This is a genomic window from Micromonospora sp. C31, from assembly GCF_018070575.1.
Taxonomy (GTDB): Bacteria; Actinomycetota; Actinomycetes; order Mycobacteriales; family Micromonosporaceae; genus Micromonospora.
Genome location: NZ_JAGPXN010000030.1, coordinates 1 through 44,734, shown reverse-complemented (window position 1 = coordinate 44,734; position 44,734 = coordinate 1). Strand labels below are relative to the sequence as shown.

The 44,734-nt window shown below is 66.6% G+C and carries 30 protein-coding genes and 3 pseudogenes; 17 read left to right on the top strand and 16 right to left on the bottom strand.

Annotated elements, in window-relative coordinates; all coding sequences use genetic code 11:
- The first annotated feature begins 319 nt into the window (after positions 1–319).
- Complete coding sequence (locus KBX06_RS26410; RefSeq protein WP_210839683.1) at positions 320–1,099, top strand: transposase family protein; 780 nt, start codon at positions 320–322, stop codon at positions 1,097–1,099.
- 93 nt (positions 1,100–1,192) lie between these two features.
- On the opposite strand, the gene KBX06_RS26405 is transcribed toward KBX06_RS26410, so the two are convergent.
- Both KBX06_RS26405 and KBX06_RS26400 read right to left on the bottom strand, forming a co-directional pair.
- On the bottom strand, positions 1,193–2,233 hold the full coding sequence (locus KBX06_RS26405; protein ID WP_210839682.1) for a hypothetical protein: 1,041 nt from the start codon (positions 2,231–2,233) through the stop codon (positions 1,193–1,195).
- Between the two features lie 223 nt (positions 2,234–2,456).
- Positions 2,457–3,458, bottom strand: a complete 1,002-nt coding sequence (locus KBX06_RS26400) for a hypothetical protein (protein ID WP_210839681.1) — start codon at positions 3,456–3,458, stop codon at positions 2,457–2,459.
- 243 nt (positions 3,459–3,701) lie between these two features.
- Here KBX06_RS26400 and KBX06_RS28155 point away from each other — a divergent pair, with 243 nt between their 5' ends.
- The 3 genes and pseudogenes from KBX06_RS28155 to KBX06_RS28795 all read left to right on the top strand — a co-directional run.
- Complete coding sequence (locus KBX06_RS28155) at positions 3,702–4,109, top strand: transposase family protein (protein WP_247686717.1); 408 nt, start codon at positions 3,702–3,704, stop codon at positions 4,107–4,109.
- Positions 4,106–4,588, top strand: a pseudogene (locus tag KBX06_RS28150) (transposase); the annotation flags it as partial. The gene KBX06_RS28155 and the pseudogene KBX06_RS28150, both read left to right, overlap by 4 nt.
- 503 nt (positions 4,589–5,091) lie before the next feature.
- Positions 5,092–5,261: pseudogene (locus tag KBX06_RS28795) on the top strand (ISL3 family transposase); the annotation flags it as partial.
- Between the two features lie 1,119 nt (positions 5,262–6,380).
- Here the strand turns inward: KBX06_RS28795 and KBX06_RS26390 are convergent.
- The 3 genes from KBX06_RS26390 to KBX06_RS26380 form a co-directional block, all read right to left on the bottom strand.
- Positions 6,381–7,529 carry a hypothetical protein gene (locus tag KBX06_RS26390; protein ID WP_210839680.1) on the bottom strand — a complete coding sequence of 383 codons (1,149 nt, stop codon included), beginning with the start codon at positions 7,527–7,529 and terminating at the stop codon, positions 6,381–6,383.
- Positions 7,530–7,617: 88 nt separating this feature from the next.
- The gene (locus KBX06_RS26385; RefSeq protein ID WP_210839679.1) at positions 7,618–8,577 is read right to left on the bottom strand and encodes a tyrosine-type recombinase/integrase; all 960 of its coding nucleotides are present in this window, start codon (positions 8,575–8,577) and stop codon (positions 7,618–7,620) included.
- 685 nt (positions 8,578–9,262) lie between these two features.
- The gene (locus KBX06_RS26380) at positions 9,263–10,186 is read right to left on the bottom strand and encodes a hypothetical protein (protein WP_210839678.1); all 924 of its coding nucleotides are present in this window, start codon (positions 10,184–10,186) and stop codon (positions 9,263–9,265) included.
- 75 nt (positions 10,187–10,261) lie between these two features.
- Here KBX06_RS26380 and KBX06_RS26375 point away from each other — a divergent pair, with 75 nt between their 5' ends.
- The gene (locus tag KBX06_RS26375) at positions 10,262–10,576 is read left to right on the top strand and encodes a hypothetical protein (protein ID WP_210839676.1); all 315 of its coding nucleotides are present in this window, start codon (positions 10,262–10,264) and stop codon (positions 10,574–10,576) included.
- Positions 10,577–10,709: 133 nt separating this feature from the next.
- On the top strand, positions 10,710–11,600 hold the full coding sequence (locus tag KBX06_RS26370) for a hypothetical protein (RefSeq protein ID WP_210839675.1): 891 nt from the start codon (positions 10,710–10,712) through the stop codon (positions 11,598–11,600).
- Between the two features lie 137 nt (positions 11,601–11,737).
- Here the strand turns inward: KBX06_RS26370 and KBX06_RS26365 are convergent, their stop codons facing one another.
- Entirely contained in the window at positions 11,738–12,367 is a 630-nt protein-coding gene (locus KBX06_RS26365; RefSeq protein WP_210839684.1) for a hypothetical protein, read from the bottom strand.
- Positions 12,368–12,733: 366 nt separating this feature from the next.
- Positions 12,734–15,076 (bottom strand): DUF4365 domain-containing protein, encoded by a 2,343-nt coding sequence (locus KBX06_RS26360; RefSeq protein ID WP_210839673.1) that lies wholly within the window; start codon positions 15,074–15,076, stop codon positions 12,734–12,736.
- 147 nt (positions 15,077–15,223) lie between these two features.
- Between KBX06_RS26360 and KBX06_RS28605 the strand changes: the two are divergent.
- Positions 15,224–15,596: pseudogene (locus KBX06_RS28605) on the top strand (helix-turn-helix domain-containing protein); the annotation flags it as partial.
- 475 nt (positions 15,597–16,071) lie between these two features.
- On the opposite strand, the gene KBX06_RS26350 reads toward KBX06_RS28605, so the two are convergent.
- Positions 16,072–17,238, bottom strand: a complete 1,167-nt coding sequence (locus KBX06_RS26350) for a winged helix-turn-helix domain-containing protein (protein ID WP_210839671.1) — start codon at positions 17,236–17,238, stop codon at positions 16,072–16,074.
- Positions 17,239–17,357: 119 nt separating this feature from the next.
- Positions 17,358–17,786 (bottom strand): hypothetical protein, encoded by a 429-nt coding sequence (locus KBX06_RS26345; RefSeq protein WP_210839669.1) that lies wholly within the window; start codon positions 17,784–17,786, stop codon positions 17,358–17,360.
- Between the two features lie 947 nt (positions 17,787–18,733).
- On the opposite strand from KBX06_RS26345, the gene KBX06_RS26340 reads away from it, so the two are divergent.
- Entirely contained in the window at positions 18,734–19,657 is a 924-nt protein-coding gene (locus tag KBX06_RS26340) for an HNH endonuclease signature motif containing protein (RefSeq protein WP_210839666.1), read from the top strand.
- A 101-nt stretch (positions 19,658–19,758) separates the two neighbouring features.
- On the opposite strand, the gene KBX06_RS26335 is transcribed toward KBX06_RS26340, so the two are convergent.
- The 4 genes from KBX06_RS26335 to KBX06_RS26320 are packed head-to-tail and all read right to left on the bottom strand — an operon-like array spanning position 19,759 to position 27,393.
- On the bottom strand, positions 19,759–20,865 hold the full coding sequence (locus KBX06_RS26335) for an AAA family ATPase (RefSeq protein ID WP_210839663.1): 1,107 nt from the start codon (positions 20,863–20,865) through the stop codon (positions 19,759–19,761).
- Complete coding sequence (drmB, locus tag KBX06_RS26330; protein WP_210839661.1) at positions 20,862–22,646, bottom strand: DUF1998 domain-containing protein; 1,785 nt, start codon at positions 22,644–22,646, stop codon at positions 20,862–20,864. Before drmB ends, KBX06_RS26335 begins: the two co-directional genes overlap by 4 nt.
- 20 nt (positions 22,647–22,666) lie before the next feature.
- Positions 22,667–25,810: a helicase-related protein gene (locus KBX06_RS26325; protein WP_210839659.1), complete on the bottom strand. Its 3,144-nt coding sequence runs from the start codon at positions 25,808–25,810 to the stop codon at positions 22,667–22,669.
- Positions 25,807–27,393 carry a nuclease-related domain-containing DEAD/DEAH box helicase gene (locus KBX06_RS26320; protein ID WP_247686721.1) on the bottom strand — a complete coding sequence of 529 codons (1,587 nt, stop codon included), beginning with the start codon at positions 27,391–27,393 and terminating at the stop codon, positions 25,807–25,809. Before KBX06_RS26320 ends, KBX06_RS26325 begins: the two co-directional genes overlap by 4 nt.
- A gap of 79 nt (positions 27,394–27,472) precedes the next feature.
- Here KBX06_RS26320 and KBX06_RS28600 point away from each other — a divergent pair, with 79 nt between their 5' ends.
- The 3 genes from KBX06_RS28600 to KBX06_RS26305 all read left to right on the top strand — a co-directional run bounded on the left by KBX06_RS28600 (position 27,473) and on the right by KBX06_RS26305 (position 30,718).
- A complete protein-coding gene (locus tag KBX06_RS28600; protein WP_210839656.1) occupies positions 27,473–28,642 on the top strand; it encodes an RNA polymerase sigma factor RpoD/SigA in 1,170 nt (389 codons plus the stop codon).
- Between the two features lie 111 nt (positions 28,643–28,753).
- Positions 28,754–29,356, top strand: a complete 603-nt coding sequence (locus tag KBX06_RS26310; RefSeq protein ID WP_307854767.1) for a very short patch repair endonuclease — start codon at positions 28,754–28,756, stop codon at positions 29,354–29,356.
- 54 nt (positions 29,357–29,410) lie between these two features.
- Complete coding sequence (locus KBX06_RS26305; RefSeq protein ID WP_210839651.1) at positions 29,411–30,718, top strand: ATP-binding protein; 1,308 nt, start codon at positions 29,411–29,413, stop codon at positions 30,716–30,718.
- Positions 30,719–30,733: 15 nt separating this feature from the next.
- On the opposite strand, the gene KBX06_RS26300 is transcribed toward KBX06_RS26305, so the two are convergent.
- Complete coding sequence (locus KBX06_RS26300; RefSeq protein ID WP_307854766.1) at positions 30,734–32,695, bottom strand: DNA (cytosine-5-)-methyltransferase; 1,962 nt, start codon at positions 32,693–32,695, stop codon at positions 30,734–30,736.
- A 290-nt stretch (positions 32,696–32,985) separates the two neighbouring features.
- Here KBX06_RS26300 and KBX06_RS26295 point away from each other — a divergent pair, with 290 nt between their 5' ends.
- The 5 genes from KBX06_RS26295 to KBX06_RS26275 are packed head-to-tail and all read left to right on the top strand — an operon-like array spanning position 32,986 to position 40,217.
- Complete coding sequence (locus KBX06_RS26295) at positions 32,986–35,643, top strand: Z1 domain-containing protein (protein WP_210839648.1); 2,658 nt, start codon at positions 32,986–32,988, stop codon at positions 35,641–35,643.
- Complete coding sequence (locus KBX06_RS26290; RefSeq protein ID WP_210839646.1) at positions 35,640–36,632, top strand: PD-(D/E)XK motif protein; 993 nt, start codon at positions 35,640–35,642, stop codon at positions 36,630–36,632. Before KBX06_RS26295 ends, KBX06_RS26290 begins: the two co-directional genes overlap by 4 nt.
- A gap of 11 nt (positions 36,633–36,643) precedes the next feature.
- Positions 36,644–38,521 carry a hypothetical protein gene (locus tag KBX06_RS26285; protein WP_210839644.1) on the top strand — a complete coding sequence of 626 codons (1,878 nt, stop codon included), beginning with the start codon at positions 36,644–36,646 and terminating at the stop codon, positions 38,519–38,521.
- Positions 38,518–39,408 (top strand): hypothetical protein, encoded by an 891-nt coding sequence (locus KBX06_RS26280; protein ID WP_210839642.1) that lies wholly within the window; start codon positions 38,518–38,520, stop codon positions 39,406–39,408. Before KBX06_RS26285 ends, KBX06_RS26280 begins: the two co-directional genes overlap by 4 nt.
- The gene (locus tag KBX06_RS26275) at positions 39,405–40,217 is read left to right on the top strand and encodes a hypothetical protein (RefSeq protein WP_210839640.1); all 813 of its coding nucleotides are present in this window, start codon (positions 39,405–39,407) and stop codon (positions 40,215–40,217) included. Before KBX06_RS26280 ends, KBX06_RS26275 begins: the two co-directional genes overlap by 4 nt.
- A gap of 706 nt (positions 40,218–40,923) precedes the next feature.
- On the opposite strand, the gene KBX06_RS26270 is transcribed toward KBX06_RS26275, so the two are convergent.
- Both KBX06_RS26270 and KBX06_RS26265 read right to left on the bottom strand, forming a co-directional pair.
- Positions 40,924–41,901 carry a phosphotransferase gene (locus tag KBX06_RS26270; RefSeq protein ID WP_210839638.1) on the bottom strand — a complete coding sequence of 326 codons (978 nt, stop codon included), beginning with the start codon at positions 41,899–41,901 and terminating at the stop codon, positions 40,924–40,926.
- Positions 41,901–43,274 (bottom strand): hypothetical protein, encoded by a 1,374-nt coding sequence (locus KBX06_RS26265; protein ID WP_210839637.1) that lies wholly within the window; start codon positions 43,272–43,274, stop codon positions 41,901–41,903. Before KBX06_RS26265 ends, KBX06_RS26270 begins: the two co-directional genes overlap by 1 nt.
- Positions 43,275–43,841: 567 nt before the next feature.
- On the opposite strand from KBX06_RS26265, the gene KBX06_RS26260 reads away from it, so the two are divergent.
- Positions 43,842–44,087 carry a hypothetical protein gene (locus tag KBX06_RS26260; protein ID WP_210839636.1) on the top strand — a complete coding sequence of 82 codons (246 nt, stop codon included), beginning with the start codon at positions 43,842–43,844 and terminating at the stop codon, positions 44,085–44,087.
- Positions 44,088–44,734: the final 647 nt, after the last annotated feature.

Here is a 44,734-nt window from a genome sequence, read left to right as displayed (position 1 = left end):
CTGGGCGGGCTGCAACCCGGTGAACGGAAAGATCCACTCAGATCGGGCAACGGTGATCACCTGCACCCCGGCATCCTGCCCGACCATCCTCAACAGACAGACGCCAGGGTTACGAGACGTCCCTTAGACTCCTACCCTAGACATGGATCGCCTGCTGCTAGGTGATCAGGGCCCGGCGTCAAGGTGCTACGAAAACCTGCCGGCCCGTTCCGTATTTGTGCCCGTGTTACCGGCCATCCGCATCATGCTGACTAGCGCTGATAACAGACTAAGGGACGTCTCGTAACTGGGTGTCGCGTCCATCCTGGATCATGGTGGGGTGCAGGTGATCTCGGCAGCGCGTCCGGAGTGGATCTTTCCGTTCACCGGACTGCAGCCCGTCCAGTTCCGCAGGCTGGTCCGGCTGGTCGCGGAGCGCGGCGGTGACGGCATCGCCGACGGCCGGCCGGGCCGGCAGTGGGCCCTCGACCTCCCGGATCGGGTGTTGCTGGTCGCCGCCTACTGGCGTACGAACCTGACGATGCGCCAGATCGGCCCGCTGTTCGGGGTGTCGCACTCCGCGGCGCACCGGGTCATCGACACCCTCGCGCCGCTACTGGCCCTGGCGCCAGTGCGTAAGCGGCCGGTCGCGCAGATCGCCATCGTCGACGGGACTCTGATCCCCACCCGCGATCACCGCCTGGCCGCCCGCAGCAAGAACTACCGGTACTCCACGAACCTGCAGGTCGCCATCGACGCCAGCACCCGCCTGGTCATCGCCGTCGGCGACCCGCAGCCCGGCAACCGCAACGACACGATCGTCTACCGCACCTCGGGCATCCAGGAGAAGCTGCACGGGCGACCGGCGATGGCCGACGGCGGCTACCGAGGCAACCCCGAGGTGATCATGCCGTACCGCAAGCCCGCCGACGGCAGTGACCTTGCGGACTGGAAGGAAGCCCTCAACGTCGAACACCGCACCGTCCGAGCAGGCGTCGAACACGCCCTGGCCAGGATGAAGTGCTTCAAGATCCTGCGCGACTACCGTCGCGCCGCCCACACATTGGCCGATGCCGCTTCCGGCATCGCCAACCTCCACAACATCATCCTCGCCGGCTGACCGCCGACCCCGTCCCAGGCAACGCCTTCACTGGGTTACGAGACGTCCCTTAGGCACGGGAAATCTGGGCCCGGAAAAGATTAGGCGGCCTCCTTACCCGGCCTGCTCCATGCCGGACTGTGCCACTATTGGCGGGACCTTTCGGCCCCGACTCATCGCCTCCCAGTACGCTTTCCTCGACAACTCGCCGGCACGGTCATGGGCCCGCATCGCCCCGCCCTGCCGTAGGCGTTCATCCAGCAACGCCCCGGTGTCACTCAAATCCACGTGTGCAGGCAGGCCCCCCGGAAGGGCCATGCCGGTAATCAACGTGGGCAACACGACGTCGACGACGTGCAGCCAGAGGCAATCAAGTTCGTAACTAGGGCTGACCCAGACACCACCGCCTGGGCGCTGAACATGAAGCGCAGGCGAGGTGTCCACAGGAGTGGGCACGCCCTTCTGGACGACCTCAAGGACGGCGCCGACCTCAATATGCCTCATGCCGAGTTGCCTACTCCGCGGCATGTCGTCTGGCCGTTGAACCAACGTCCGGCCAGCCGCAAGGCGAATGGTGCGGTGCTTGTCCTCGTTCGAGTAGTCACGAAGCAGCACCAGCGGATGCTCGATGGCCGGATCTGTACCACCCATCAACATAAACAAGGCCAGCGGGATTGCCGGAACGAACGCCTCGTCGGCAAAGGGCTGGAGCGCTGAGATGCGCCCGCCCAAGGTAGCGTCAGGCGCGAACTCGGTGAGGCCCTGCCTCACAAGGCGCTTTACCTTGCCCTCAAACGCCTCTGGGTCCTCGTAAACCAGCATGCTCACGGCCCGAGCCTGCGAGTCAGTCAGCGGCTCAGTGCGGCTTTCCTGCACCAAGTGGAACACCACGTTGTCGATCGCCGACCGGAGGTGGTGAATGGCCTCGCTGAACAGCATGGCGGCGACGGGCGGCACTGGCCTGATCGTAGCTACCTCAACGTCCAGATAACCTGGCGTCCGCTCCACCTGCCTCAGCGTCAGCGGACCCTCGCTGTCCGGTCCCCGCGACCAGGCCAGCGCGACCTCAGCCAGCTCGAAAGCGAGCTGATCTGCGCGCGCTAAGCGCATCGCTACCGGGTGCAGTGCATTAGGAAACCAGTCCAGCGCCTTCACAGCACCACCCTAGAGTATTCTCGGTCAGTGGCCGAGTAGGCGATCTAACCATCGCCACGCTAGTTCCAAGCAGCCAGCGCCGGCCGGAGCGACATGCCCAGATTCGAGTGGAATTCGCACTCCGTCGGCAGTGAACGGAAATCGCTCGGCCTTGGCTTGGCCTATGTGTCTGCCAGTGGCGCCTGACGTCGACAAGTTGCACGCCGCCAGCGACCGCTGTCGCTCAGGAAGCGGCTGCCGGCGGGCTACTGAGGGTGGCGGAGGGCTGCACTCGTGCCAGGCGGGAGGTGATCGCGCCGTGGTTACGTCCGAATTCCTCCATCAACTCGGAGACGCTGGCGCCCTCGGCAGCGCGGCGGGCGAGGCGTTCGTCGTCGGCGGGTTCCCACGGCTTGTGTGAGTTGGGATGGACTTGCCGCAGGTCTTCCATCGTGTACGCGGGTGTCCGAGGCGGTGCCGGCGGCCGGCTGGTATTCGTCCCGGGAAATGGGCCCAGGCCCAGGGCATGCAGCTTGTACCGGATGCTGTTGGCGGTCCGCCCGAGTTCGACGGCGATCGTCTCGGCATCGGCTCCGTCGCGGTGCCGGCTGGCCACGTATGTGCTCTCCTGCTCGGACCAGGACCGAGAACGTCGAGGCGACGGGACCGGCACGGCGCCGGGGTTCGCCACCGCGGCGAGGAACACTCGCGCCACCAGCGACAGGTCGCCGCCCGGCAGATACCCGGCGAACTCGGCGACGAGTTGGCCATTGTTGTCGGCGCCGAGCACCTCGACGATCGGGCCGTCCACGCCCGTGGTGAGAGTCAGGGTGTAGTGCCGACCGGCGTCGCTGACCTGCCACGACAGCACCACGGGATGCGCCGGAGTCTTGGCCACTGGCATGGCGGGAACAGTCGGTGTCGGATCGTGAGCAGCCGGCGGCCAGGAGCTGATCGGCAGCCGGTGCAGGTCGAGACCGAACAGCAGCTCGTCGACCGTGTCGGTACCGTAGTGAACCGTGCCGTCATCGAGCCGGTAGGCAACCTCGCCGGCCACCCGTTCGTCGATGCTCGCCACCGCGACGCGCAGCGTTTGACCGGCGAAGGGACTGTCGGCCCCTGGATCGTCAGGCCCCGGACGAAATGTCAATGTCGCGTACGTCGCCGGTCCCATACCCCGATAAGTCCTGCCGGAGTCGCCGTGCCAGCTGCCGTCCTCAACCTGAAACGCGTAGATCAGCGCCACGAACGCACCCTACGAGAGGCTACCGACAGTTTCAACAAGGTCGCCTTACGTGACGCAATCACCTGCCGCTCAGGCGCTCAGCGTCACCCGCGCCGGAACCGGCCGGTACACCCGCAGGCGGGGCGTGCCAGCGTCGACCGGACAAGCACGAAGCAGCGAGGTGCTGTCGTCGCCGCGTGAAAATCGGGCTCTGGCACACATTTTGTGAGTCGCGTTCGTCGGTAGTTCGGGTTGGATGCCCGGATGGAGATCATTTCGGCGTTGCTTCCGCATCTGGTGGGCCTGCGGTTGGACGCGGTGGTGGTCCGGGGTGTCGGGGTCAGGATCGATGCGGCGACGCGGACGGTGCGGGCTTCGTGCGGTGATTGCGGCACCTGGTCGACCATGCTGCATGGCCGCTATGTGCGGCGGTTGGCTGGTGTCAGGTTGGGTGGCCATGAAGTGCTGGTCGCGTTGACGGTCCGCCGATTCGCCTGCTCGAACGTCGGGTGCCGGCGGCGGACGTTCGTCGAGCAGGTTCCCGGGCTGAACCGTCGGCATGCCCGTCACACGGTCCTGGCGGCGGGTGATCTGGAAGCGGTCGGGTGGCGTTGGGCGGTCGATCGGGTAGTCGGTTGGCGCAGCGGTTGGCGGTGTCGGTGTCGCGGATGACGTTGATTCCGATGATCGGGGGGATGCCCGACCCGTCGCCGGTGACGCCGACGGTGCTGGGCGTGGACGACTTCGCCCGCCGTCGCGGGACCGATACGCCACCGTGCTACTCGACATGCACACCCGCCGGCCGATCGATGTCCCGCCTGACCCCCGACACCCTCGCTGCATGGCTGCGCGAGCACCCCGAGGTCCAGATCATCTGCCGGGATCGCGGTGGTAGTTACGCCGACGGCGTCCGCAAGGGCGCACCTGACGCGATTCAGGTCGCCGACCAGTGGCACCTGCTGAAGAACCTCAGCGACGCCGTCGAAAAGGTCGTCCGTGGGCACGGTCGGTGCCTAAGGACGCACACCGATGCGATACCCGCCCTGGCCGCGCCGACCACGGCCGAGGCGGTCAGGACGGGACGCCGCGCGGAGAACACCCGCCAACGCCACGCCGCCGTCCACACCCTGCGGGCCGAACGACTGTCGATCAGCGCGACCGCCCGCCAGCTCGACATGAACGTCAAAACCGGCCGCAAATACGCCCACGCCGCCACCGCCGAAGCGTTGATCGGCCCGAACGCCAGCAGCCGACCCAGCGTCCTCGCACCCTTCCACCCCTACCGCGGCAACGCCTCACCGACGGTGTCCACGAGACAGCCGACCTGCACGCCGAAATCCTGGCCTGCGGTTACCAGGGGAGTTTGCGCGTGCTGCGGGATGGCTCGCCACGAACCGCACCCGACCCACCCTTGTGACCGCAGTCCAGGTGCCGTCGGCACGGCGGATCACCGCCTGGATCATGCGACCCGGCCACAAACTCACCGACGACGACCGCACCGACCTCGCCGACGCCCGCAGTCGGTGCCCGGACATCGACACCTCGCCGATCTCGCCCGAGGGTTCGCCGCACTGGTCCGCCACCAGGGCACCGGCCAGCACCTCGACGTCTGGATCAACCGTGCCCGGCACGCCGAATACCCGAAATTCGCGGCTTCGCCGCCGGCCTGGCTAGCGACCGCGACGCCACGTCGCCGGCCTTACCCAGCCCTGGAGCTCAGGCCCGGTCGAAAGCCAGGTCAACCGCATCAAGACGATCAAGCGACAGATGTATGGCCGGACGAACCTCGACCTCCTCCGCAAACGAGTCCTCGTCACACCGTGAGCTGACGCCAAGATCGATCACAGAACGTGTGCCAGAGCCAAAGTTCAGCCGGCGTTGACAACACGGGGAGAATCCGGAGGGATCGACTTCGCGAAGCCCACCCCGGGCTGCTCCCCGCGCCTGCGGGGCTGATCCACGAGGGGCTGTCTCGCTAACGGCTCTGTCTCACATTCGGCTCTGGCTCACTTTCGGTGGTGACAGTCCGTAGCGACATCGCAGGCGTGCTCTGACGCCGGCACTTCAGGGCTGGCTGGTCTCCGCAGGGAAACCGTAACGAGGATCCCCTGATGCTTTTGCCCCGACTGCACCAATTTGGACCCACTGCCGCACGAGCGGCTAAGCCGCTACTTTCTGTCACCACCGAAAGTGAGCCAGAGCCGTTAGATCCACACTCCCACACCACGAGCAGGTCTGCGACAGGATCGGCGGTCAACAAGGCCCGATCCCCAGCCTTGAGCCCACACCAGTGCCGCACCGGAGCCGGCAACAACAGGTGTCCCTGACCGGTGAGAGCGAAAACTCCACCAGGCTCCCGACGCACGACAATGACGCCAGCGCTCTCGCGGATCTCCAGTCGGGCACCCGGCTCCCACGCCAGGGCACGCACGATGCCTCGATCACGGATCCGGCCACTGGCATCGACCGACGCGAGACGGTACACCTTGGCCTCGGACCGCTGCTGCGCAAGCGCTGGCATCGGCAACGGAGCCCGTCGGAGGGGTGCGTGGGCGTCACGACGGTTGCTTCGCCCACGGTCCGGCAGAAGAACCGGGGGAACGACAGAAGCCAGAGAAGACTCAGCCACGGCGACCTCCACCGTCAACCGACACAGGGTCGGTGAGGTTGGTCGCGAAGATCAGGTTCACGTGGTCAAGGAGACTTGACCACCAGTACGAAAGAGACGGCATGGATGCCGCAAATTTGTGTCCGAGGGGGGATGAACCCGCGTTGTCCGTGCTGCTCGTCTGCCGAGGACGAGCAGCACGGCGCCATCACTCAATTCGTCCCGCCCGCCTTCATGTGGCGGACGAGCGGCTACGGTGCCACGCGACGGGACCTGGCGTGATCGCTGGCGAAGGGCCGCTCGCGCCGCTGCCTGCGCCGCTGCCTGCCTGATGCCTATTTGCGGTCTTCAAGATCGAGGCGGTATCGGTCAGCGGCGGCTCGGGCTCGCACTTCGTTAAGGAATTCTTCTTTGATCTCATCGTCCAATTCGTCGTAAGCCACGTTGTCCTCAGGGTCGGTTGAGGACACGGCGTACTCGCGATAGAGAAGCCAGCAGCCGCGAATGCCGGACAGTAGGTCCTCGAGCATGTCGCGGGCGGGACGCAGCGGATCCAGAGTGGTCAGCCGAATCGTCGCGATCTCGCCAACCGCTTCGGCTCCGCCCGGCCTGACCTGCTCAGCTTCTTCCTCGGCTTCCTCGATCTTCTCTCGTAGCTCATCAATGTCGGGAGCCTCGCCCTCAGCGACCGCCATGGCATCGCAGATAATCCTGGTCACCACGTCTGTCGGCGACAAGCCGATCTCCATCAACTCCAGGAGCGCCGTGGGTGTCGCGTGCGGCAACGCTTCAATGTCGTCGGCCTCTACCAAGACGTCGCTTGCGGCACCTTTGGAGGCCTCCGCCGCCACGTCGGCGGCCGCCTGCAGCCAGTGCGTCGCCGCCGCGCACGCCGAGGTCGGATCGAGCTCCAGAAACAACTCTTCTCCGCCAAGCGGATCATTCATCAGGATCCGGTCGGCAGCGGCAACCTGGACCGGCGAGGCAGCTTGGCGCGTCAGTTGCACGGCCTGCGCCGAGCGCCCCGACAGATCCCCCAGTTCGGCGCCCTCCACCGCCGCGACCTCTGCCTCGACATCGGCGACCACCGCAGCAGTCAGATCCGCGGCCGCGGCAACGTGCAGGCAACGGCCCACTCGGTGGGCGCGTTCCTCCACAGGGTCGTACGACACCATCAACATCCCGTTGCTGTCAGGCAGGCTCGGCTTCCTGATATAGGCGGCAACGGAAGCAAACTCGTTCCGGGTCTGCTCTCGCCGCCACCCCTCGGTGTTGATCTTCAGGCTGTCGGCGGCGCTCGCCGGATGCGTATAGCAGCGCCAGAGCGCCTCGGACAGGCCCGACAACTCGGCCGCCAGCGCCAGCCGCTGGCTCGGCTCGATACTCGCCGGCAGCGACGCGACCCGAATCGCGACAGACCCGTAACCGGTCTCCCAGATTGCCAACAATTCACTGCGACTCTCGTCGATTGCGTACCGCGTCATCGCCCCCCTCCCCGAAACCGCCGCAGCCTACCGGTAACGGCGCGATCACGCACGGCCCTGCCGTGCGTGATCGCGTCAGCCAGCCGAACTACACTCGCTCGCCGATTCCCAGCCGTGCCTGCGTCTCCTGCGCCCGCTCTGCGGCGGCGCTGGCACCATAGTGCCGGGGCATGTCATCGGAGGCCCAGCCGAGCAGCAGCATGAGATCGCCGGTGTCTCCCCCGGCGCGCTTCCACTCGTGGGCAAAGTTGTGGCGCCATCGGTGCGCGTGCACGTCCGGCACTCCGGCCGCCTTACCGAGCCGCTTGAGGAGGATCTTGATGCCGTTGGGAGTCAACGGGGCCGCGCCGCGCTCGGCCAACCACAGCTGAGACAGCGCGGCGCCCTTGTGCTTGCCCCGGGCCCGTAGATAGCGGCTCAGCGCCCGAGCGGTCTTCGGTCCGAACCGTACCCGCCGGTCCTTAGCACCCTTGCCGTGGAAGTGCACCGACTCGGTGTTCAGGTCGACATCGGCCACGAGGAGGTTGCCCACCTCGGACAGCCGAGCACCGGTGTTGCAGTACAGCCGAATCAGCGCCTCGTCCCGCAGGTTGACGAAGCCCTTGCCCTTGCACGCGTCGAGGAGCTTGCCTGTGTCCTCGTCCCGCAAAACCGGAATCAGCTTCCGGGGTGTCTTCGGCTGCCGCACCCGCTCCATCGGCGAGCGGTCGATGGCCTGCTCGTCGACAAGCAGCCACTTGAAGAACTGCTGCAGCCCCTTGTGCTTGTTCAGCGCGGTCGACGCGGACCGGGTGTCAATCATCCAGGCCTGGAACGCCTCCACGTGCGCCCGCGTCACCGCGCACGGGTCGTCAGCCGCATCGTCGGCGTCCGGATCCGGGGACGACTCCCCCAGATACCGACCCAACTGCGCGGCAGCGAGGAGGTAGTTGTAGCGGGTGGTCGCCGGGTAGTTCCCGGCCCGCAGCGACCGGTCCCAGTCCCGAAGGAACCCGGCCCAGGTCCGGGACAGTCCGGCGGTGAGCTTCTGAAGATCCAGTAGTGGCATGACAACCTGCCCGAGTCAAAGAGTCCAACAGCGGCGTGCTAGACCGGGCATACATGCCAAGCAATGAAAAGAGGGCTTCCGCAAGTCGCTGACCTGCTGAAACCCTCTCGCTGTCGGGACGGCCGGATTCGAACCGACGACCCCTTGACCCCCAGTTTCACAACGATTCTGTCACGCGATGCCGGAACAGCTCGATACATCCGCATACCCGGACAGAACGACAGTACGCATCACGTCTCAATGCCATCTCATGCCGGCCGTTCCTCCCCTGGCGGGCCGTCACCGTTACCGGATCCGTTACGGCGGACGGTCAAAGACCCCACCCTGCCCGCCCTGTCCAGGCTGCACTATTGAGGAGAAACACTGCTTGCAGCGCGTCCTAGGATAGAGCTGTTCAGGTCAGCCGGGCGCTCTTTGCGATCAGCATGCTCTCAGTAGCTGGGGCCGAGTTGGCCTTGGTGTTGCCGCCCGACGAGCCCTGGCGTGCCAGCCACGGCGCTGCCGCCAGCTTCCTGGGCGACTCGGGTTTCTCGTCGTCCTGCGCGGGGCGGGCCATTGCCACGGCCGCCACAGTCCGGTCCGCACGGCAGTTAGGCGTGACGAGCATCAGCTGCGCCAGCGGTGTCCGCGGCCAGTTCGACCTGGCTGCACCCGGCGGTGCCACACCGGCCGGCCATCTTCACCGTCACGGTGTAGCTGTCGGCGACCAGACCGGTGAAGCTCCACGCCCCACCCGCGCCGGTCGTGGCGTCAGCCCACTCGGATCGAGGGCGACGGTGGCTCCGACCACCGGGTTGCCGGCCGCGTCGACCAGGGTGCCGGAAGAGTTGTGCTTCTTCAGCGGGTCAACCGCCGCAGGGCGGGCGAAGGTGATCGTCCTGCCGGTGGTCAGCACCGGCTCGTCGGCCGAGTAGGGCAGTCCGTCCTCACCGGCGGGGGCCTCGATGCCGACCAGCGCGTTGGCGCCGCGCTCGGCATCGTTGTCGAGCTGGTCGTAGCTGGTGGTCACGGTGCCGTCCGGGGCCAGGACGGCCGCGAAATTCAGCCGCTGTGCGGTATTGCCCTTACGGTGCACGTTGCGCCACTCGACGGTGAACCGCTGGTCGTCGCCGGTGCCGGTGGTCGCTGTCCGCACGCTGGCCGAGGCGTCGACGACCAGGTCGTCCCAGAAGGGTGCCAGCAGCGCGTTCGGGTCCGCCGGGGCCGGGAGTTGTCCACCACCGGGGTACGGGTGGGAGCCACCCGGGTCGGTGAAGGACAGCAGCCCGTTGGTGTCCACCCAGGCGTTGCGGTACGCCGATCCGTAGAACGGGAAGGCGAATGGCAGGTTCACGCTTGTCACCGCGTTGTCACCGGTTAACGCCAGGGCGTTGCCGGCCGTGCTGAACGTGGCCGTCTGCTCCGAGCAGGTGTGGCCCAGGTCGTCGGTGTGCGGGAAGAGGTACAACTCAAGGTAGTTGCCCTGGCCGTCGATCTCGACCGGCCCACTGCCGGCCAGGCCGCACCGGCCGCCGACGGTGGCGTAGATGGTGTAGTTGCCGGGCGCGAAGCCGGTGAAGGAGTAGCCGCCGTCGGCGGCGGTGACCGTCTGCAGCCCGCCCGGTTCCATCCTGACGGTGGCGCCGGCCAAATCGGACGAACCTAGCCATTCAAGATCTGTAGCACCGGCTGAGAGGATGAGAACGTGACCTACGACCCAGACGGCGACCCCGCCGCGTTCGATCCCACTGACCCCGACATGGTGAACGCCTGGCTCAACGACCCGGTCGTGAACGCGCTACACGAAGACCTCGGACGACAGTTCCGTGCGCTGCCACCAGAGCAGCAGCTCGCCAAACTCCTCCCGGAGTTGGAAAACGCGCAGGCCCTGTACGACCACCTCGCTGGCACCGTCGCCGGAGCGCCCGCCGATGATCCCCGCCGGTTCCTGCTCATCACGATGGGCGACCAGGTGGAGAGCATCCGCGCCAGGATCAACGAACTCGGCAGCAGCGCCTAGTGCCGGCGGTGTGCTGAACGAGATCGATACCTTCTTCAGCCTTGCCCCAGGCGTCGATGCTTGGTCACGGACTCCAGAGCTTCCGACTCTATGGGCCGGCACTGGACGAGCTGTCGTAGACGATAATGGTCGGGTGTCGAACGCATCACCTAGCGCCGGGTCGATTGAGCATCGGACGCCGACTGAGGGCACGATCAAGCAGCTCTACGGCACGGCATGGCGGTGTGGCGAGCCAACCTGCAAGAAGCCGCTGTATCGACTGAACGGTGACACCGGTGAGTACATCCTCAACAGCCGGATCGCCCACATACACGCCCGTAGCCAGGGCGGCGCACGCTGGGACCCGGACATGTCTGAGGCGGCTAACCGGGACGCGTCGAATTTGATCCCGCTGTGCGACACGCATGCGTGGGAGATTGATCAAACTCCGCAGCATTTCACCGCTGACATGCTCCGCGAGTGGAAGAGGGCACAACTCGCTGAGTATCAGACCTTGCAACGTTCTTGGAGCCTGACTGACGCCGAAGTGACGGACGTCGTCGCTGCGTCCTTTACTACGCTGGAAGAACGGCTTCTCAGAGGGATTCATGCAGCTGCGGAATCTGCCCGGCAAGATGAGCGACGTCAACGACAGCGATTGCTTATTGCGGATACGGTTCATGCTGCCAACAACTGGACTGACGCGTTGCAGGCGGTCACCCTTAGCAGCGCAAGCGACCGATGGAACAGGCGGGCCATCACCGAGTGGGTAGCCGATAATGGCAACGCGATGGCGAGCGACATGCAGCTCATCAGGTCAAACGCGCGAAAGCTCCGCCTCGAAACGAGGTACCGTAATCTGCTTGAGGCACTCGATGCTGCGGAAACTGCCGTGGGCAATCCGGAGGTCTTTGATCCGATCTGGCGCGGATCTACTACCAAAGGCGAGGAGCGCGCGGCCATCTATCGACATCTCAACCACGTCAAACGAGCCTTCCTGAATCTAGCAGAAATCGGGATCAAGATACTGGCCGATCCCAGCTAATGGCACGCCTTAGCATGCCGCGCGTCGCATGCCGCGTGGTCACCTGTCATCCGCGCGGGCCGCGCCGCGACGGAGAAGTCCTATGCCTATCACGCATGCGCGTTGGCGCCTGCCGCGCGGCGGTGGCCAACACACGGCTAGATTGCGGGGTTGCGGGAGGCTTGGCGCCGTCTCAGGTACTCCACGATTGTGCGTGGGTTGCCTTCGGGCTCGCCCTCCCCCTCGGCAATCAGGCGGTCAAGATCGCCGAACACCCAGTTGGCCACCATGTCTGGGTAAGCTGCCTTGAAGTCGCGCGGCGCAGGCATCTTCTCTTCGATCTCGTAGCACCATGTCGAAACGACGTTGTCGCCAGCGGTAAGGTCGGCGACCGCCGCTCGAAGGCGCTCGGCGTGCTCGATGATAGATTTTCTGCTAAGGTCCCAAATCGGTGCTGCTGGCATTCCTTCGTGCGCGATGAGATTCCGAGCGCGACGGGAGCTGTGAAGTAGGTCGGCGTTCGCGGCGCCGCTGCCGCCGATGGGGTGGGTGACGATGTCGTTCATCGTTGCCCCGAGCATCTTGTCTTGCGGCAGCCCTGCAATCGCCTGCTCAAGCGTCAGCACGGGATCAGATTCGGTCAGATGCACCAGATTCATGATTCGCAAGACATACTGGCATTTAGACTCGAACGAGTTGGCCAGATACAGTGCCTTCCCCGCAGCCAGCAACAGTGCGTCGGCCAGGACTGGATGCCGAAATTCGTGAAGGCTCAGAGACCATGCCATAGGACCTAGGGTATGGCCGCCGTCCACTCATTTGGGTCCGTAGAACGTTCCTCTCAGGCTCACGTCTACCGCTTGCGCCGCTTGGGTCGACCATCGACTCCGATACAAAGCTGATCTGGGGTGCAGGTGTTGCCGCAATACGGGTGGCGTGTTCCGGACACAGTTCGGCTAGCCCCAGGGTGGTGAGGAGATGGCCGCAGGAGCTGTTCACCGCGGCGTCGGCGGTGACGGGCTCGTACATGTCCGGGGCGGTTGGTGAACCGCCCCGGGGCTGGTAGAGACCTCTTTACTTAAGAGGATCTGACCATGCTGAAGCAGTACCCGGGACTGCCTTCCCCATGGCGGGTGTGAGGTCGATCAGGGTCGTCACTGTGGCGGTAACGCGGTGAGCCTCGCAAGCTGAGCAAGCGCGTCGTGATCCGACTGGAAGTGGTCCATCAAGGTCATGGCCGTGGCTTGACACTGCGAGCCGCCACCGAACTTCAGGTGCAGTTCGACCCATGCGCGCACGATGCTCGGGTGGAAGACGTTTGGACGTAGCTGGCAGTACGTGGTCCAGGCCTTGTCCCATTGGTCCTGGTTGAGCTGGGCGTAGATCAGCCCCCAGCCGTACTCGGCGTCGTCGGCCTGGTCGCGCAGTGCGGTGCGGCAGACCGCCTCCATGCCCGTCCAGTCCCCGAGCGTCGTGCGTCGCTCGATCATGCGGCGGTGCAGTTGCCGCCGATGTTCGGCGGGGAGCTCGCCGGTGGCAAGCAATTGTGCGGCGCAGGTCTCGGCTTCGTCGAAGTCACCGCGCGACGCGAGAATGTTGATTTTGTCTTGGAGGCCTTTCAGCGCCCCGTAGGTTCTCCAGATCTCATCGCAGACCGCGAGCGCCTCGTCGAAATGACCCGCCTCGTGCAGCAGTTCGGCCAGCATCTCCCCCGCAGCCGGCGAGGGCTGCGACCGTAGCATCGCGACTGCGGCATCGAGGTCTCCGGCCGCGGCGGTGTGGCGGGCGGTGAACAGGAGCCGATCGTGGTCGTCGAGGTTCGCCAGCGCACCGAAGCGGTCGAGATCGGCCGGTGCGAGGGCTCCGTGCGCGGCGAGCCGGTGCAGGCTGATCCGGGCGGCGAACGCGGTGTCAGCGCCGTCGAGCGCGGCCCTCCACGCCGTGACCGTCTGCTCCCGGGGCTGACGGGGATCGGCGGCAAGGGCGCGTAGCAGCGGTTCGATCGTGGTGTCACGCATCGCGTCGGCGAACCGCGCGGCCCGCGCACGGTCGCCGAGGGCGATGCTGGCCTGGGCGCCGACGATGGCGATCGTGGGATCGGCAGCCTCCCGATCGGTGGCCTGCCCGCCGAAGTCCACGGGGGTGGCCAGCTCGATGACCTCGGTAAAGGCCTGGGCGAGCATGCGTTCCTGCACGACGAGCCGGTGGGCGTCCTCGCTGGGCCCGGCCCAGCGGCGCATCTCGTCGCGGACGGCTACGGCCAGCTCGACCGCGCGGCGCTGGTCGTGGTACGGCACCACCGAACTGCCTCGGACCATGCGTTCGATCAGCACGCGCGCCTGCCCGAGTCTGCCGCCGACGATGCGCGGGAACCTTCGGCAAGACCGGTCGTACAGCGTTAGCGCTTGGTCGAGATCTCGCCGTGCGAACGCGCGTTCGGCGAGAAACAGCAGGCAGGTGGGTTCGGCGTCGAGTTGTTCATCCGAAGCGTTGCGGAGTAGTGTTTCGAGGGCGTTTTCACGGCCTGCTTCGTCGGCGTCGAAGGCGCAGACTGCAACGTCGGCGAGCAGGCTCGCCCCGGTGTGCTCGCGGGCGAGCCGTAGCAGGTCGTTCGCGTGCTGACGGTCGTCGCCCACCATCGCCATCACGGCCGCAACGCCGGCGAGCCGGACCCGTTCGGCCATGGCCGCCTTGGGCACGGTCCGGGCGGAGGCCAGCGCGAACGCTCTCATTGCCAGGTCGCGGTGGCCGTGCTCGTTGGCATACGCGCCGATCGTCGCCAGCCGCAACGTGCTCGCGTGCGACCAGCCCCGGCTCGCGTCCAGCAGCGCCTCCACCGTGTCCCGGGACTGTGCGTGACCCTTGCTCAAAAACTTCGCCAAGCGAAGTGCCCCGTCCGGGTCGACTGGACGCAGCGCCGACAGCATCTCCACCGCGGACGGCGGCAGCAACGGCAGCGCCTGCTCGACGGGGTCCGCAATTGCCGGGGCGGTGGCGAGCGCGAGCTCGCGAAGCCGCGGTTGTGCTCGGTCGTCGAGAATCTGCGCTTCTGGTATCTCGATCCACCAGGACTTGTCGGTGTAGTGGACGGCGTCGTGGGTGATCTGAACCCAGTAGCCGGCCTGGGTGTCGGCGTCGACGATCACCAGGATCACGGGCATCAGGTTCGCCAGCCAGTACCGCAGGTGTCGTGGTTCTCCCATGAACCGCCAGCCGCCGGCGGTCCGGCGTTTGAAGTAGGACGGCCCGCACTTGATCTGCACGGCAAGACACCGTCCCGACGGTTCGGCTGTGAGCCCGTCGACCTCGGCAAGGGCATCGATCCCGTGGTCGGACACACTTTGTTCCCGGAAGGCCCAGCCCATGATGCTGAAAGCGCCGTTGACGGCGGAGACGCCGATGCGCTCGCTCTGTGCTGTTGTCCGGGTCATGCAGGCCAGTTCCTCTCCGGGTTCGACCATGTCGCAACCGCGTTTCGTCTTGGTCGTGGGTTCCACGGTGGTGTCAGCCGAGGGTGCGGCTGTCCACGCAGCGACAACGTATCCGGCGGGTACGACATCAAAGGGCTTTATGCCCGGCAGTCCCTGCTGCTGGCGGGAGGTTCTCCAGACGTGCTACGAGGAGCACCGACCTGAGGCGCCGGCAGCGGCCGGTGGAACCCCACACCGGCCAGTACGACCCGAAACTTGGGCAGATCCTCGTCAAGACCGTGTGCAGCTTCCTCAACGCTCAGGGCGGCATCCTGCTCATCGGCATCGAGGACGACGGCCAAGTCCTAGGCATCGCGGAGGACTTCACCACTCTCGGCACGAAGCAGAACACCGACGGTTACGAGTTGTTCCTCCGGCAGCTGCTCGACGACAACCTGTCAGCGTCGCGGCAGCCGGACAGCCCATCTTTGCCAAACCGGCAAAGGGCGGCCCCGGCGCATCGGATTTCCGGGTCTGTGTCGGCAACGCGACCAAGCAGCTCCACGGCGACGGCCTCATCAAGTACCAGGAGGAGCACTGGGGGTGAGGCGAACATCGGCGGCATCCACACTGTAGATACCGACAGCGATCGAGCATGCCATCGACTCCACAGCGCGGAGCGTGCCAAGAACCGAATCACGGACAGCGAGCTACCTGGCATCCGCACGTCTTCAGGCTTGCCGCTGCGGTCCCGTCGCGACTGTGTAGTGCCCTCGCCAGGGGTACGACGCCCACCCGCTAACGGGCGCCTGCAGAGGTGGCCACGAGGTGCCGAACTCGACTTCGATCATGTACATCGAGTCGACCTCCGGGACAACGTCGACCTGACATTCATGCTTGCCATTCGGCATTAGCTGGTGCTAGCATCTTCGCCGGCATCATCCGGACGGCCACCGTCGCCTGTGCCATGCCGCGTGACCAGTGGCGTAGGTGACGACGCGGCTATCGCCGCAGCCTGGCGCTTTTCCTCGCCTTGACGAAGACGGCCGTCGGAACCTGATTCGGGCCCTCCGCGTCGAGGCTCACTGACGTGCAGCGAGATCAGCGGCACGAGTCGCGTCGATAAGGACTAGGCCTGCCAGGTCCTCGGACCGAGAATGCTCGACAAATCCGTGACCCTGGATGAAGGCCTCCAAGACCTCCTCAGGCGGTTCGACAGCCGGCGCAGGTCCGAGTTCCGGTTCGCTGGGATGATTCGCCATCCGCTCGCCGCGGCGCTCGCGCACCCTTCGCCGGAGGGCAAGTTCGGCCGCCCTCATCTGGCTGAACGCGTCAAACACGCTCGCGGTGAGGGTCCTTCGCGTGCTCCGACAGACAAGCCTGTGCCATGGGATCCCGGCGCCGAGGACGGTTGAGGCATCGAGGGCCCGGTCGTTGGCAAGTCTCATCGCCGTGTCGACCAGAACAAGCGAACACCCCCACAGGTCGGCGTTGTCTGGTCCGTGTGGACAGGGGCCTGGTGGTGCGAGAACTAGACCACTCGTAGCCAGCCTCGCGTCGTTGTACATACAGTAGAGGCCGGCGATGCGGTCACGCCGGCAGTTTTCGCTGAAGGCATCGATTTGGCGGGGAAAGCGGGAGCGCACGCCCTTGGCGGCCGGCTGGTCGAGCGCCACTCGCCCCAAGTGAGGATGGACGCGTTTCGCCTGCACGCGAAATCCCACGTACCCGTGGCGTTCCCGGATCCACCACTCCCAGTCGGCGCCGTTGCTGGCTTCTTGGTTCACCGTGAAGCGCTGGATACGGATACTTGCACGGAAGTTGACCGCGAGGTGGAGCAGAGCGTTGTCGGTGAACGTCGTCTCGCCCGGCACCAAGCCAACCGAATGCCCGTCGCGCATCCGCCCAGCAACGTCGATGGCAATCGATCGGAAGGCCGGGCACAGGACCACCTCCGACGCTAGGGTTGCAGCCCTAGCCTCGCCGCGGGCGGTAAGGGCCCAGACTCCCCAACCAGAGCACCGCGTCGGCTGAAGCAGCCCTTGGTCCACGAGTGCATTGCGGACGAACGATGCCCTGTTCTTCCAGACAACATCCCTCCCACTCGGACGCCGTCTCGTGTCGTCAAGCTCCAACAAAGCCCCGAAGCGGCGCTCGATGGCACCCAGAACCTCCTTCCTGCGAGCCCCACCACCAAGCTCGGCCAGCGCAGTCAGGATTCCCAACTCGATTATGCTGTCATCGATCATGCTGGCCCCCGGGCGGGGTTAGTGACTGCCGGAGGCAGGGTGGCGTACCGGCCCACCGCCGGCTTCCCACGCCGATCCGGCACCAGTGGCTCGCCTCCCGCCCTCGCGACCATCAACCTCTAATGCGCGATATCCCGCCACCATGTGGCAACCTCATCCCTCATCCGATAAACCATCTCGCCGGCTGAGTTCTGCCAGTTTTCGATCGGCCAGCGCTTAGCCCCGAACAGTTCGGCGGCGATACGGCTCATCCGAGCGTGCTCGTTGGACTGCTGCCTGCCGTCCAGTCCCGAGTAGGCAATTAGCTCGCCGAACGTCACACGCTCGCCAACGCGGCTCGCGGTGATCTCGAAGAGAGCCCTTATGCCCGGCAGATGTCGTGTCCGCTCCCACAGCGCTATAACCTCGCCCCTGGTCCAGATGCCCTGCCGCCCAAGGTCCACAGTCGCCTCCCCATCGATCGCCGCAAGCGCTCCCCTTAGTCGCTCCAGAAGGGCCTCTACGTCAGCGATGGCCTGCACCACGGCGGTCCGCACTGGGCTTGTCATCTCTACCTCCGTGCGGTCGTACGACCTTGTAAGGGTACGGAGTCGTGTACGACTCTGCAAGAGGTAGTACCGTCGTAAGCCTTCCCGCTGCAGCCCTCGGTGCACCCGGCCTCGCCAGCCAGAACCTCGCTTGGGTCAACAGACGTGACTGCACAGAGGGCCGCCTGAGTTCTGACGGCCCGAGTGAGGCTCGGCAGCGGCAGACCCTGGGCGGCAACGCTGGGATAGCCAGTACGATCGGCCCATAGTTGATCTTCACCGGTTGCCCTTCCTGATGATCCGGCTACCTGCTGCTCGTTATGCAACACGCGATCACCCCCCGTCAGCAGCCCGCGGTCGGACGCTGCTCCGGTCTCCCCCTCTGCTGCGTCGCAGCATCGGCGCTCACGGACGTCCGCTCGAGACCCTGCCGCCTCCCGGTAGCCGTGCGGCTACCTTTTAGGGCCGGTCGGAGGCGGGAACGGTAACGCATCTCCTGACTGCCAGCCGCTATGTAGGTGCGGGACTCACAGCGAGTAGGCAATCCGGCCCCTTTGTCGAAGGGTAGGCAGCGGCAGGCCGTTGCTCATCGACGTCCTCGCCGTCCTGTCTGCCGTCGACCCGCCCACCGTGGAGCTCCCCCGGTCTGCTCGGCTAGCGCGGGCCGACGGACCGCGTGCGGAGCCGGCGGCCGCCGACGACCGCCGTCCAGGAGCCGGAGCGCCCCCGTCATAGGCGCCATAGCCGCAAACAACGGGGCGCGGCAACTCGCCGGCGACAGCGGGAGGCGTCGGTGCATCGCGCTTGTTCGGGGACTGCGACTACCGTCCGCCGCCGACGGCCTCGCCATCCATGCCCCAACCGACATCCAGCACCCGGCTGGTGTCGTACCCCTCGGATAGATTCGTCCGGGGCACGAAGGGGAGGCGATTGTGGCAGTGGGTGCCGGTCCACACGAGGCGTGGCTGATGCTGGCTGTCGGTGCGGATCGACAGCATGGCGGCAACGACGGCTACGACGATGACCCGGACGTTCACTACAGCTGGGACGACACCGTTCCGAACGCCCGGACTGTGGCTATCGGTGATCGGATCGTCCTTTGGGACAAAGAAGCGGTCCTCGGCGCCTCCCTGATCGAAGGAATCGAGACCGGCCACGCGGAGAAGGTCCTTTATCGGTGTCCTCGATGCAACAAGGCGAACATCAAGAGACGCAAGCGCGAATCACCGCAGTTCAGATGCTTCCCGTGCTCGGACACCTTCGAGGTTGCTGCTACCCGCGTGGAACGCGTCGAGACTTTCAGGTCCCGTCACGACGCCAACTGGGTCGACCTCGGCCGCTGCCTGGATGGACAGACCCTGCGCAGCCTCTGCGTCTCTCCGAAATCCCAGCTCAGTATGCGTCCACTGGTGTGGGACGCTTTCGTCGAGGCACTGCGCAGTGCTGGCCGGGGGCGGGGTGCAATGTTCCTCGAGGAGGCGGCCCGTTGGGTCCAGCCGTGCCTGAGAGGGCACCGGCCAGCGAGGGTGCGCGTCCGTGTGGGCCAGCGTGGGTTCAGGGAGCGACTGCTCGCGACCTTCGGTCCGGTATGCGCTTTCACCGGGCCCGGTCCCGTTGCCGCGCTGGAAGCGGCGCACCTGTACAGCTATGCAGCAGTCGGCCAGCATCATGACGATGGCGGACTGCTCTTGAGACGGGATGTTCACCGGCTCTTTGATCAGGGGGACATCGCCGTGGACCCACACACTCTGACAATCAGCCTGCGGGACGAACTGGCCAGATACCCGGGCTACGCGCCACTGCAGGGCCAGCCGCTCGCCATAAAGTTGGATCGCGGACAGGTCGGCTGGATAGAGAAGCACTGGAGGCAGCACCGATCAGACTTCTCCTGAGCGCCCGCAGCTCCGCAAGGTGGACCGAGGAAGCCTTTGCCAGTGTAAGAATCTGCGTCAGAGACCCTTGGAGACGCAAAGCGGCCCGCGCCGACCAAAGTTCAAGGCGTATATTGCGACAGATCGAGCAGATCCTTCGGTAGCGCGTCCACGATTGCCGGCTCGCCCACTCCCGAATACATGAAGGTCAGGTAACGCCGTGCCCGTGTGACGAGTACGTACAGGTTCATGCGCATGTTGTCACTGGCGGTGTCGCCGGAGACGGTCTGGAGTTCGGGGACGAACACCGAGTCAAATTCGAGACCCTTCACGCTCTGCCAGCTGATCAGCTTGAGGCCGGGGCCGCTGAAGGCGGGGTCTGACAGGGCTCCGGCAATGCGTCCGCTGACATAACCCTGCAACGGGTTGACGGTGCGATGATTCAGCTGGTGATGGTAGTAGAACAGGTCCCTACTGCGGTAGAGCACCACCCCGATGGTTTCGTTGGGGTGTTGTTTCTCGTGTAGAAGCAGGTGCTCGGCCACGTCGGCCCTGTGCTGCACCCTGATTAGGCGAGGTACGGGACCATCCGGCAGCAGGTCATTGGTGCTGCCGCCGGCGTGGAACTGATCGGCCAGGTCGCGGATCGGCCGGCTGTTGCGCACGGTGCGTGGAAGCGCCACAGGCGGGTTGGTTCCTGCCGCGGCCACGATCTCCCGGAGGGTGCTCTGACGGGACCCGATGCGTTGGTTCTCGTCGGCGAACACGGTCACGGACGAGGACAGGGCTCCGAGGGCGAGGTAGAAGTCGGCCGGCATGTCCTGACCCTCGTCGACGACGAGGTACGGACGTTGCTCCATGACCGGCGGATCGCTGATGATCTTCGTCAGGCAGGCCATCCAGTCGATGTCGTACCGATCGAGCTTCGGCGGGCTCCGGCGGTAGTGCTTCTGCCAGAAGGCGTGGAGCCATTTGTGGTAGGTGGTCGCGACATCAGCCGCTCCGATCTGTGCCACTGCGGCGCGCGTGTAGGCGGACAGCACCTTGCTGTACATGAGCATGACGGTCGGTCTGCCCGATCGGTGCAGGGCCGCTGCCCGGTAGATCGCCGTAATGGTCTTGCCGGCTCCGGGGCTACCGGTGACGAGGTGTGACTCCTCGAACGGCAGAGCGAGAACCTCCCGTTGAGCGGGACTCAGGTCGAGCAGCGGCGGCAGTAGCAGAGTCACGTCGTGGCCGCCTGCACGGCGATGAGCTCGGTGAGGGGGTCACGCATGAAGCCGTACTCGTCGTCGATCACGAGAGTCCGGTCCAGAAGCACGTTGCCCATCGTGCAACTCGTCTCGGGGACCAGCGCGCAGGCGTGGCAGGCCGCCATCGAGAGACCGGACGGGCCCTGGGCTTTCGACTCCCGGCACACCGGATCGAGTGAGCACCATCGGGCGGCGGCGAGGGTGGCGGCGAGGGTGGTGACAAGCCGCTCGGCCTGGCCGGATCGGGCGAGCCCACCGAGAGTGCCTTCGGCATCGCCGGCAGCGGTGTAGATCAGTACTCCGGCCATCGGTGTGTCGGCATCCGGAGTGCTGGCATAGATGCGTTCACGCAGCGACGAGGAGGGGTAGCCGGCGTCGAACGTCAGCTGCCGCATCAGAAGGTGGGCGATGGTGTGCAGAAGGATGAGTCGCGGTGTGGGTGTGCTCTCGATCCACCTGGCGTGCATGCTGCCCGCGAACCGCTTGTGGAGTTTGGCCGCGTTCCGCACCACCGGGGTCTGCAGTTCCCACCGCCGGAGGTTGTCCTCGTCGAAGACGATGAAGATGCCCTCGCCGTACACCTCTACGGCGGGTAGGGAGGCACTGCGTGTTCCGAGGTCGGCCGGAATACGGACATCCATGGTGTGACGGCGGAAGCCCCGCAGGACCCGGACCTCGCGTAGGCGGTCGACCAGGACGATGTCGGAGATGACCGGCTTCATCTGGTCGACGACGGGATCCAAACGGCCGTGCCCTTGGGGCCCCGGGAACCGGGTGCGCCGGGTGATGAACCGGTCGTCCGGATGGTGTCGGCCCCGGGGGTTGGTCAGCGCGTGCCACTCGCGCTCCGCCAGCTCCTCGGAGGTGCCCGAGTCGGCGTCGGTGCCGGTGACGCCGAGGCGATCGTTCAGGATGGCGATGACCTGTTGCTCCTTGACATTCTCCTGCTCGGCGATCATCCGGATCAAGCGCCCACGGATTTCGCTCTCGGGGTCCTTGTGGAGTAGAAGGAAGTACTGGTTCTGCTCGACCCGAGCGGCCGTACCACCCCAGGTGACCCAGTCGGAGTCAGGCGGAAGGTCGATCGCGGACGCGGTATCCGGGAAGTAGACGCTCGATGCGCCCCTCTGCAGGACCACGGGTGTCTGATCGCAGTTCACCGCCTCGGCGTCACGCTGCCAGGGCTGCCGCCCCCGGCACCGGATGTTGATGCGGCCGAGTGCGCCGGGCGACGTGAGGTCCGCGAGGTTCCTGTCGGCCCGGCAGGTGCGGCATCGCACCCGGAGCGACTCCAGTCCGCCACCCACGGTCGTCAGGTGATCGAACTGCAGCTCGGCGCGTCCACACTGGCGTTGCTCCCGCCCCCGGCCGCCCCCGGAGTGGGCCCACTGCGCCCACGGGACGTCGTCGAGGTGGCCGTTGCCGCAGACCGCAACAAACCTCATGGGTACCAGTTGAGGGCTGCGGCTGCAGTGCTGGCACCGGGGAATCATTCCTGGCCTTTCCCGGCCGACATTCCAGTGAGTCATCGTGCGGCACGTGCCGCAGAACAGCCACTGCGGAAACCGGTAGTAGGGCAGCCTACCGTCACGCGGCGCCGGGGGGAGGCGTAGTTCCTCGACACCGAAGTGGGCCGCGATGCGTGGTGCGGCGAGTGTCATGCGCCGCCCCTTCCACCGGGTGACGTCCTCCGCAACAAAGGATTCACCCAGCATGTCCACGATGGCGCCGACGCCGAACGGCGAGAGGGCCTGCATGCGCCGCAGCCGACGGTCCGTCACTGTCCCTCCCCCCGCACCAGCACTCGGGCGTCCGTGTCGACGTTGCGCATGGAGTCGAGTGTCGGCCATCCCGGCCCGGGCTTGTCGAATTGCCTCAACAGCTGGATACGTTCACGCCCACCGTCGGTATATCTGAGCCCTCCCAGCGGATGTGCCCGGTCGACGAGGCCGGCCCAGTGTTCCTCGAGCTGTTCTACGTGTCGGGCGACGTCGGCAGCCTCGTCCGGATCCGCTGCCCCCGCGCGCGCGATGAACTCCTCCACCAGGGCCCGCCAGGCGGGATCCTTCGGGTCGAAGGCAGCGGCCGCGCGGTCGTCACGCCAGATGTGCACATGACGGGCCAGGATCACAAGTCCCGCATGCAACGCGCGGGTGCGGGCCGGCACTGAGAACGGTGTCACGGAGGTGGGTTCGACAACCCGGTAGAGCGAGGTGTGGTACGGGATGAACGACTCGTAGTGTGAGCGGTCACGGGGTTTGGACGGCGAGTAGAGGGTCACCACCAGGCCGGGGTGGCGACGCCCGACCCGGCTCGTGGCCTGGATGTACTCGGCGGTCGTCTTCGGCTGACCGACGACCAGCATGAGGCCCAGTCGCGGGACGTCGACACCGACGGAGATCATGTTCGTGCTGGGCACGAACGACACCGCACCTGGCTGCCCGCGCTCCAGGAACAGCCGCTGAAGGTGACGGGGGATGTCCGCCGGAGGGATGTTGCTGGTCAGTTCCATGATCTCGGCGTCGTCGAGGTCACGTCGGTCGTCCTCGGCGGGAGCGATGACGCCCAGCCGCGCGGGGATGTCGTCGTGCGCCAGGGTGACCGTCTTGCCGAGTTCCCGGAGACTGTTGTGATAGGCGACAAGGGTCCAGTAGGCGTCCGCGGACTGCGGTCCGAGCGGTAGTTCGATGGGAGCGTTGAGCATCGCCGCCGAGAGGTGGACCATCGCGGTCAGAGGAGTGTGTCCCTGGGGCATGACTCCGGCGTAGAGCCGGCCGGGTCGAGCATGGTCCGATCGGACGAAGTACGAGTCCTCCGCGTCGAGGCCGGAGGGCGGAAACAGGGCGATGGGGCGTCCGAAGACGCCGCGGGACTGGGCATCGGCGCGACGGATGGTGGCAGTGGAGGCGACGATCTTGGGGCGGGTGCCGTGGCGGGTCATCGCGACGTCGAAGGCAGCCTCGTAGAGCCCGACGATGGTGCCGAGCGGCCCGGAGATGAGGTGGAACTCGTCCTGGATTATCAGCGCCGGACCGGGATCGGCGCCGGCGCCGATGAACACGCCCGCCCGCGGTTCGCGGGTGAAGCGGGCGAACTTGTCCACGGTGGCGACGAGCAGCGTCGGCGGATCCGCGTAGAGCGCGTCATCGACGGACGAGACCGGCAGCGAACTGTGGAAGTCGCAGTCGACGTTGGGGCAGTTGATCCGGAAGCTGTTGTTGTCCGCGTGCACTCCCCATGCGTCGTCCGGAGCGTCACCGGTCGGAAGAATCTGGGTGCCGCACCAGGGACAGCGTTCGACCTGGAAGCTCTTGGTCGTCGGCTCGCGGTTTCTGACCGTCTGTAGCAGGTCGGCAGCGTCAGCGAAACTGTTCGGACTGTTCTTGCCGCCGACCCAGATCCCGATCGAGACCGCCCGGGTCCCCAGTTCCTCGGCGCGCTTCTGCCGGATGAACTCACAGGCACAGATCAGGGTGGCTGCCCGCTGGAACTGCTGGGCCGTCAGTAGTCGCAATGTATAGCGGGTGATGACAGTGGTCCCGGCGCCGGCGTCACCAAGCGTCAGGCGCCGGTGGAAGACGGTGAAGGCGACCAGTCCGAGATATGCCTCGGTCTTTCCGCCACCCGTGGGAAACCAGATCAGGTCGACGAGGTCACGGTCGTCGTGCTGCGTGTCGACGATCGAGGGCAGCGACAGAAGTACGAAAGCCAACTGGAACGGTCGCCAGCGGCGCTGCGGGTCGTCGTAGTCGGGTGCGGCGGGGAGACGGTCGTTCCAGGCGCCACCCGTGCCGGCGAATTCGGGCCCGCTCCGGATCATCTGCATCAGCATGGCCCTGTTCGCAAGGACGAAGGCACGCCGGGCGGTGGGATCCCGCTGGAGCAGCTTCACACCCTCCCGCATCCGGGCCCGGGCGCGATCGACGCGTTCGAGGAGCCGGTCAGCCGCCGCAACGAGGGGCTGCGCGAGCTTGTCCCGGCGCGTGTGGTTGCTCCGGGCCCAGTTGTCGTAGCTGTCCACGAAGTTGTACAGCCTGCTGATGATTCCTTCCGTGTCCCGCTCGAGCCCGGTGAGGAAGTTCAGGCTCAGTACCTCCTGGTCACCCGGCAGTTCGAACGCGACATCGGGGACGATGTGGCTGGGCACGAAGGTCGTCTGCACCGACGTGGCGAGGTCACCCTCCGCCTGCCAACTGGCGGCGGTGCCGTGGCCCAGGGCGAACACAGGGACCTTGCGGTAGAGGAGAGCGAGTTCCTCTTCCTCAGGGTCCGAATGGAGTCGCAGTGTCGACGGATACGGGGTTATAGCGCCCTCGACCGGGCTGCACCGTAGCGTCACCTGCAACAGACAGTCAGCGGGGTCGAGTTTCCCCTGCTCCGACAGCTTCCGATCGTTGACGAGCGAGACCGTGACCAGTACGCCGTCGCCGAACTCCCGCCAGACGACCACAACGGAGGCGTCCCGGTCGAACAGGTGGTGCTCGGTTCGCCGTCCCGTTGACGGCGGCTCGACGTACAGGGCGGCGCTGCCGGTGGCAGCCATTGGCTGACGTCGCCACTTCTGCCGGTCCTCGCGGAGGTATCGGGCGGCTGTCACCTCGATACGGAGGGCCGACCTTCTGGAGATGACGAAGCTCAGTCCTACCGAGCTCGGCATCAGTTGCCCGGCCAGCGCCACGGGATCCTCGTCGCTCTCGGCCTCGTCGTTCGATCCGACAGCTGGATTGTCGTCCACGATGTCGTCGTCGTGAGTGTCGAGAGGTACTTCACCGGGAAAGAGAATGCCGGCCAGGTAACGGCGGTCGGGTCGCTCGGCGAGAACCTCGTCCTCGCCGTACCAGGGACCGACAATCTGCCGGCGGAGGTAGTCCAGGACCGAAGTCCGGTCCTCGGAGCCACTCTGAGCGGGCGTCGTTGTCACCGGTCGTCCTCCTGCCGTTGCTCCTGCCCACCGGCAGCCATCCAGAGTCCCACTCTCGCGCGCGTCATTCCTACATAGAGGTTGCGGATCCGGCCGGGATCGACCGGGCCGATGTCGGCCAGGAGAATGAACCGGCTCTCCAGTCCCTTGAAGTCCTCGACCCTGGCGAAGGCGATCCGTCCCCGTGCAGGTTTCCGCAGCGTGTGCAGATCCAGCACATCGATGCGGTGCCGCCAGCGGGCCGGCAGGTCAGCGAACAGGGAATCCGCCAGGGGCAGCGGTGACAACAGGATGATGTCCGTGTTCGGGATCTCGTTGTCGTGGAGCCGGTCGAGCTCGCCGGCGGCTGCCGCGGCCCGGCGGGAGCGGTCCGACTCCTCGACCACGACCACCGCGGGCCCTTCCCCGGCCGATGAGACACCGGTGTCCGCTCCGGTCATCTGCTGGGTCGACGTGACGATCTGCCGGGTGTTGCGGCAGTTGTCCTGCAGCCGCACCTGCGTGGGCCGTAGGGATCTGAGATATTCGAGTGCCTCGTCGTCGCAGGAGCCGACGAGGCCACGCTGGTTGTTGCTATCGAGCAGCATGTACCAACTGCCGTCGGTGAGGCCGCCAGCAAGCCTGCTGTCCAGGTACGACAGGTCGGCGAAGTTGATCAGGTCCTGTGCCTCGTCGACGACGACGGTATCGAAGGTCCCCTCACTGCCGGCCGCGAGGTTGGCGAAGGGCACGACATGGACGTCCTGCATTCCGGGTTGGTGCCGCACGAACCCAGCGACCACCTGGCTGCGGCAGGTGAACAGGGTCCGTTTGCCGCTCGCGGCCGATCTGCGGGACAGCTCGGCTGCGAGCATCGTCTTACCCGTGCCCGCGCCACCCTCGACCAGTAGCCGCGGGTTGTCTCCCACGTAGTCGAGCGTGCGGTACTGGCTGGCGGTCAGGGCGACGAGGTCGGCCTCCGCATCGGTGACGATCTGGCGCAGGGTGGGAACGGCGTCGAAGTCCGGCCGCAGGGCCTGCAGTACCTCCCGCAGGAGAGGTTCCTCGAGCACGGCCCGACGCCCTCCCGGCTTGGCCCGCCAGTAGTCCGCCATCCGGCCGAGGCTGCGTTGCAGGCCGTCGGCGCGGTCGAGCTGCCGACGGTCGATCAGGGTCTCCTCGTCCCACTCGACCGAGGTCTGTTCGGGCAGCCGGCAGTCCGGGCAGACAACGGCGAACCCGATGGGGATGTCACGCATCTTTTCGCGGCCGAGGCGGTCCTCGAGACGGCGCTGCAGGGTGAACATGGCGCCTGTCGCCTGCGCGAACGGGCTCTCCCTGCGCCGTCGCTCCGTGCCGGTGCGGTCGCGGTAGGTCCAGACACCGTTGGCGCAGCCGACGTACCCGCCCTTGACCTCGATCACGTACACACCGCGTCGTCCCGCCACCACGAAGTCGATTTCGCTGACGCGCTTCCATCCGTGCTCGGGGAGATTGAGGCTGTGCAGAGCGAAGCTCCATCCAGCATCCACAAGTTTGAGACGTCTGTAGATCTCGGCCTCGGCGGCACTCTTCATCGACGGGGAGATCGGCTCAGGAACCATCCGCACCCGCAGGATTGTGCACGATGAGGGAGCCTCCCGCCGAACCTCACTGTTGTCGGTGGGGGACACAATGGCCGGTGTGACTTCTTCAGCCGATCAGGAGGTTGTCGACACGTGCGTGCAGCTGATATTGGCGCATGTACGGGACAGGTCGGTCGGAGACTGGGAGGTCGACAGCGTTCTCGAGCTGGTCGGCGACCCACGGGCGACGGTGCGGCAGCAGGTCCTTGAAAGGCTGGTCAAGCTCCGTGTCGCCGTCGTCCCTCCGGGTGGCGACGAGCTCGATGGCCGTGGGCCGGCTCGACTGGTCGACCCGTCCCACAGGGAACCCTTCCTTGCCGATGCCCGGAGGCTCCTGCGTAGGGACAGAGCGTCGTCCCGGCCATGGGACCGCCTGCTCACGGCCTCCGAGGAGGTCGGCCTGGCGCTGCTGCTGCGCGGGGAACAGTACCGGCCGGACGAAGAGGTTCCGCACGGCTATCGCGCAGGTCTCGACGTCTCGGACGAGCGGGCGCGGGCCTTCGACGCGATGGTGCTGCACAACCGGCGGCTCGTAATTTCAGTCGCCGGCAGCTACCTGGGACACGGGCTGGAGAGTGAGGATCTGGACCAGCACGGCGTTGTCGGCCTGATGCGGGCGGTCGAACGGTTCGATCCCACCCGCGGATTGAAGTTCTCCACCTACGCGGTCTGGTGGATCCGCCAGGCTGTGACGAGAGCGGTCGCCAATGAGAGCCGGTTGATCCGTCTTCCGGTCCATAAATCGGATCAGGTACGTCGGGTAGTGGCGAGCCGGAACCGGCTATTGACCCAGTCCGGCACTGCGACCGTGTCGGATATCTGTCACCAACTCGGCATGGAACCGGGCACGGTACTCGAATGTCTCAGACTGCATGCTGGCGTGGTGTCGCTGGACCTGCTCATCGGGGACGGCAACGCGCCGCTTGCCGAATTCGTAACCCCGGCGCAGGACACCCAGAGACCTGATGTGGTTACTCAGCGTCAGGAGACGTTGACACTTCTCCGCGCCTCACTGAAAGATCTACCCGAACGCTCGGCGGCGATCCTGATCTGGCGGGCCGGTATCGGCACCGGTGTGCCCATGACTCTCGATGAGATCGGACGACGGCTCGGAGTCACCCGCGAGCGTGTCCGTCAGTTGGAGAAGAAGGCACTGCCGCAGCTACGCGAGCGGATGAGAGCACGTCTGGGCGGCGAAGCGCCGAGGGGCGACGATCTCTTGGACTGATGTCCGGATCGATACGGACGCTGAGGCAGGACACGGCCCACGGCGCCCGCTCGTGCGTTCACGCACCGCCTCGGCCAACGAGCTGTCGGGGCTCGCACGGGTTGCCATCGGATGCCGCAGCCGTCCTTCGCGCCGTGCGTACCGGGACTGAGCCGACGAAGCTCCGGAAATCGAAGTGGAGCGGGACATCAGGGTGGCCACCTTGTCCTGAAGGCCGTCGGGGCCCGGGAACCGCCACCGCCCGTCGACGCGCGTTGGGGTAACTTGTCGGCAATGACGCGACGCCCCACCGCTCTCAACGCCGCAGTGTCGGCGCAGATGAGCCGGATGCCGCGATCGCGGACGAAGCCTGAGATGTCGGTGCGACGTGAACTGCACCGACGAGGGCTGAGATTCAGGGTGAACCATCCCGGCCTACCCGGCCGACCGGACATCGCTTTCACGCGGGCACGGTTGGCTGTGTTCGTCGACGGCTGTTTCTGGCACCTGTGCCCTCAGCATGCAGTGCTGCCGAAGAACAATGCCACGTGGTGGCGGGAGAAACTGCAGCGTAACGTGCTGCGTGACCGTGAAAAGGACGAAGCACTGGCAGCGCTTGGCTGGACGGTGCTGCATGTCTGGGAGCATGAGGATCCCGTGGCCGTGGCGGATCTCGTCGAACAACTTTGGCGGACACGGTGCCGATCCGATGCCACAGCGAGGGCGGTCGAGTGAGGCAGGGTGGGTGTGGCATCCTGGTCCTCACGCACGACGTGAGCGGAGGTGCCAATGCCGGGTAGAGCGTGGTACGACGTGGCGCCCTCAGCCGCACGGCTGACCGGGTCGCTGCGGGATATCGGGTACGAGTTCCCGACTGCGGTGGCAGACATCGTCGACAACAGCGTGGCGGCGGGAGCCACCCGTATCGATGTCACCGTCGAGTTCGACGGGGAGGAATCCCGTGTCGTGATCGCCGACGACGGTCACGGCATGTCAGCCGGCCAGCTGACAGAGGCGCTCAGGTTTGGCACCAGACGTTCGTACCGTCGCGGCGAGCTGGGTCGGTACGGCCTCGGCCTCAAGACCGCGTCACTGTCCCAGTGCCGGACACTCACAGTGATCAGTCGCAGCAGCCGAACAGTTGCGCGGACGAGCGCGCGTCAGTTGGACCTCGACCTTGTGGAGGAATGGGACCAGTGGGTGGTCGTGGACCCGTCCCCGCAGGATCCGGTGGTCCGCAGCGCCCGGCAGTGGCTGGCCGAAGGCACCGGCACCGTGGTCGTCTGGCAGGCGCTCGATCGCGTGCTGCCCGAGAAGCGCCCGTCGGGCGGCTGGGCCCGACGACGTCTGGAGTCCCTGGCGGCGCGGACGTCGGACCACCTCAGCATGGTTTTCCACCGCTTCTTGGAGGGATCCGACGGACTCACGCCACTGGTGCTTTCGGTGAATGGGCAGAAACTGCGCCCGTGGAACCCGTTCGCACTGCAGGAGCCGCACACCTCTGAGCTGCCCCGGCAGCAGTTCGAGATCGAGATGGCGGGCACCGCGGGACTGGTTCAACTCAGGCGCTTCGTCCTACCGCCGCGTGACTGCTTCACCTCAGCCGCAGAATTCGAACGGCACTCCGGCCCTCTGAACTGGAACCGGCAGCAGGGCCTGTACGTGTACCGGGCCAACCGACTGGTGCAGTGGGGCGGATGGGGAGGGATCCGCGGTATCGACGAGCACACCAAGTTGGCCAGGGCGGCGCTGGATTTCGACAACGACCTCGACAGCGCATTCAATATCAACGTCGCCAAGATGCGCGTCAGCCTGCCGGCCCAGTTGCGCCACATACTGGAGGCCCCGGTCAACGAACTGTGCGTCCTCGCAAACGATGCCTACCGCAGAACCTCGCGGCGACAGGGACGACCGTTCCCGACGGATGTGGATGCGTCACCTGAGGTGCGTGCAGCCACCCAGGCGGCCACGACCGCCGGCCTCGCTCTGCGGATGGCCGCCATGCAGGCGGATCAGTGGGAGGCATGGCAACGCATCGAGGAGACCCTCCGCGCCCAGTCGCCGGAGGTGGCGCAGCTCCTCGGGCTGGACCGCTGACCCGGACCGGAGAGGTCAGAACAGCTGGGGTCGGTCGATCCGCGCTCCGGCGCACTTCTTCACCAGCGGGCATTCCTGGCACAGCGGCTCGACCGGCCGGCACAGCGTGTTCGCGAGTTCGATCAGGCCCAGATGCGCGGCGCGCGCATCGCTGTCGATCCCGATCATGCGGGCGACCTCCAGCCGGCCGTCCGTAAGGCGGTTGCGTCGGTCGACGGGATGGCCGCTGAAGCGGGCTGCAACCCGCAACACACCCTTAGTGACGAGTACAGGCTCCTCCGATTCGTCCTCGGTGCCCGCGGGAACGGCCAGAACGGCCAGGTCGGCGACGGACTCGTTGAGCCCGGGGACCCGCCGCAACGCATCGTCATCCCGCAGTGCCCGGGGATCACCGGCGAGTCGCTGGGCGAGCTCAACCACCGTCCCGGCCCGGTTCGCCCGAGAGATGAATCCACCGGTACGGCGTAGCTTCTCCTCCGCAGCCACCGTGTCCTGTGGCTGGCGCCATGTCCGTAGCAGGGTCCACACCTGACGCATCACGTCCGGGTGGGCGCGGTCGAGCAGTATCTCCGCCTGGATGACCTGCCACCGTGTCTCCGCACGCAGCCATGGAATGCCGCTGACCTGACCGGAGGCGAACCAGGCTGCGAGCGTCGAGGCGACCTCCCGCGTCGACACGTGTGCCGGTCGGGGGTTGTCGAGCGCACCTCGCACGGCCCGGGACAGGTGTTCACCGAGCAGCGGAGGTACAGCGTTGCCGATCTGTTTGAACGCGGCCGACGGCGGGCCGGCGAAGCGGAACCAGTCGGGGAAGGTCTGCAGACGGGCTGCCTCCCGCACGGTGATCGTGCGGTTCTGCCGCGGGTGGATGTACCAGTAGCCGTCCTTTGCGATGTGCGCCGTGATGGTCCGTGACAGGTCGTTCTCGTCCAGGCGCTTGTACTTGTCGTCGAAGATGTCGTCGCGATACCGCTTGACCTCGTCCGGTAGATCGGAATACCGGGTCGTCGGATCCATCATTTCGAACGCACGCAGATCGTCCTCGCGTACGGGACGGGTGATGTGGTCGAAGATTCGGTGCGCATCCGGTTCAGGTACGCCCTCCCGCATGCGCTTCTGGAAGCCCGTCACGGGCACGTCGTAGGGGGTCCAACCCTCGGCGCCCCCTTCCGGACGCCAGCCGCCCTCCACCTCCGGTAGGTCACCGATCGCGTTCCACACGGTGACCCGCTCCGGCTGCTCCGCTGGCCAGTCGAACGCGAGACCGTCCCGCAGACCGACCAGAATGAGCCGTTGACGGAACTGCGGAACGCCGTACCGGAAGGTGTCGACCGCTTTCTCCTCCACCGCGTAACCGAGCGATTCCAGCTCGTGCACCATCGTCCGGAGGATGAACATCTCCTTGTCGAGAGCCATGTCCGTCACGTTCTCCATCAGCACCGCCGGCGGACGCGCAAGCCGGATGACCTCGAGGAACGATCGCCAGAGGTCACGCCGTTCGTCATAGGGATCGCGCAGACCGTGGCGCACCTTGTGGCGGATCATCGACCGACCGGCCTTGGAGAACGGCTGACAGGGAGGCCCGCCGGCCAGCAACTCGACATCTGCCGCCCGGACGAGTTCGGCGACCTCCCGGATGCGCGCCGGGTCACCCAGGTCCCAGTCCACGCTCAGACCACCGTGGTGGTGGCGGTGGGTCTCGACCGCCTCCGGGTAGTGGTCCACCGCGAGGACGACCCGGTAGCCGGCATTCTCCATACCAAGACTCAGACCGCCCGCCCCGCTGAACAGATCGACGGCCAACCGGTGCCCTCCCCTACGGGACGCCTGTGCGTACCGCAGCAGTTGGTCGCTGTCGGTGACGGCGTCGGGGTGGGGTGCCAGCTGCACGAAGGGCCCACGTACCAGCCTGACCTTGTACTTACCGCGACGGGCGGTGGGATCGGGTGCGTTGGGGTCGGCGGCGCGGTCGGTCACGTGCATGAACGTTACCGGTGACGGCGCCGGCGGCCCAGCATGCCCCGGCGCGGACGTCGGCGCCGGAATGCGACCCTTTCGCGGGGTCGGACAGCGCGGAACCGCCGACCGGTGTGGGATCACACCGCTTCGGCGCGATCATCCCGGCCGGCCGGACGACCGGACGACCGGACGGTCCCGGGGGAGGGTGACCTGCGCCACCCATGCTGTATACGTGGTTACCGGACAACGCTCTGCCGGGTGTCCCCACTGGAACCACCCATCGGCACGACGACGACGGAAGGGCGCGGATGCACCGGATCAGCGACGAGGACCTCAACGACCTGGTCGAACAGATCGCCAGTGCCGTGTACGGCAACAGCACGATCCCGGCGATCCGTCGCCAGTTGGGCAGATTCGTTCCGGCCGATATCCTCGACGCCGCCATCACGGAGTACCAGGCCCGGGCCGGGCGCCCCCGTGACCTGCACGAGCCCCGTTCCCTGACGGATCCATCGACACAACTGGAACCGTGGTACATCCCCCGGTCCGACGACGTCTTCTGGCCGTCGGTGAGGCGCCGTCTGGAGGCCACGGGTCTCGACGACGAGCCGATCAGACTTATCAACGACTCGTCGAGCAAGATCGTCTCGTTTGTTCCACCGCCCGGGACGGAGCGGTTCAGCAGTCGCGGCCTGGTTCTCGGACACGTCCAGAGCGGCAAGACAACCAACTTCATGTCCGTGGCGGCGAAGCTGTGCGACGCACGCTACCGGTTGGTCGTGGTGCTGTCCGGCATCACCGACAACCTGCGGTCACAGACGCAGCAGCGACTGGAACAGATTCTCGTCGGTGACGACCGCGGCCGTTGGCATCTGCTGACCGATGGCGAAACGGACTTTGACGACAGGCAGGCGCGCAATGCTGCAAACCTGCTCAGCAATCCCGACCAGCGGCTCCTCGCTGTGGTCAAGAAGAACCCGTACCGCCTCCGTAAGCTGGCCCGCTTCCTGGAGGCCGCCGGCACCATCCTGCAGGACTGTCCCATCCTCGTCATCGACGACGAGGCCGACCAGGCGAGTATCGACGTGGGCAACAGGGGGCGACAGTCAACCATCAACTCCCTGATCCGTCGCATCCTGAGCAAACCGAAGGTCGCCTACGTCGCCTACACCGCGACACCGTTCGCGAACCTGCTCGTAGACCCGACCGTGCCCGACGATCTCTACCCCGCCGACTTCATCGTCGACCTCCCCCCTTCCGACGACTACTTCGGTGCAGAGCGGATCTTCGGACGCGATCTGCTGACCTACGAGGCCGGGCCGGTCGACCGGGGCCTGGATGTCGTACGGACGGTCCCTGACGACGAGGTCCCCTCGGTCCGGCCACCCGGCGCCCGTGCCGGCTTCGGCGACTGGAGGCCGACCGTCACCGACAGCCTCGGCGACGCTGTCCGCTGGTTCGTCCTGGCCACCGCCGCCCGCCGCTGCCGCGGCGGTGCACCGGCCGATTCGACCATGTTGATCCACACGTCGATGCGGGCCATCGCACACCAGCGGACGGCCGAGGTCGTGCAGGCGTACCTGGAGACTCTCCGTGGCGGCTGGTCGACCGCCACCCTCCGGGAAATGTTCCGCCAGCAATGGGAACGGGAGACGGGCCGGGTGCCCGCCGCCGATCTCGGACTTCCGCCCGTACCGTGGCCGCAGGTCTGCGACCGGATCCCCGATGTCATGGCCGACGTCCGCGTGGTGGTCGACAACTACCAGTCCGACGTCCGACTCAGCTACGGAGAGGAGCCGGTCACCGCCATCGCGATCGGGGGCAACACGCTCTCCCGTGGGTTGACCCTCGCCGGCCTGGTGTGCAGTTACTTCGTCCGGGCGGCCTCTGCCTACGACACGTTGCTGCAGATGGGTCGCTGGTTCGGCTACCGCCAGGGCTACGAGGACCTGCCCCGGATATGGATGACAGGCGAGCTCGCAGCGTGGTTTGTGGACCTGGCGACCGTGGAGGCCGAGATCCGGCAGCAGATCCGCCGCTACGAGACGGAGCACAAGACGCCACGGCAGTTGGCGGTGATGATCCGTAAACACCCGGCCATGGCAGTGACGTCGGCCGCCAAGATGCGCGCCGGCGTCACGGTCCGCTACAGCTTCGGCTCCCAGGTCATGCAGACGATCAAATTCCACCATCGCGACGAGGGGTGGCTGCGGCACAACATCGACGCCGGCGACCGTCTCCTCACCGCCGCCCGTAGCCTGCCCGGGGTGCGGGAGATTCCCGTGCGGGCCGGCCGCACTGCTCTGACCGGGGTGCCGGCCGCGAGAGTGATGGCCTTCCTGCGCGACTACCGCTTCCATGAGCGCAGCCCCAGCCTCCGCCCGGAAGCCCTGTGCGAGTACATCGCCAAGCAGAACGACTACGACGCACTGCGCACCTGGAACATCGTCGTGATCGACCAGGGCAGCGACCGCCTGGGCGGAATGGCGCTGGCGGGCCGGAAGTACCACATGATCAACCGCAGCCGACTCACCGTGCCGGAGGACTATGCCGACATCAAGGCACTGGTGTCGACCCTGGACCGCGTCGCCGACCTACCGGCCTCCATCAGGATCAGCGACATGATCGACGGAGACCCCACCGACCGGAGGTTACGGGAGTTGCGTGACGGGCAGCTGGGGGGCACAGGGCTCCTGTGTCTCTATCCCGTGAGCAGGAGGTCCACGGTCGAGCGCAACAGCGGCAAACGCGGCTATCCGAGAGCGGAACTCGCGGCAGTGGAGGACATACTCGGCGTGGGTCTGTTCTTTCCCGAGGCCCGGGGACCCGAGGACCGTGACTACGTCTCGGTCGACCTGTCCGGCCTCGCGCCGTTCGACGAGGAGCTCGAGACCGTCGACATCGACGAGATCGACGCCGCCGACGAACGGGCGGGCGAAGGCATGACCGACGGTGCCGCATCATGACAGGCGGCGCCGAGGAGATGTTCCGCCGCCTGGAGGCGACCGATCCGCCACGGGAGATGCGCGTGCTGGACAGTCCGGTCGAGGTGGCCGCCGGGCCGGTCGCTGTCGGCATCGACGCCTCGGGGCGCCGGCATCTGCTCATTCCGCTGACCGACCGGCACCCCACCGTGCAGGACACCACCAGCCGGGGCGTCACCGTCACCACCCGGAGCTTGGAGGACGACTCCGGCCACCCGGGACGGTATACGGACGTGGTCTGCCAGCTGCCTGAGCTCAACGACATCTTCGCGGCATTCACCGATGAACTGAGCCGACAGTTGCAGCGCCGCCCGGGCGATCCGGGACGGGTCTGCCTGGAGCTCCTGCACCGGTGGCGCGAGCTGCTCTATCCCGCACCCGGTCCGATACTCGGACCGGAGGCGCTGCTCGGCCTGCTCGCCGAGCTGCACTTCCTCGAACTGATCTGCGGGCTCGGTGGCCCTGAGCCGCTTCAGCTCTGGACCGGTCCCCAAAAGGCACGCGCGGACTTCACCTCGGTCACGGCTGCCGTCGAAGTCAAGGCCACAACGCACCGCGACCGTCTGGTCGTGGGCGTACACGGCGCCGACCAACTGGAGGAACGTCCAGGCACCGATCTCTACCTGTACGTCGAGCAGTTCGAACGCGACAGCGCCGGCGACAGCGTCCCCGACGTCGTCGACAGGCTCCTCGGTACGGGACTCGACAGGCGTGTCCTGCTGGACGCCCTGGCCACGGTCGGTTACCGCAACGACGACGCCGATGCGTACCGCCGGGACAGGCACCGTGTGAAACGCGCCGCCGCGTACCACGTCAACAGTTCGGGTTTCCCCCGGGTAACGTCCGGGCAGCTCGATGCGGCACTGCAGCAGCACCTGGTCCGCCTGAACTACAGTATCGATCTGTCAGCTTTCGATCATCATCTCACCGCCCCCTCCGCGGCAGCCGCCGCGCTTCTGGAACAGCCATGACGCGCATCGCCATGTACGCCGAGCCGCTCCCACCATCAGGTGGGATCGACGCGCGGTCGGTACGCCGGACACTCGGCACCTACTCCATGGATTTCTGGGAACTGTTCCTGCGCGAGACACTGCAGAACAGCTGGGACGCCGCCACAGGGGACCGGCCCGCCGAGTTCTCCGTGGACGGTTGGCGCCTCAAGGCCGAGCAACTGCAGAGCCTGCGCCGTCTTCTTCCCGGGGCCGACCTGGACACCCCGGACCTCAGGGTCCTGACGGTCACCGACACGGGTACGAGCGGGCTCACCGGTCCCACCCGGGCGGACCGGGTGGGTAGAGACGACCCGCGGGATTTCGTCGACCTTGTCCGGAACGTCGGCCGACACCCGGACAAGGGGTTCGCCGGCGGAACCTACGGCTACGGCAAGGCCGTGCTGTTCGAGGCGAGCAACATCGACACGGTAGTGATATTCACCCGCATCGAGACCACCGCGGGTCTCCAGAGCCGACTGATCGGCATGTCCCTCACCGACCCGTACCGGGACGGGCGGCGTCAGTACACCGGACGCCACTGGTGGGGAGTCCCACACAGCGACGTCGGCGTGGAGCCGGTCACCGGGCCGACGGCAGAGCACCTGGCCCGGGCCATCGGACTGACACGCCTGCCCGGGGATGGAACCGGCACCTCGATCATGGTCATCGCGCCACGGACCGGAGAGGAGCCGCTGTCCGACGTGGTCGCGTTGATGGCCGACACCGCCACGAGGTATGCGTGGGCCAATACCGTCGGGCAGGAGGGTTCACCTCCCGGTCTCACGTTACGGTTCACCTTCGACGGGTCACGGATCGATCTTCCGGACCCGGCGACCGATGCACGGCTGCGGTACTTCGTCGAGGCGCACCGGCGCTGCCGCTCGGTCTTCGACGGCGCAGCAGGAGACCACCCCTGGCCCTGGGTGGTCCAGGAGATCGTCGGCACCCGTCCGGAGCAACGTCTCGGCGTACTGGCATGGCGGACGTACAGGTCGGGTGCCTCCGGCAGCCATGCCCGACCACCCGCGGAGATCGCCCTCATGCGCCGGCCGGGCCTCGTCGTCGAATACCGCAACGTCACTCCGGATCCGTTCGGATACGCCATCGGCGGCGTGTTCATCGCCGACCCCGAACTCGACAAGGATTTCGCCCGCGCCGAACCACCGACGCACGACAGATGGCAACCGAGGCTGGCGCAACGGCAGCGGTACGCCCGTAACCCGGTCAGCCAGGCACTCAACCGCATCGACCGGGTCTTCAGGGAACGCCGTGCGGACAACGCGACCGCCCCTACCACCGAGGCCGCGACGGGGGTTTCACGACTGGCGAACGTCCTCGGCACGCTCCTCGACACACAGGCGGGTGGCACGGACACCCGCATTCCGGCCGGGTCGGACAAAGCGGCGCCCAACCCACCGACCACCCCGTCGGGAGCACCGGCAAGCCACACCGGCACACCGACAGCGGGCAACGGGGGGAACGGAAGCCAGCAGGGACACCACGGCCGGGGCCCGCGCTCCACGCCGGGTCCGGCACTGCGTTTCCATCCCCGTCCCCGCCAGACCCTGCTGGCCGACGGTAGCCGTGCGGTCGAATTCGACATCGACCTCACCGGGAGCTCCGGTGCACCGCTGACCCTCATCGCCCAGCCACTGGTAGCGGTGGCCGACGGAGCACCGGAGCCGGCCGACGAGACCACCCCCGTCGAAGTTCTGCACTGGCGTGACCGGGACAACGGAGACCTCACGCCCGGTCCGCGGCTGACCCTGACCTCCGTGACGTCGGAACACTGGACCGTCACTCTCACCCAACCGGCTGATGCAGCCGTCACCGTTCGGGTACGCCAGGAGGAGGTGACACCGAGGTGAGCGCCCCCATCAGCGCGGGTCACCTGACCCCGGCCGAGGAGCGCATCCGGTCCGGAACCGTGACGGTCACCGGTCCGCAGGGCCCACCCGTCCCCGAGGGGGAGCCGGTGCCGGACTGGGACTACTTCACGAATCTCACCGCGACCTGGCCGCTGAATGTCGACCTGCCCGGGGTACTGCAGGACTGCGGCCTGTCGCCGGCCGCAGCCGTGCACTGTCTGGTCACCTGGCACAGCAGCAGTACCAACCGACGCGACAATTCCTCTCCGGCCAGACTGGTTGACGGCGACAACCGACTGACGGTTGCGATCCCGGGCACCGAGATCGGCGGAGTCCTCACCCTGACCGCCCGGATGGTCCTGGCTGCACCTGACCCTGCACCGATCTCGCCGCTGGCGGCCCTCCGGCCCGGCGCCATCCTCTGGCAGGCCCGACGGCGCTTCACCCTGGAAGGCAGCGGCAGCCGATTCCCCGTCGTGGCTACGAGCTTCGCCGAGAGTGGGCTTGCCGAGGGACGCCGCTCCCTGTGGTACCTCTCCTGCGCCCCGGATCTCGACGGCTCGGACACCGGCAGCATCCGGCTGTACCTCAACACGGACCACCCCGCAATCACCACGATGCTCAACCAACCGGAAGCGGAGACCTCCAGGACCCTCGCCGAAGTGCTCCGGCACGATGTCGTCCGTCAGCTCATCCAGACGGCGCTGCGCTGCGAGGACCTCCAGGAAGAACACGACCACGGCGAAGGCACACTCGGCGAGCTGTTCATCAACCTCATACGCAGGTACTTCCCCGACCGGTCGCTCTCCGACCTACGCAGTCAACACCGCAACGACCCGAGCGAACTGGAGGCGGTCATCCAAGGTCTCGACCGGGTCCTCGCATGAACCGGCTGTACGTCTACCCGCGCTTACCTGCACACGTCGCTGAGCAGCTGCTGACCCTCCACACCGGCCGGGACCTCGTCGAACTGCGGAGGCTGTCAACCACTGCCGATGCGCGCACCACCTGGTACCCGACCGCGCCCCACCGCGTAGCGGAGGACGACCTCCGGGCCCTGCAGCAGACCGTCCGCGGGATCGCCACGGAAGCCAACTGGCCGGCCCCTCTGAGCAAGACGAACGGCACAGCCTTCGACCGTCTGCTGGCACCGGCCCTGTACCGGCAGATGACCATCGTGCCCGCCGACGCGGCGAGCGAAGAGGTCTGGTCGTTTCTCAGCCTGGTCCTGTTGCCGGACATCGCGCTCTGGCGGTGGCCCAATCCGCTACGCCGGCCAGGCTACGAACGCATCATCGGCCGTCCCCGCAACGTGTTCCGGCGCCTCTGGACCCGCGTCCACAGCCTGGGCGAGGACCTCGGAGCCCGGCTCTACGAGGACGAAGCCGTCGCAATCCTCGAGCGCCCGACGCTCGGTGCGCATCCTCGCGTCGCCCGCGCCATAGCGCACGGCCACCTGGCTGTAGCCGGGGAAGCCGGCGCCGCACGCACCGACATCCTACGGATCACCGCCCGTAGACTCCGGCGACTTGCAGTAGTGGTCAGCCTCGAATCGCTCGACGACACTCAGCTGGCACAGTTGGTGGGGAGATACACGAAGGAAGCCATCGACCAGTTGCGGCCCGTGACAACCGCCAGCACGTACAACCACCAGTTCCCTACTCAAGTACAAACGAGGTCAGGCGTCAGCCCGTAAGGGTTGGAGCAGAGGTGGACGCTAACGCCTGAGCCGCGAACCATGGGACGACGTGCAGTGGGGATCGTCTGCCAAGCGGCGTCACGCCGATGGGATGAAGGGTCTTCGATCAACTCGAAGGCCTGCCGGGCCGGACGCAGGCAGCTCGGACGACCGTCTGCTCAGCTTGCCCGAGTCGCCGATTGGCAGGACGTCCCGGTCAATACCACGCTCGGAGTTGGCGACCGCAGGCATCCCGCCTCCATCCCGGAGTGGGGCGTCTCCGACACTCCGCCAGGCGCCGTAACCGCAGCCGCTTAAGGCGCGTCGAGTAGCAGCTTTGAGGGCAGTGGCAGCAACACCGACGCGACTGGCGCTACCCGCTTATCGCTACGATCGGCTCTCCCGGTGCAACCTTTGCCGACCCGTACAGCGGTGGTCCGACCGCGACCGGGGTGGGGTGAGTGATCGCGGTCCGCCCACGTGGGCGTGGAGTAGGACCGTCCCAGAGTTCCAAGTCCCACCGCTCGTCGTGAAAGGTCCATCCCCGCGTACCTGGAGTGGTCCGTGATGTTGACGTCGGTCGGGAACCTGGAGAAGGCGAAGTGGAGTCCCTTCACGCAGGCGTGAGATGGACCAGGGCTGACTTGCGCCCTGATCCGTCGTGGTGCACCTCAGGTCAAGTGGGGTGGTCCCGTCTACGCGGGTTGGCCAAGGTGCACCGGTGCTACCGATAGCGGCGCCAAGTGCATGCAAGGTCTTCTTGAAAAAGCGATCGAAGCCGGTGCGCCAACTCTCGGGCTACATCGGGTCGACCAGCAAGGGCGTCGATGGTGCTCGTCACCAACTGCAGTTCCCGGATCCGGCGCAGCACTGGCCAGCCCGCCCATCTGGTGATGTCAACCCCGTAGGCATCGACGAAGCCCCGATAGTCGGCGGCCGAGCGACCAAACCGGGTGGCTCCGTGTGCGGTCGGTACGAGGTCCCACTCCCGCGGACCGATGGACATCCCATCCAGGTCGCACAGCAAAGCTCCCTTGCAGCCGATTGCACCGTCACCCGGCGCCGCCAGGAGAACGTTCCCGGTGTGGGCGTCCCCGTGAATGACGCCTTGGGGCAGTCGCCACACGACTCGGCCGAGATCCTCTTCCACCTCGTCGCAGCGCCTATGAAGATCGAGCAGCAGATGGTCGGCCGGGATGCCGAGCTCCATGCCGGACCATTGTTCCAACTCGGTGGCTTGCCGGGTCGGTAGCCCTGCGGCAGCGTCGAGACGCCGACGGAACTTCTCAATCGGCGACCACCTCGGCAGGGCTACATCAAGTCCGTCAAGGCCGTGGAGCGCACGCAGTGGCGCAGCGAGATCGACTGGCTTGGGCTCATCGTTGACTGTCGGGACGTACTGCCATACGGTCCCGACCCAGTCACCACTGAAGATCGGTGCAGAAGCAGCACCGGCGGCAAGCCGTACGGTCGGCATGCCAGCCTCCTGCAGGCACGCCGCGACCGACACCACCCGGCGGGCGACCTTCGCAGCATAGGGACCGGCAGCAAGTCGGATCACGAACGGTGGTGCCACGAACACCGCGTTCATCGTGTATTTGACGAGCCTGGCGTCATCCGGGTCGACGCCGATCTGCTCGCAGACGTGGCTCAGGTGGGTACGGAGTTCCGAGGCGACAGCGTCGCTGAGTGCGGTAGCCATCAGACCGCCTGCATTTCCGCGATCCGGCTGCCGAGAGCAGCCAGCGCCGGCTCCCGCTCGGCCTGCGGCGCCGCAAGCTTCCACAGGACGTTCAGACGAGCGTTGACGCGAGCCGATCGCATCCCGTCCGCCACCAGCCCCACCGCCTTCGTCCCGTACTCGCCAGCGGCAGCGAGATCACCCGCCAGGATACTCGCCGTGGCGACCGAGATCGTGTCGAAGATAAAAGACCGGCGATCTTGCGGTCGGCGCAGCCGGACCGCTTGGTGAGAGTGCTCAGCGGCGCGGTCGACGTAACGCACGTGCTCCGGGTGGCGGGCCAGGGCGGAGTAGACGACGGCGGAGATGCCGTGTACGTCGGCTTCGGTCAGCGCAAAGTGTGTCCAGTCCGGCGCGGTATCCGGGTCTGCCTGATCGAGCTCGCAACGTGCCCGGGTCAGGCTGTCGACGACCTGGTGGTCGGTGCCGAGAAGCGCGTAGGCCCACGCGGAGTTGGCGTGAAGTATGCCGACGCTGGCATGACAGCCGGCCTGCTGCGCTGCGAGCTGGCCGAGACCGAACAGTTGAAGCGCTTCGGCCGGTTGTTCCTGGTGCAGGCTGACCCGCCCGAGGCGATACAGCGTGTTGGCCAGCAGCGGCAGCGAGTTGGTCTGTCGCGCCAGGACGAGGCTCTGGGTGAGATGCCGACGCGCCAGGTCGTGATCGTCGAGGTCATGCGCCACCCAACCGACGAGGTTGTGTAGCTCCGCGAGGGCAGCCCGCAGCTCGGCAGCAACGATCTCGTCGCACTGCACTTGCAGGAGCTGCGTTGCCCACGCCACGTACCCGCGCGCGGATTGCAGGCAGCGCCCTCCTCCGGCAGCGGCATCGAGCCTGCGGTGGAAGGCGGTGACGGCACGGACGGTGGCTACTTCGTCCTGGCCGACGGCGACTGGGACGGCGACCTCCTGTGAGCTGGGTAGCCACCGCTCTACGCCGGCGGGTATCGCGCCTACCGCGATGCTCGCCACGACGCCGAGCAGCTCGCGAGAATCGAGCGGCGCCGCACGTCCGGCCTGCCCAAAGGACGCGCCCTGCCGGTGGTGAACAGCGTGTTCGTCGAGGGCGAGCCCCATGAAATGGCGCGGGATGCACAGCCCTTCGGCGATGCGGTCCAGCACGGAGTAGTCGGTGACGATGCGGCGCCCCGCGGCAATCTCCGAGACTCGGCTGGCGCCCAGACCGGTTGCGGTCGCGATGGCGGACCAGCTGAAGCCGCGTTCCTTGAGGAAGCCGAAGACCGCTCCGATGTCGTGGCGAGCAAGGTGTACGCGAATGCTGACCCCGCGGTGATTGCCCTCGTGCCACCACTGCGGCCTGACGACCCGCTGCATGGGTGGTCACTCCTTCCAACTGCGGATACTGCGCACAGTAGTCGGCCGCCTGCCAGATGTCCGCCCTGCCGCCGGTTCTGCGGCCCGTCGTCTCACCGTGAGAGGCCCACCGTGAGGCGCTCACCGATGGCTAGCTGGCGACAGACCGCACCGGCCAAGGTCGTTGGCATGCCAGTCAGAGACCGTCGCCGCCCACGGGTTCTCGCCCAGGGTTCGGCGGCTGGAGCGAACGAGCTCCGGTGCCAATGCGACGGCCGTCATGAGGTTGGCCTGGACGGGTTCGGGGTGGGTGCTGTGCAGGAGGCCCGCTCGCCTCGGACCAGTGCGTGGTCGGAGAGCAGGCAGGCGTTGGCCCGCGACGCCGGCAGCTCTCCGCCCGCGCACGCCGGAGGTCCGTGCTGCTCGGGATCGCCGTCCCCCGCGCCATCCCGCGCCGGACCACCGGTGCCGTGGTGGCGTGCCGGTGCCCTCGTGCGCCGGCACGCCACTGCGGACCACTCAGCACGTAGTCACTTCCACAGGCTGCCCGCCACCCGCGATTGCACACCGAAGCTTCAGGAGCGGCTCATGACCGGCCAGTACCCGACGGTCCCGCGTCGGTTCGCCCTGGTGCGTTACCTCGACGGCAATGACACCCAGGTGGTGATCGCCTGGGGTATGGAGCTGCCGGACGGTTCCGCCGTCTCGCTGAACGCCGAGGGCCAGGCGATCGCCGTCTGTAGCAGAGCCGGTCACTGCGAACTCATCCACAACGCAGAGCTGGTCTGGATAGACGGCGACCTCGGTGACTCCGCAGCAGACAAGTCGTCATGATGGCCGCCTTCAGCGTGACCAAGAGCCTGTACGCGCGGCCCCATCCGGAAAGCGACTTCCGTGCAACCGCGCAAGTGGTCCTGAACATCCATCAGGACGACGACGGCTTCTGTCGCGGCTGCTACGTCTACTTCCGCCAGCTCAAGCCCTTCCCCTGCGAGTACTACTCCTGGGCAGCGCGAGTGCTCGCCAGCTATCCGAAACCAGCGCGCTCGGTGGGCAGAGCGCCCGTACGCGATCGTCGGCTTGGTGAATCTAGGCCCACTCCAGCGTCTCGGCTGGTGCCGCCGGCAACCAACTCGCCTCCGACAACGCGCTGGTCATCCACCTGGCGTGGCACCAGGGCCGTCGGCATCTCGATCTCCGCCTCAACCGGCGGTAGCGGCGACCCCAAAGACGCGGGCGCCGAGCTTCATGACGGGTCAGGGCGACCCGCGGAACCAACAAGGAGGAACACATGGCGATCGGAACGCTGGAGCTGAGCGCGACGGTCAGTGACGACGAGTTCGACCTCGACGTCAGAGGGTGGTTCGGGAGGCTTTGTCTGATGTGGGTTTGACGGTTCGTTAGCGGCCCTGGTGGGGGCTACGCGGACGTCGCCGGCGGGGCGAGGGTGAACAGTCCGGCCTCGGGTTCGGTGAGGATCT

Coding starts and splice junctions, on each gene's coding strand:
- KBX06_RS26305 (WP_210839651.1), top strand. CDS start 29,411: ATGCCGGGTAGAGCGTGGTACGACGTGGCGCCCTCAGCCGCACGGCTG.
- drmB (WP_210839661.1), bottom strand. CDS start 22,646: ATGCAGGCCCTCTCGCCGTTCGGCGTCGGCGCCATCGTGGACATGCTG.
- KBX06_RS28155 (WP_247686717.1), top strand. CDS start 3,702: ATGGAGATCATTTCGGCGTTGCTTCCGCATCTGGTGGGCCTGCGGTTG.
- KBX06_RS26365 (WP_210839684.1), bottom strand. CDS start 12,367: ATGGCATGGTCTCTGAGCCTTCACGAATTTCGGCATCCAGTCCTGGCC.
- KBX06_RS26265 (WP_210839637.1), bottom strand. CDS start 43,274: ATGCAGCGGGTCGTCAGGCCGCAGTGGTGGCACGAGGGCAATCACCGC.
- KBX06_RS26290 (WP_210839646.1), top strand. CDS start 35,640: ATGACAGGCGGCGCCGAGGAGATGTTCCGCCGCCTGGAGGCGACCGAT.
- KBX06_RS26350 (WP_210839671.1), bottom strand. CDS start 17,238: ATGATCGATGACAGCATAATCGAGTTGGGAATCCTGACTGCGCTGGCC.
- KBX06_RS26285 (WP_210839644.1), top strand. CDS start 36,644: ATGTACGCCGAGCCGCTCCCACCATCAGGTGGGATCGACGCGCGGTCG.
- KBX06_RS26310 (WP_307854767.1), top strand. CDS start 28,754: ATGCCGCAGCCGTCCTTCGCGCCGTGCGTACCGGGACTGAGCCGACGA.
- KBX06_RS26260 (WP_210839636.1), top strand. CDS start 43,842: ATGACCGGCCAGTACCCGACGGTCCCGCGTCGGTTCGCCCTGGTGCGT.
- KBX06_RS26270 (WP_210839638.1), bottom strand. CDS start 41,901: ATGGCTACCGCACTCAGCGACGCTGTCGCCTCGGAACTCCGTACCCAC.
- KBX06_RS26345 (WP_210839669.1), bottom strand. CDS start 17,786: ATGACAAGCCCAGTGCGGACCGCCGTGGTGCAGGCCATCGCTGACGTA.
- KBX06_RS26380 (WP_210839678.1), bottom strand. CDS start 10,186: ATGGAACCGGGCGGGCTGCAGACGGTCACCGCCGCCGACGGCGGCTAC.
- KBX06_RS26340 (WP_210839666.1), top strand. CDS start 18,734: ATGCTGGCTGTCGGTGCGGATCGACAGCATGGCGGCAACGACGGCTAC.
- KBX06_RS26295 (WP_210839648.1), top strand. CDS start 32,986: ATGCACCGGATCAGCGACGAGGACCTCAACGACCTGGTCGAACAGATC.
- KBX06_RS26390 (WP_210839680.1), bottom strand. CDS start 7,529: ATGACGCGGTACGCAATCGACGAGAGTCGCAGTGAATTGTTGGCAATC.
- KBX06_RS26275 (WP_210839640.1), top strand. CDS start 39,405: ATGAACCGGCTGTACGTCTACCCGCGCTTACCTGCACACGTCGCTGAG.
- KBX06_RS26385 (WP_210839679.1), bottom strand. CDS start 8,577: ATGCCACTACTGGATCTTCAGAAGCTCACCGCCGGACTGTCCCGGACC.
- KBX06_RS26320 (WP_247686721.1), bottom strand. CDS start 27,393: ATGGTTCCTGAGCCGATCTCCCCGTCGATGAAGAGTGCCGCCGAGGCC.